The organism is Streptomyces sp. NPDC048442 (genome assembly GCF_040651475.1).
GTDB lineage: Bacteria > Actinomycetota > Actinomycetes > Streptomycetales > Streptomycetaceae > Streptomyces.
In genome coordinates this window covers 1-53,829 of sequence record NZ_JBEZKB010000011.1, presented here as the reverse complement: position 1 = coordinate 53,829, position 53,829 = coordinate 1, and the positions used below count along the sequence as shown (strand labels likewise).

The 53,829-nt window shown below is 69.6% G+C and carries 61 protein-coding genes, 1 tRNA gene and 1 pseudogene (1 of these 63 only partly in view); 26 read left to right on the top strand and 37 right to left on the bottom strand.

The features are described from left to right. Together AB0D18_RS18545 and AB0D18_RS18540 are read left to right on the top strand one after the other, a co-directional pair. A protein-coding gene (locus AB0D18_RS18545) for an MFS transporter (protein ID WP_362419119.1) crosses the window boundary here: on the top strand, window positions 1–623 show its 3' end. It extends 661 nt beyond the left edge of the window; 623 of the gene's 1,284 nt are visible here — the last part of the coding sequence; its start codon lies off the left edge, out of view; its stop codon occupies window positions 621–623. After that, complete coding sequence (locus AB0D18_RS18540) at window positions 601–810, top strand: MbtH family protein (protein WP_362419116.1); 210 nt, start codon at window positions 601–603, stop codon at window positions 808–810. Before AB0D18_RS18545 ends, AB0D18_RS18540 begins: the two co-directional genes overlap by 23 nt. A gap of 157 nt (window positions 811–967) precedes the next feature. Here the strand turns inward: AB0D18_RS18540 and AB0D18_RS18535 are convergent, their stop codons facing one another. Further along, entirely contained in the window at window positions 968–1,327 is a 360-nt protein-coding gene (locus tag AB0D18_RS18535) for a hypothetical protein (RefSeq protein ID WP_362419113.1), read from the bottom strand. Between the two features lie 181 nt (window positions 1,328–1,508). Here AB0D18_RS18535 and AB0D18_RS18530 point away from each other — a divergent pair, with 181 nt between their 5' ends. Then, a complete protein-coding gene (locus AB0D18_RS18530) occupies window positions 1,509–1,898 on the top strand; it encodes an HIT domain-containing protein (RefSeq protein ID WP_362419110.1) in 390 nt (129 codons plus the stop codon). On the opposite strand, the gene AB0D18_RS18525 is transcribed toward AB0D18_RS18530, so the two are convergent. From AB0D18_RS18525 to AB0D18_RS18475, 11 genes are all read right to left on the bottom strand, one after another. After that, on the bottom strand, window positions 1,895–3,004 hold the full coding sequence (locus AB0D18_RS18525; protein ID WP_362419463.1) for a UDP-N-acetylglucosamine--N-acetylmuramyl-(pentapeptide) pyrophosphoryl-undecaprenol N-acetylglucosamine transferase: 1,110 nt from the start codon (window positions 3,002–3,004) through the stop codon (window positions 1,895–1,897). The genes AB0D18_RS18530 and AB0D18_RS18525 overlap by 4 nt on opposite strands. Window positions 3,005–3,133: 129 nt before the next feature. Then, window positions 3,134–3,208: transfer RNA gene (locus AB0D18_RS18520), tRNA-Thr, on the bottom strand. 191 nt (window positions 3,209–3,399) lie between these two features. Continuing rightward, complete coding sequence (locus AB0D18_RS18515; protein WP_362419107.1) at window positions 3,400–5,049, bottom strand: aminoacyl--tRNA ligase-related protein; 1,650 nt, start codon at window positions 5,047–5,049, stop codon at window positions 3,400–3,402. Beyond that, complete coding sequence (locus tag AB0D18_RS18510) at window positions 5,042–6,154, bottom strand: glycosyltransferase family 4 protein (protein ID WP_362419104.1); 1,113 nt, start codon at window positions 6,152–6,154, stop codon at window positions 5,042–5,044. The genes AB0D18_RS18515 and AB0D18_RS18510 overlap by 8 nt, the downstream gene beginning before the upstream one ends. Then, window positions 6,151–6,879 (bottom strand): WbqC family protein, encoded by a 729-nt coding sequence (locus AB0D18_RS18505; RefSeq protein ID WP_362419101.1) that lies wholly within the window; start codon window positions 6,877–6,879, stop codon window positions 6,151–6,153. Before AB0D18_RS18505 ends, AB0D18_RS18510 begins: the two co-directional genes overlap by 4 nt. After that, window positions 6,876–7,598 (bottom strand): PIG-L family deacetylase, encoded by a 723-nt coding sequence (locus AB0D18_RS18500; RefSeq protein ID WP_362419098.1) that lies wholly within the window; start codon window positions 7,596–7,598, stop codon window positions 6,876–6,878. Before AB0D18_RS18500 ends, AB0D18_RS18505 begins: the two co-directional genes overlap by 4 nt. Window positions 7,599–7,601: 3 nt before the next feature. Beyond that, window positions 7,602–8,129, bottom strand: coding sequence for a dCTP deaminase (gene dcd / locus AB0D18_RS18495; RefSeq protein ID WP_362419095.1), 528 nt, complete (start codon window positions 8,127–8,129; stop codon window positions 7,602–7,604). Continuing rightward, window positions 8,126–8,671: a deoxycytidine deaminase gene (locus tag AB0D18_RS18490; RefSeq protein WP_362419092.1), complete on the bottom strand. Its 546-nt coding sequence runs from the start codon at window positions 8,669–8,671 to the stop codon at window positions 8,126–8,128. The genes dcd and AB0D18_RS18490 overlap by 4 nt, the downstream gene beginning before the upstream one ends. After that, window positions 8,668–9,468, bottom strand: a complete 801-nt coding sequence (locus AB0D18_RS18485; RefSeq protein ID WP_362419089.1) for a TauD/TfdA family dioxygenase — start codon at window positions 9,466–9,468, stop codon at window positions 8,668–8,670. The genes AB0D18_RS18490 and AB0D18_RS18485 overlap by 4 nt, the downstream gene beginning before the upstream one ends. Next, window positions 9,468–10,658, bottom strand: a complete 1,191-nt coding sequence (locus AB0D18_RS18480; protein ID WP_362419086.1) for a metallophosphoesterase — start codon at window positions 10,656–10,658, stop codon at window positions 9,468–9,470. Before AB0D18_RS18480 ends, AB0D18_RS18485 begins: the two co-directional genes overlap by 1 nt. Next, a complete protein-coding gene (locus tag AB0D18_RS18475; protein ID WP_362419083.1) occupies window positions 10,658–11,329 on the bottom strand; it encodes an rRNA adenine N-6-methyltransferase family protein in 672 nt (223 codons plus the stop codon). The genes AB0D18_RS18480 and AB0D18_RS18475 overlap by 1 nt, the downstream gene beginning before the upstream one ends. A gap of 306 nt (window positions 11,330–11,635) precedes the next feature. Here AB0D18_RS18475 and AB0D18_RS18470 point away from each other — a divergent pair, with 306 nt between their 5' ends. Then, a complete protein-coding gene (locus tag AB0D18_RS18470) occupies window positions 11,636–13,072 on the top strand; it encodes a Twin-arginine translocation pathway signal (protein ID WP_362419080.1) in 1,437 nt (478 codons plus the stop codon). 137 nt (window positions 13,073–13,209) lie between these two features. Here AB0D18_RS18470 and AB0D18_RS18465 read toward each other — a convergent pair whose 3' ends face one another. The 11 genes from AB0D18_RS18465 to AB0D18_RS18415 all read right to left on the bottom strand — a co-directional run bounded on the left by AB0D18_RS18465 (window position 13,210) and on the right by AB0D18_RS18415 (window position 19,272). Further along, window positions 13,210–13,719 (bottom strand): DUF6082 family protein, encoded by a 510-nt coding sequence (locus tag AB0D18_RS18465; RefSeq protein WP_362419077.1) that lies wholly within the window; start codon window positions 13,717–13,719, stop codon window positions 13,210–13,212. Between the two features lie 13 nt (window positions 13,720–13,732). Further along, a complete protein-coding gene (locus tag AB0D18_RS18460) occupies window positions 13,733–14,326 on the bottom strand; it encodes a DUF6624 domain-containing protein (protein ID WP_362419074.1) in 594 nt (197 codons plus the stop codon). Continuing rightward, complete coding sequence (locus AB0D18_RS18455) at window positions 14,326–14,634, bottom strand: hypothetical protein (protein WP_362419071.1); 309 nt, start codon at window positions 14,632–14,634, stop codon at window positions 14,326–14,328. Before AB0D18_RS18455 ends, AB0D18_RS18460 begins: the two co-directional genes overlap by 1 nt. Before the next feature lie 29 nt (window positions 14,635–14,663). After that, the gene (locus AB0D18_RS18450) at window positions 14,664–15,167 is read right to left on the bottom strand and encodes an NUDIX hydrolase (RefSeq protein ID WP_362419068.1); all 504 of its coding nucleotides are present in this window, start codon (window positions 15,165–15,167) and stop codon (window positions 14,664–14,666) included. A 107-nt stretch (window positions 15,168–15,274) separates the two neighbouring features. Next, window positions 15,275–15,781, bottom strand: a complete 507-nt coding sequence (locus AB0D18_RS18445; protein WP_362419065.1) for a hypothetical protein — start codon at window positions 15,779–15,781, stop codon at window positions 15,275–15,277. A gap of 63 nt (window positions 15,782–15,844) precedes the next feature. Then, the gene (locus AB0D18_RS18440; protein ID WP_362419062.1) at window positions 15,845–16,564 is read right to left on the bottom strand and encodes a DUF6082 family protein; all 720 of its coding nucleotides are present in this window, start codon (window positions 16,562–16,564) and stop codon (window positions 15,845–15,847) included. Next, the gene (locus tag AB0D18_RS18435) at window positions 16,558–17,043 is read right to left on the bottom strand and encodes a GntR family transcriptional regulator (RefSeq protein WP_362419059.1); all 486 of its coding nucleotides are present in this window, start codon (window positions 17,041–17,043) and stop codon (window positions 16,558–16,560) included. The genes AB0D18_RS18440 and AB0D18_RS18435 overlap by 7 nt, the downstream gene beginning before the upstream one ends. A gap of 295 nt (window positions 17,044–17,338) precedes the next feature. Further along, a complete protein-coding gene (locus AB0D18_RS18430) occupies window positions 17,339–17,827 on the bottom strand; it encodes a GntR family transcriptional regulator (RefSeq protein WP_362419056.1) in 489 nt (162 codons plus the stop codon). Next, the gene (locus AB0D18_RS18425; RefSeq protein ID WP_362419053.1) at window positions 17,824–18,009 is read right to left on the bottom strand and encodes a DUF5999 family protein; all 186 of its coding nucleotides are present in this window, start codon (window positions 18,007–18,009) and stop codon (window positions 17,824–17,826) included. Before AB0D18_RS18425 ends, AB0D18_RS18430 begins: the two co-directional genes overlap by 4 nt. Window positions 18,010–18,547: 538 nt before the next feature. After that, window positions 18,548–18,703 (bottom strand): hypothetical protein, encoded by a 156-nt coding sequence (locus AB0D18_RS18420; protein ID WP_362419050.1) that lies wholly within the window; start codon window positions 18,701–18,703, stop codon window positions 18,548–18,550. Further along, complete coding sequence (locus tag AB0D18_RS18415; RefSeq protein WP_362419047.1) at window positions 18,700–19,272, bottom strand: hypothetical protein; 573 nt, start codon at window positions 19,270–19,272, stop codon at window positions 18,700–18,702. The genes AB0D18_RS18420 and AB0D18_RS18415 overlap by 4 nt, the downstream gene beginning before the upstream one ends. A gap of 293 nt (window positions 19,273–19,565) precedes the next feature. Between AB0D18_RS18415 and AB0D18_RS18410 the strand changes: the two genes are divergently transcribed. From AB0D18_RS18410 to AB0D18_RS18390, 5 genes and pseudogenes are all read left to right on the top strand, one after another. Further along, window positions 19,566–20,909 (top strand): hypothetical protein, encoded by a 1,344-nt coding sequence (locus AB0D18_RS18410; protein ID WP_362419044.1) that lies wholly within the window; start codon window positions 19,566–19,568, stop codon window positions 20,907–20,909. Between the two features lie 33 nt (window positions 20,910–20,942). Beyond that, window positions 20,943–21,488: a GNAT family protein gene (locus AB0D18_RS18405; RefSeq protein WP_362419041.1), complete on the top strand. Its 546-nt coding sequence runs from the start codon at window positions 20,943–20,945 to the stop codon at window positions 21,486–21,488. 302 nt (window positions 21,489–21,790) lie between these two features. Then, window positions 21,791–22,126: pseudogene (locus tag AB0D18_RS18400) on the top strand (IS1380 family transposase); the annotation flags it as partial. Between the two features lie 22 nt (window positions 22,127–22,148). Beyond that, complete coding sequence (locus AB0D18_RS18395) at window positions 22,149–22,814, top strand: hypothetical protein (protein ID WP_362419038.1); 666 nt, start codon at window positions 22,149–22,151, stop codon at window positions 22,812–22,814. 368 nt (window positions 22,815–23,182) lie between these two features. Further along, the gene (locus AB0D18_RS18390; RefSeq protein ID WP_362419036.1) at window positions 23,183–23,662 is read left to right on the top strand and encodes an RDD family protein; all 480 of its coding nucleotides are present in this window, start codon (window positions 23,183–23,185) and stop codon (window positions 23,660–23,662) included. Between the two features lie 5 nt (window positions 23,663–23,667). On the opposite strand, the gene AB0D18_RS18385 is transcribed toward AB0D18_RS18390, so the two are convergent. Both AB0D18_RS18385 and AB0D18_RS18380 read right to left on the bottom strand, forming a co-directional pair. Continuing rightward, window positions 23,668–25,179: a serine/threonine-protein kinase gene (locus AB0D18_RS18385; protein WP_362419033.1), complete on the bottom strand. Its 1,512-nt coding sequence runs from the start codon at window positions 25,177–25,179 to the stop codon at window positions 23,668–23,670. Beyond that, entirely contained in the window at window positions 25,176–25,931 is a 756-nt protein-coding gene (locus AB0D18_RS18380; protein ID WP_362419030.1) for a serine/threonine protein kinase, read from the bottom strand. Before AB0D18_RS18380 ends, AB0D18_RS18385 begins: the two co-directional genes overlap by 4 nt. Before the next feature lie 184 nt (window positions 25,932–26,115). Between AB0D18_RS18380 and AB0D18_RS18375 the strand changes: the two genes are divergently transcribed. The 5 genes from AB0D18_RS18375 to AB0D18_RS18355 all read left to right on the top strand — a co-directional run bounded on the left by AB0D18_RS18375 (window position 26,116) and on the right by AB0D18_RS18355 (window position 32,735). Then, on the top strand, window positions 26,116–26,604 hold the full coding sequence (locus AB0D18_RS18375) for a hypothetical protein (RefSeq protein ID WP_362419027.1): 489 nt from the start codon (window positions 26,116–26,118) through the stop codon (window positions 26,602–26,604). A gap of 90 nt (window positions 26,605–26,694) precedes the next feature. Further along, window positions 26,695–29,220 carry a hypothetical protein gene (locus tag AB0D18_RS18370; RefSeq protein ID WP_362419024.1) on the top strand — a complete coding sequence of 842 codons (2,526 nt, stop codon included), beginning with the start codon at window positions 26,695–26,697 and terminating at the stop codon, window positions 29,218–29,220. Between the two features lie 85 nt (window positions 29,221–29,305). Further along, the gene (locus AB0D18_RS18365; RefSeq protein ID WP_362419021.1) at window positions 29,306–30,727 is read left to right on the top strand and encodes an IS1380 family transposase; all 1,422 of its coding nucleotides are present in this window, start codon (window positions 29,306–29,308) and stop codon (window positions 30,725–30,727) included. A gap of 422 nt (window positions 30,728–31,149) precedes the next feature. After that, on the top strand, window positions 31,150–31,347 hold the full coding sequence (locus AB0D18_RS18360; protein ID WP_362419018.1) for a DNA-binding protein: 198 nt from the start codon (window positions 31,150–31,152) through the stop codon (window positions 31,345–31,347). Then, the gene (locus AB0D18_RS18355; protein ID WP_362419461.1) at window positions 31,344–32,735 is read left to right on the top strand and encodes an integrase; all 1,392 of its coding nucleotides are present in this window, start codon (window positions 31,344–31,346) and stop codon (window positions 32,733–32,735) included. Before AB0D18_RS18360 ends, AB0D18_RS18355 begins: the two co-directional genes overlap by 4 nt. 162 nt (window positions 32,736–32,897) lie before the next feature. On the opposite strand, the gene AB0D18_RS18350 is transcribed toward AB0D18_RS18355, so the two are convergent. From AB0D18_RS18350 to AB0D18_RS18330, 5 genes are all read right to left on the bottom strand, one after another. Next, window positions 32,898–34,421, bottom strand: coding sequence for an aldehyde dehydrogenase family protein (locus AB0D18_RS18350; RefSeq protein WP_362419015.1), 1,524 nt, complete (start codon window positions 34,419–34,421; stop codon window positions 32,898–32,900). 56 nt (window positions 34,422–34,477) lie between these two features. Further along, a complete protein-coding gene (locus AB0D18_RS18345) occupies window positions 34,478–35,884 on the bottom strand; it encodes a GAF domain-containing protein (protein ID WP_362419012.1) in 1,407 nt (468 codons plus the stop codon). 221 nt (window positions 35,885–36,105) lie between these two features. After that, window positions 36,106–36,354 carry a hypothetical protein gene (locus AB0D18_RS18340; RefSeq protein WP_362419009.1) on the bottom strand — a complete coding sequence of 83 codons (249 nt, stop codon included), beginning with the start codon at window positions 36,352–36,354 and terminating at the stop codon, window positions 36,106–36,108. Window positions 36,355–36,569: 215 nt separating this feature from the next. Continuing rightward, window positions 36,570–37,583 carry an acetamidase/formamidase family protein gene (locus tag AB0D18_RS18335; protein WP_362419006.1) on the bottom strand — a complete coding sequence of 338 codons (1,014 nt, stop codon included), beginning with the start codon at window positions 37,581–37,583 and terminating at the stop codon, window positions 36,570–36,572. Then, window positions 37,580–39,091, bottom strand: a complete 1,512-nt coding sequence (locus tag AB0D18_RS18330; protein WP_362419003.1) for an APC family permease — start codon at window positions 39,089–39,091, stop codon at window positions 37,580–37,582. Before AB0D18_RS18330 ends, AB0D18_RS18335 begins: the two co-directional genes overlap by 4 nt. A 223-nt stretch (window positions 39,092–39,314) precedes the next feature. Here AB0D18_RS18330 and AB0D18_RS18325 point away from each other — a divergent pair, with 223 nt between their 5' ends. The 4 genes from AB0D18_RS18325 to AB0D18_RS18310 all read left to right on the top strand — a co-directional run bounded on the left by AB0D18_RS18325 (window position 39,315) and on the right by AB0D18_RS18310 (window position 41,984). After that, on the top strand, window positions 39,315–39,803 hold the full coding sequence (locus AB0D18_RS18325) for a hypothetical protein (protein WP_362419000.1): 489 nt from the start codon (window positions 39,315–39,317) through the stop codon (window positions 39,801–39,803). 232 nt (window positions 39,804–40,035) lie between these two features. Further along, window positions 40,036–41,130: an acyl-CoA desaturase gene (locus AB0D18_RS18320; RefSeq protein ID WP_362418997.1), complete on the top strand. Its 1,095-nt coding sequence runs from the start codon at window positions 40,036–40,038 to the stop codon at window positions 41,128–41,130. A gap of 82 nt (window positions 41,131–41,212) precedes the next feature. Beyond that, window positions 41,213–41,395: a hypothetical protein gene (locus AB0D18_RS18315; RefSeq protein ID WP_362418994.1), complete on the top strand. Its 183-nt coding sequence runs from the start codon at window positions 41,213–41,215 to the stop codon at window positions 41,393–41,395. A 46-nt stretch (window positions 41,396–41,441) separates the two neighbouring features. Continuing rightward, entirely contained in the window at window positions 41,442–41,984 is a 543-nt protein-coding gene (locus AB0D18_RS18310; protein ID WP_362418991.1) for an MOSC domain-containing protein, read from the top strand. A gap of 161 nt (window positions 41,985–42,145) precedes the next feature. Here AB0D18_RS18310 and AB0D18_RS18305 read toward each other — a convergent pair whose 3' ends face one another. Together AB0D18_RS18305 and AB0D18_RS18300 are read right to left on the bottom strand one after the other, a co-directional pair. Beyond that, the gene (locus tag AB0D18_RS18305; RefSeq protein ID WP_362418988.1) at window positions 42,146–42,958 is read right to left on the bottom strand and encodes a hypothetical protein; all 813 of its coding nucleotides are present in this window, start codon (window positions 42,956–42,958) and stop codon (window positions 42,146–42,148) included. A 91-nt stretch (window positions 42,959–43,049) separates the two neighbouring features. Further along, entirely contained in the window at window positions 43,050–43,316 is a 267-nt protein-coding gene (locus AB0D18_RS18300) for a hypothetical protein (RefSeq protein ID WP_362419459.1), read from the bottom strand. Between the two features lie 165 nt (window positions 43,317–43,481). On the opposite strand from AB0D18_RS18300, the gene AB0D18_RS18295 reads away from it, so the two are divergent. After that, window positions 43,482–44,375, top strand: a complete 894-nt coding sequence (locus AB0D18_RS18295) for an oxygenase MpaB family protein (RefSeq protein ID WP_362418985.1) — start codon at window positions 43,482–43,484, stop codon at window positions 44,373–44,375. Between the two features lie 114 nt (window positions 44,376–44,489). Here the strand turns inward: AB0D18_RS18295 and AB0D18_RS18290 are convergent, their stop codons facing one another. Beyond that, on the bottom strand, window positions 44,490–45,089 hold the full coding sequence (locus AB0D18_RS18290) for a class I SAM-dependent methyltransferase (protein ID WP_362418982.1): 600 nt from the start codon (window positions 45,087–45,089) through the stop codon (window positions 44,490–44,492). 214 nt (window positions 45,090–45,303) lie between these two features. On the opposite strand from AB0D18_RS18290, the gene AB0D18_RS18285 reads away from it, so the two are divergent. The 5 genes from AB0D18_RS18285 to AB0D18_RS18265 all read left to right on the top strand — a co-directional run bounded on the left by AB0D18_RS18285 (window position 45,304) and on the right by AB0D18_RS18265 (window position 48,316). Continuing rightward, window positions 45,304–45,708, top strand: coding sequence for a DUF742 domain-containing protein (locus AB0D18_RS18285; RefSeq protein WP_362418979.1), 405 nt, complete (start codon window positions 45,304–45,306; stop codon window positions 45,706–45,708). Window positions 45,709–45,802: 94 nt separating this feature from the next. Next, complete coding sequence (locus AB0D18_RS18280) at window positions 45,803–46,477, top strand: ATP/GTP-binding protein (protein ID WP_362418976.1); 675 nt, start codon at window positions 45,803–45,805, stop codon at window positions 46,475–46,477. A 152-nt stretch (window positions 46,478–46,629) separates the two neighbouring features. After that, window positions 46,630–47,025: a roadblock/LC7 domain-containing protein gene (locus tag AB0D18_RS18275; RefSeq protein WP_362418973.1), complete on the top strand. Its 396-nt coding sequence runs from the start codon at window positions 46,630–46,632 to the stop codon at window positions 47,023–47,025. A gap of 113 nt (window positions 47,026–47,138) precedes the next feature. Next, on the top strand, window positions 47,139–48,095 hold the full coding sequence (locus AB0D18_RS18270) for a DUF6397 family protein (RefSeq protein WP_362418970.1): 957 nt from the start codon (window positions 47,139–47,141) through the stop codon (window positions 48,093–48,095). Window positions 48,096–48,100: 5 nt separating this feature from the next. Then, the gene (locus tag AB0D18_RS18265) at window positions 48,101–48,316 is read left to right on the top strand and encodes a hypothetical protein (protein ID WP_362418967.1); all 216 of its coding nucleotides are present in this window, start codon (window positions 48,101–48,103) and stop codon (window positions 48,314–48,316) included. Here AB0D18_RS18265 and AB0D18_RS18260 read toward each other — a convergent pair. The 3 genes from AB0D18_RS18260 to AB0D18_RS18250 form a co-directional block, all read right to left on the bottom strand. After that, window positions 48,298–48,720: a YchJ family protein gene (locus AB0D18_RS18260; RefSeq protein ID WP_362418964.1), complete on the bottom strand. Its 423-nt coding sequence runs from the start codon at window positions 48,718–48,720 to the stop codon at window positions 48,298–48,300. The two genes, AB0D18_RS18265 and AB0D18_RS18260, sit on opposite strands and share 19 nt — an antisense overlap. 111 nt (window positions 48,721–48,831) lie before the next feature. Continuing rightward, window positions 48,832–49,206 carry an RNA-binding S4 domain-containing protein gene (locus AB0D18_RS18255; RefSeq protein WP_362418961.1) on the bottom strand — a complete coding sequence of 125 codons (375 nt, stop codon included), beginning with the start codon at window positions 49,204–49,206 and terminating at the stop codon, window positions 48,832–48,834. 9 nt (window positions 49,207–49,215) lie between these two features. Continuing rightward, the gene (locus AB0D18_RS18250; protein WP_362418958.1) at window positions 49,216–50,136 is read right to left on the bottom strand and encodes an alpha/beta hydrolase; all 921 of its coding nucleotides are present in this window, start codon (window positions 50,134–50,136) and stop codon (window positions 49,216–49,218) included. Window positions 50,137–50,364: 228 nt separating this feature from the next. Between AB0D18_RS18250 and AB0D18_RS18245 the strand changes: the two genes are divergently transcribed. Further along, window positions 50,365–50,931 carry a GNAT family N-acetyltransferase gene (locus AB0D18_RS18245; protein WP_362418955.1) on the top strand — a complete coding sequence of 189 codons (567 nt, stop codon included), beginning with the start codon at window positions 50,365–50,367 and terminating at the stop codon, window positions 50,929–50,931. 162 nt (window positions 50,932–51,093) lie between these two features. Continuing rightward, a complete protein-coding gene (locus tag AB0D18_RS18240; protein WP_362418952.1) occupies window positions 51,094–52,638 on the top strand; it encodes a hypothetical protein in 1,545 nt (514 codons plus the stop codon). 132 nt (window positions 52,639–52,770) lie between these two features. Here AB0D18_RS18240 and AB0D18_RS18235 read toward each other — a convergent pair whose 3' ends face one another. Next, entirely contained in the window at window positions 52,771–53,508 is a 738-nt protein-coding gene (locus AB0D18_RS18235; RefSeq protein ID WP_362418949.1) for a DUF2470 domain-containing protein, read from the bottom strand. Window positions 53,509–53,829: the final 321 nt, after the last annotated feature.

The following is a 53,829-nucleotide window of genomic DNA, read 5'->3' as shown; positions in this document are numbered from 1 at the left end:
AGGGCCTGCGGTGGATGATGCGCAACCGGATCCTGCGCGTCCTGGCCATCACGGCCTGCTTCGGCAATATGGTCTTCGCCGCCAAGGCGGCCATGCTAGTCCTGCTCGCCAAGGAAGTATTCGGCCTGACCGACCTCGGGTACGGATTGCTGCTGACCGCGGCGGCGGTGGGTGCGTTCGGCGGCAGCGCCATCGCGCCTTTCCTGACCGGCAAACTGGGACCAGGCAGGGTCCGGTGCTTCGGCGCGATAGCCGAAGGCCTGGCGATCCTCGCCATGGGACTGACTCGTGATCCGTGGGTCGCGGGTGCCCTGATGGTCGTCACGGGTGGCCTGATGGCCATCCAGAACATCGTCGCGGGCACACTGCGGCAATGCATCACGCCGGCCAGGCTGTTCAGCCGGGTCCTGTCGTCCGGCAGGCTCATCGCCTACTCCGGCGCGCCCGTCGGCGCGTTGCTCGGCAGCGTGATCGCGAGTTCCCTCGGGGTACAGGCCCTGTACATCATCGGCGGCGCCTTCCTGGCGGTCGTCGGTCTGTTGTCCCTTCCGGCACTGGGCACCCGCGCAGTCGCCGAACTGACCAAGAGTGAGGTGGCGGATGACGAACCCGTTCGAGCATGAGGATGGCACGTACCTGGTGCTGGTCAACGACGAGGGGCAGCACTCGTTGTGGCCCGAGTTCGCACCGGTCCCCGCGGGGTGGGCGACCGCGCACGGACCTGCCGCACGTTCGGAGTGCCTCGCGTACGTCGAACAGAACTGGACGGACATGCGGCCGAAATCCCTGATCACCCAGATGGACGGGTGAACCTCCGGCCGCTCACTGTCGCATGTGTAAGCGTGGGTGGCTGACCATTGAGTTGGAGGTGGCATCCGCCAGTGCGACCGCACTTGACTGCCGAGATGGTCATCGACGGGCTCCTGCCGTCGGCGCTGGCGGTGTCCCCGGATGGTCGATGGGTGGTCTACGTCCTCACCGCCATGGGGCAGGTCGGCGACCACCCGTCGAGCTGGCTGTGGCTCACCTCCGTTGCTGTCGCGATGAGTACGGAGATCGGCTGTGTGGTGGCTAACAGGCCCAACGCCCCCGATGCCCCGGAGACTATCTGGGATGCCACCAGCACAAGCACCGTCCTGCGGTCGACCGCCCAGGCCAGCGCCATCGTGCGGCGAATCAGGGACGGGAGGCGGCGGACCATGCTGTGGCCGGTCAGGAGATCGGCGAGTTCCAGGCTGTCGCCGCCGGGGTGATCGAACGCCAGCGTCTCCTCTGCGGGAGGGGAAGAATCGGCCTCGGCGGAGTCGTCCTGCTTGTGCACGGTCACGAGGTCTCCCGTATGTATGGAAGGTGGAGTGGCTCACGAGGTGGAGGCGTTCTGTTGAGCCTGAGCGCACGTGGATTTGCGTGCGGGGCTGCACACTGAGAGAGCCAAGATTTACGTCGCTGAAGTGACGCGCTGTAGCCTGGCGGATACACCGGTACTCGGACTGTGAAAGTGACGTGCTGTGACCACTGTTGCTGGGGCGACGACCGTTTCGGACTTCTACTGCCACCAGGCCCTTGCCGGGCTGGTGCCGATCGACGTGGTGGAGGAGACGGAGAACGTTCTCGCCTTCCGTCACACGAGGCCGGCGTACCCGGTGCACATCGTCGTCATCCCCAAGACCCACATCCCGTCCCTGACTGATCTCGGGAACGGCGGAGCGGGGCTGCTCGCCGAGGTGGTGGAGACGGTGCGGAAGGTCGCGCAGAAGGTGGAGGAGGAGTACGGGGCCTGCTCGGTGACCACCAATCTGGGGCTGTACCAGGAATCGAAGCACATGCACTGGCACGTCACCTACCGCGGTGAGTCCGAGGACGAGATCGTCGCGATGTACGGGCACCACGACGTCTAACGGCGCCGCGAAGGCCGCGCTGGTTTGGCGGTGGCGATGGTCTCCCGGGCGATCAGGCGGGCGGCGCGGTGGACGTTCTGCGGATCGGGCTGCTGGCCCGGGGCGCGGGCCTTGCCCGCTGCCAAGCGTCGGCAGGCATCGGCCAGGACGGCTCCTCCTTCGAGGCGGTGGTCGTCAGGGACGACGATGCAGCGGCCCGGAAAGCGCTGCGCGTAGGCGGCGGCGTTGTCGAGCTGGTCGCCGCGGCTGACCGAGGCGGGCAGGGGGATGAGTACGGCTTGCTTGCCGAGGGCTTCCAGTTCGGCGAGGGTCGTCGCTCCGGCGCGGCCGAGTACGAGGTCGGCGAGCCAGAGGGCATCGGACATGCCCTCGTGGAGGTACTCCAACTGCCAGTACCCCGGGATGTCGCTGAGCGAGGGCACCAGCTTGCCCTTGCCTCGCACATGCACGACGGCGAATTCCGCTGTCAGGGAGGCGAGTTGCCGGTCGACCGCTTCGTTGATCCGGTCGGAACCGCTTGAGCCGCAGAAGATCAGAAGCACGGGCAGCCCGTGGGGGATGCCGAGACTGTGGCGGAAGCGCTCCGCGTTGCCGGTGGCGAGGTCGTGCCGCAGCGGCAGTCCCGTCACGGTGGACTTGCGGGCGAGCCAACGCGGCGTGCCGACGGGGGCACTGACTGACAGGCAGACGCGGGCAGCCAGCCGGGCGACGATTCTGTGGGCGAGTCCGAGGGAGTGATCTGACTCGTGGATCACGGTCGGAACCCCGCAGAGCCACGCGGCGAGGCCCACGGGAACCGAGACGTAACTCCCTTTGGAGAACAGGACGTCGGGGCGCTCGCGGCGCATCGCGCGTACGGCGGTGGTGACACCGCGCGCCACGGTCAGCGGCATCAGCAGGTTGCTCCAGGAACGGTATCGCTTCAGTCCCGCCGAGGGGACCGGGGAAAAACGCATTCCTGCCTTCTCCGCGTATTCCTGCTCAATGCTGGATACGCGCCCGAAGAACACGACCTCGCCCCCGTGTTCCCGCGTGAGTTGTTCGGCAACAGCGAGAGCAGGTACAACGTGCCCGGCGCTGCCGCCGCCGGTGATTCCAATTTTCATCTGCATCGCATTCGAAGTAGGTAAGGCGATAAACGTTCCTGGCGGATGTTTGCCGTGGATTCGATCTTTGGTGCGCGGACTGCAGGTGTCGGGCAGTGGACCCGTAATGGACCCCTTGTCAGCGGTTATTGGTCGGGCCGGCTGGATTCGAACCAGCTCCTCGGCAACACTTATGCCGTGCTCCTGCCTTTGAGCTACGACCCGTTGGCAATGTGAACTCTAGGTTCCCTCCTGAGATCAGGGCAATACCCATGGCGGCGTCGGAATTCTTTCCGGACAATCCGCTTCTGTTGATTCTTCGAGCCTCTTCGATCTGTTTATTTGCATGCCGAATACGGCGCCGAAGTGATGTAACTTCGGCGCCGAATTGGACCGTATCTGTCTGCGTGCGGGGTCTAGTTCGTGCTCCAGGTGTCCGGGATGTGGACGAGAGGCATTCGCCGCGTGCGGGAGGTCGCACGGTCGATGAGCTCGATGTCGTCGTCGTGCTGCGGAGAGAGGACCAGGGAGCGGGGGAGACCGAGGAGAGCGGCGTAGCGGAACTTCTCGCCGCTGGGTTCGGGCCGGTCGTCGACGAACAGGCGGGCGCCGCGTGCCCGGAGCTGGTGCACCGTACGGTCGGTGCGTTCGCGCATGCCGGGCAGGTCGGGGCGCAGGACGGTGAGGTGCAGGTCGGCGGGTGCCGCCTGGGGGACCCAGCGGAGGCCGAGGGTGTCGCGGTGGAGTTCGGCGAGGGTCTGCAGGCACCGGGTGATCCCGATGCCGGAACAGGCCATGTGCGGGGTGCGGGAGCGGCCCTGCTGGTCGGTGAAGTTCAGGCCCATGGGGGCGGCGTACTGCGTGCCGAGTTCGAACACGTGCGCGACTTCCACGCACCGCACCTCGTGGAACCGCCCCTGCGTGCAGCGCCCGCACGTCATGCCCGGTGCGGCCTGGCTCAGGTCGCTGCTGGTGGGAGAGAGCGCGGGCAGCCCCGTTGCCCCTGACCAGGAGACGCCTGTGCGCAGCCCGGCGGCGCCGTCGGAGACGGAGAACTTCTCCAGGGAGGCCACCGAGTGGTCGAAGTAGAGGGGCGTGCCGGTGCAGTCCCACGGGGTGAGGGTGCCGGCGTGTTTTCCGAAGAGGGCCGGAAGGTGTTCCGCGTCGAGGAGTTCCACGTGTACCGCGCCGCTGGCTGCGGCGAGTTTGCGGGGGCTGACGTGGAGGTCGGAACGGATCGCCACCGCTGCGGGGGTACTGGTGCCGTCGACGGTGGTGAGGGTGAAGGCGATGACGTTGACGACGGGATCGGAGGCGAATGGAGGCAGTGCGGTGAGGAGGGCGGCGTCGCCGCGGTGGCCGCAGTAGTCACAGGCGAGGAGGGTGCTCTGCCCGATGTCGCCGAGTACGAGGTGCTCGGTGGAGGGGCCTGCCGAGATGCTGCCGCCGTCGGCGGGCGCCTGGAACACGCCGGTCAGGCCCATCGCGCACAGGGCCGCGCGGCAGGCGTCGTTGAGCAGACCGGTCGAGGTGCGCATGTCCTCGGGGCTGGTGTCGAAGGTGTAGGCGTCGGCCATGGTGAACTCACGCCCGCGCATCATTCCGCCCCGCGGGGCGAGCTCGTCCCGGAACTTGGACGTGCTCAAAAAGAGCCGGACCGGCAGATCGCGGTACGAGCGCAGGTGTTCTCGTACGGTGGCGACCGCTATCTCCTCGGAAGTCGGAGCGAGGCACAGCTCTTCCCCGCTGTGGCTGCGGGTGGTCAGCAGCGCCCCTTCGGCCTGGTAAGTCGCCCACCGGCCCGACTGCTCCCACAAGGTGCGGCTCTGCAGGGTCGGGAAGCCGACGCTGTTCAGGCCGCGTTCTTCGAAGGCCGTGCGGGCGATCCGGGCAAGGCGGTCGTGGACGCGCAGTCCGAGCGGCAGCAGGGTGTGGACGCCGGTGGCGTCCGTCTTGCCGACGAAGCCGAGGGACTCCAGCAGGTCCATGGTCGACGCCGAGGGGTCGGCCGCACGGCGTCGGACCGGTGGCCACAGGCGGCTTGCGTACAGGGGTGTGTCAGTCACGGCCGGCCCTCCCCATGGCCTTCGTCGACAGGTCCCGCAGGCGTGCGGCCGTGGTGTGGAGGTCGTGCTGGCGGGCGCTGGCTGCTGCCCCCTCGCTGAGGGTGCGGCGCAGGGCCGGATCGTTCGCGAGCTGGTCGAGGCACGCAGCCAGGGATGCTGCGTCCCCGGGCGTGTAGGGCAGTGCCCCGGTTCCCAGGGTGTGACGCAGTCCGGGCAAGTCGCCGTAGACGACGAGCAGACCGTGGGCCTGGGCCTCGACGGCGACCAGGCCGAATGCTTCGAGTTGCTTGGTGGTGGACAGCAGCGCGTCGAAGTCGGCGAAGCGCTCCCACAGGTCCTCGCGCGGGAGGAACGGCTCGAAGCGGAGCCGCTCGGCCAGGCCGAGTTCGTCTGCGCGTGCCCGCAGGGCGCGCAGTTCGGGGCCGCTGCCGATGATGGTCAGGTGGTGTTCGCGGGCGGTGAGGGCCATCGCATCGATGGCGGTGATCGTGCTCTTGTTGGCGTCCAGCCGCCCGGCGTGCAGCAGGCGCAGACGGTGGTCGGCCGTGGGGCGTGCGGTGGGAGAGGCGGGCAGCGGGATGCCCCAGGGGACGATGGTCAGCCGGTCGGCGAACTGGTGCTGCGTGAGGGCGTTGATCTGGTCGGCGAGGGCGGTGTTCGGCACCGCCACCGCGGTGCTGGCGTCCATGATCTCGACCATGGTCCGGAGGGCCTGCAGGTTCTCGGCGGCAGCGATCACGTCGGTGCCGTGGGCGATGGAGACGAGCGGGATGCTCCCCGCGCTGCGGGCGAGGGCGAGGGCGAGCCCGAAGCCCAGGTGCTGGGCGTGGAGAAGATCGGGCGACAGGGAGCGCACCAGCGCCCCGACCTCGGCGGTCAACTCGTCGGCGTACCGGTCGAAGTGGGGCCCGTAGGGCTGTTTCCCGGCTGTGAGCGCGGCCGTTGCTTCGAAGCCGTGCTGCCACGCTCCCGAACCGGGCAGCGACAGAAACGTGGTGTGTAGGTCAGGGGCAAGCTGCTGGTAGACGTCGCTGCACCAGATGGTCGAGCCACAGGATGGCTCCAGGGGTAGGTCGATGCCGGTGAGCAGGCGAGGTCGGTTCATTGGGGCCCTCCGGTGGCGGTGCGGTAGGCGGTGTAGCCGGAGCGGAGCATGGCGGCCAGTCCGGCCCAGCCCAGCGCGCAGGCGGCGTCCACGACGGACAGACCGGGGACAAAGCCCTGCTGGGGCCACGCCTGGGCGTAGTGGGGATGGCGGTCGGCGAACTCGTTCCATGCCACGGCTATCTGCTGCTGAGCCAGCGCGCCGGTGTCGAGGTAGCGACGGGTGCCGGATCCGGCCCACAGCTCCTTCTCCTGGGCGTGCGCACAGATGCGTGCGATCCACTCGCTCTTGCCGTCGGCAGCCTGGATGCGCAGCTGCGAGGTCAGTACCAGGTGGGCACGGGAACCGAGCGCGGTGGCGATCTGCGTGACGAGCCCGATGTTGAGGTCGGCGAGCCACCGGGTGTTCTGCACCAGCGGTGGTGCGATGACCTGCAAGACCTCCTCGGCGTACGGACTGCGGCCGTACGCCGTCCGCAGTGATTTCAGCGTCTGCTGCGGACGGAACACCTCGGCGATCCGTACGTCGCGGATCAGCTGGCCGGAGTTGCGGACCACGGGCACGGTCACCCAGGCCACCCCGTTGGGGGTCTTGATCCGGTTGCGGTTCTGCCAGCCGCGCTCGGAGTACGCGACGTCGTCGTACAGCGCGACGGTGCTGCACGCCACGAGCGCTTCGCAGAACCCCAACCACGGCAGGAACGGGGGCTGTTCGATGTAGATCACTCCTGCTCCTCTCCCGCAAGCGGGTGCAGCAAGGTGAGGAGTGGGGTCTCGAACGCCTCGTACCGGCGGCCCGCCGCGGTGTCGGCCGGCCGCAGCCGCCATCCCGCCGCAGCGGCCCGGTCACGGGTGTAGGACTCGCCGAGGTACCAGCGCGCACCCTGGCTGGCGTGCTGTGCCAGCGCTTTGATCTTGTCGTCGAGGAAGCCGGTGATGTCGACCAGGACGGTCGGGGCGAACCCGGACCGTGGGGCGTGCGGTTCGCCGTACAGCACGGTGTGGCAGGACGGCAGGCGGGTGGCCGCGTTCGTCGCGGCGGCGGCGAGCGCACGGTGGTCCTGGTGGTCGTTGGCCGCTCGCGGACTGTGGGTGATCAGCACGGTGCATCCCACCCGGACGAGCGCTCCCTCGACGTGCGGGATCAGTTCAGGCTCGGCGCTCAACGCACCGTCGGCCAGCCCCAGAGAGGCCACTTCGACCCCGGTGCTGGCCCACGCTCCTTCCACCTCATGGACGCGCTCCTTCGGGGCGAGGCGTATCCCGCGCTCGGCGTCCGCGAGGGAGATGCCGCGTGCACCGTCGGTTGCCATCAGCACCGTGACCGTGGCTCCCCGTTTCCGGTAGCGGCGCAGGGTGCCATACGCGAGGAGTTCGGCGTCGTCCGGGTGCGCCACCACGGCGACGACCCGTTCATGGCGTTGGCTCCGTTGTACTGCGGGCATGGTTCAGGACCGCCCTTCGAAGTCGCGGTAGGACTGCGAGGGCATGGCCCGGTCGGCAGCCTGGTACTTGCCGTCGTAGAGGACGACGTCTCCCTGGACGCGCCAGAAGGTGACCTGGCCGATCAGCATGCCCGGGTAGATCCGCACCGGCTGCACGGCGTGCAGCTGCAGGGTCAGGAGGCCGTGCGAGCCGATGTCGATCAGGTCGGCGGTCACGTGGGTGAACACGCCAAGCCGGGCAGTGGAGGACCGGGCCCGCATGATCGGGACGAAGTGGTCGCTGCCGATGCGTTCGCGGGTGGCGGCCAGGTAGATCTTGTCGGGGAACAGGACGATGCCGTCGGCGGGGATCGTGTGGTGCTCGAAAGGGTTCTCGCGGGCGCAGTCGAGGACTTCTTCGGTATACCAGCCGATGGAGTCGCCCAGGTGGAAGTCGTAGCTGTTGGGGCTCAACAGGGCCGCATCGAACGGCTCGATGTCGATGTGCCCGCTCTTGACCTGGGCATGGATTTCGGGGCCGGTGAGAATCATGCTGCGGCCTCTTCCTGGTGACGGCTTCCGGACAGGGCGCGGGGGGACCAGGGAGAGGGAACGCTGAGCGTGCCGTAGTGGCCGTCGTAGGGCATGGCGGCGCCCGCCGTGTCCCAGAAGGACACCTGCCCGACCCGCATCCCCGGATAGACGACGAGGGGCTGGACCACGACGATCTCCAGCGTCCACTGGTGCACGGCGCCGAGCTGGCCGAGGTCAGCGGAGATCTGCAGAAAGCATCCGAGCCGGCTCAGGGACGAACGGCCGATCAGGCTGGTGACGTAGCGGTCGCTGCCGATCCGCTCGACGGTGGAGCCGAGATAGACCGTGCGCGGCTTCAGGAGGTATCCCTGGTCGGTGAGCGCGATCGTCTCCAGCCGGGCCTCCGCCCGGGGGTCGGCCGGAGTGTCCAGCGCTACCTTCAGCTCGTTGCCGAGGCGGTAGTTGTAGCTGTTGGGGTTCACCAGGCCCGCGTCGAACGGGTCGATGGTGAGGTCGCCCCGGGAAACCGCCTGGGCAATGGCCGGTCCGGTCAGGATCACCGCGTACCCCCGACATAGGTCTGCTTCAGCAGACGGCGTTGCGCGACCGGGACATCGGCCTGGCCGCTGCCCAGGGGCATCCGCCCGTGGGCGTATCGGAACTGGTCGAAGACGAGCAGCTGTCCCGGGCACAGCCGCACGGTGCTACGGAGTTCGTGGGCCGCGTCGACGAGGTGGCTGAACGCCTCGCAGACGCGTGGCACCAGCTCGTCGGCTTCGACAGGCAGGAGGGTGCCGTGGCGGAGGTGGGGGAGCATCTTGCTGGTGAACCGGATCGGCGCGTCTTCGCCTTCGGGAAGAACGGGGAACCGGATCAGGCTCTCGCCGACTCCGTGGACTCCCTCATCGGCCCAGTAGGAGAACAGCGACTGCTCCAGCAGGTTCCGGTCGGGACGGGACAGCCTGGCGGAGGCTGCCCGCAGGTCGGACAGTGCGGATGCGCCGCCCCCTCGGGGGTCGTCCCGCACGCAGTACAGGGCGATATAGCGCGGCGGAAGCGCCCGGTCGACCAGGTCGACGTGCAGCTGGTTTTCGCCGGTGCCGTGGGTGCGTCCCGGGTCCACGCCGGTGCGTACCTCAAGGTCGCTCCAGCACCCGTCCGCGGGGTAGACGCTCAGGACGGGGCCCAGCGCCGACAACAGACCCAGGCTGAGTTCGAGGTTGCGATCGTGATGCTCGGGGGCGAAGGAGACCAGAGCGGCCCCGGCTCCGTCGTGGACGAGGCGGGAGGCGAACTCCCGTGGGGAGGTGGGTCCGTGCACCATGTCGTGGCCGTCGAGGTGCAGTAAGTCGTGCATCAGGACTCCCTTACGAGGTCAGTGAGGACGTCGCGCAGCGAGCGCGAGGGGGAAAGCGGGCGGACCGGCAGATCCAGCCGGTCCGCGAGGTAGGCGGTCGTGGCCAGTGAGGGCTGCGTACGGCTTGTGGGCCGCCGGCTGAGTACGGGGTGTTCGCCGAGTTGGCGAGCCTGCTCTGCCAGTGCTTCCGCGGCCTGTCCGCCGTCGACCAGGACGAGGAGGGTGTCGAAGGGAACGCAGTCGAGGAGGGCCTGGCGCGTGACCTTGCGGGGCAGACCGCTGCGCAAGGCCCACAGGCTGATCAGGAAAGCGTCGGCCCCGCTCGCCTCCCGGGCCTTCGCCGCGAGGAGCCGTACGACGTCGTCGCGCGCCGGCATCGGGGAGGCAAGCTCCCCGATGGGCTCCTTCCCCCACCGCTCGTACGCGGCCAGGGTTTCGCCCAGGCCGTCTTCCTTGAACGCACCGGCCTCGGGCGAGGACGGGGTCGGGGTCGGCTCGATGCCGAATTGCGGGGGCCCCACGGCGCTGAAGTCGATCCGCAGGAGCCCTTCGCCGGTCTCGGGCGCCTTGACGACGTGCCGTCCCTGGGAGGACCAGTGGTACCAGGGGCTGTGGCAGTGTCCGGACAGGACCAGCGGCAGCGGCCACCCCGCCTCCTGGTGGGCGACGTCGGACGCGAACCCGGTGTGGCTGACACCCAGCACGACGTCGGCACCGTCACGCACGAGCCGGTCCCGCTCGCCCGCGATCAGCTCTGCTGTCGGGTCGACGAAGGCGAATCCAGCCCGTTCCCCGGACGGAACGGCATCGTAAGCCTGTCGGCCCAGGTAGCCGATGATGCCGATGCGCACGTTCTGCCGCTGCCACATCATGCTGCTCGACCAGCTCCCAGCGAAGGCAGCGGGAGGTCGAAGATTCGCGCAGACCACCGGCGGAAAGCGCTCCGGCTCGCGTAGCCGCAGCAGATCGGCGAAGTCGTGATTGCCCGGCACTACGGCGTCGTACGACCCGGACAGGAGCTTTTCCTCCACACCCCCCTGGGAAAATTCGTGGAACGCGTTGCCGCCGAAGAAGTCACCGGCATCAATGACCAGCGCACCCTTGGCACGGTGTTCCCGTATGGCGGCCAACAGAGTGCGCCCGGTGGGCACCGTCGAATGGAAGTCGTTCGTCACCACGAGCGTCGGCATCAGAACCTGCCGACCGTCACGACACGCAGCGGCTCGGACGCCTTGGGCCAGAACTCGGCGCGCGAAATGCCGTCGACTTCGCTCAGTCGCAGGCCGCCCGTACCGGTGCCGCCGGCGTCGAAGTAATCCAGGGTGCGCCCCGGTACGACCACGAGCCCGCGCTCGACCTTGGCGGTCGCGGAGAACACGTGCAGCAACAACGTTGCGGACAATTCCCAGTCGAACGGCAGGATCGACAGGAGGACAGAACCCGGCTCCAGACCGTCGGCGAGCGACACCTTCCGGATGTCCGTCATGGCGATCCGCGCACGCGGCCCGAACCGGTGCAGGGACTGCTGGAGGATGGCGCCGAGCCGGACATCCTTCTCCACGGCCCAGATCCGGCAGCCCGATTCGGCGACCGTTGCCGAGAGCGTGCCCAGTCCGGCACCGATCTCCACGACCTGGGCGTCCGGCGGGAGTTCGGCGCTCTCCACGAGATGTCGAGCGGCCCGCTGCGAGCGCAGGAAGTGCTGCCCGAGTTCGGGGCGGGTCGCGAAGCCGCTCTGTGCGAGGGCGTCAGCGGCAACCAGATTCGCTGGCGCGGAGCCGAGGAGGGGGCTCGCCTTCTGTGCAAGGAGCGGCTCGGGGCACGCCGACGCGGGCATGGCGTAGTGAGGGGAGGGGGGCACAGAAACTCCTGTCGTGCGAAGGACAACGGAATCCGGCTGAGACGGAGGTCGGCGCTGCCCTGCAAGAGCCGCAGAGTGGCAGGCCGACGGACGCAGCCGAAGGAGACGAGGCAGGTGGGAGCGGGGCCGTGCAGGGGGGGCGGGATCCGAGCACAGCGTCGTGCCCGGACCAGGCGATGTCATTGCGGACCTCGCGGGCCCGCATTGCGGGTCACCCGCAATGCCCTGGGCCGGTGGCGCTCTGCCCCCGGCGCACCCATTCCGATACCGTGGCCCACACCAGGAGTGACTGCGGAAGGTGCGCCGGTGATCACAGTCGGTATCAGTCCTTCGCGCCGGGCCTACATCCGCAAAGTCGCCTCCGGGATCAGTGAGCAGGGCAGAGCATGCGGGCAGACCACCCAGGAAACCGCCCAGGCCATCGGCGACCGGCTGCCTGAGATCCACCCGCTGGAGGCGTGGCGACTGGCGCTCGGCTGGCCGCGCTCGCGCACGGTCGACCGGGTCGGCGCGTGGTACCGCACCCGCGGCCTGCGCCCGCCGGGCATGTCGGAGTCGATGCTCTGCCGATGGGAGCACCATCCAGGTGAGCGGCCGAACTCCGACTACGCAGTGGCGCTGTGCAGTGTCTACCGGGCCCGGCCGGACCAACTCGGCTTGGCCCGGCCCCCGCAGACCGTGCGGGACCTGCACGGCGATCGATACAGTGCTTCCGGCCCCCAAGCGTGCGTACCGCCCGCGCAGGAAAACATGGTGACAATGACGACCTCCGCCGGCCTTCCCGCCGTCCGCGACTCCCTGCATCTGGCACTGCTGGCCGACCCGACCGGGAGCCCCACCGTCGTCGAACTCGCCGACGCAGCAGTGGAGTTCTACAACCTCGGCTACAGCAAGCATCCGCCTCACCTGCTCTTCGCCGAAGTCCACGAAGCGCGGAAGCTCTTGACTATCGCCCTGTCCGGAACACCGGCAGGCGGCTCGGTCGGCACCGACCTCCGGCGCGGCATCGGCTGGCTTTCCGCCCTCCTCGGCAACCTTGCCCACCACTTGGGCGACACCCCGGGCGCGCGGGCACACCTGGCAACGGCGTTCACCTATGGGGACCGTGTGGGAGACGCCCGGCTCGCGGCCTGGGCCTGCGGGGCACAAGCGATGGTCGCGCGGGCCTCCGGCCAGCACACAGCAGCACTCGCGCACGCCGAACGCGGCCTCACCTACGCCCCCGCCGGCCTCCCCCGCGCCCAGCTCCACAGCTGGGCACGCCTCGCCACCCTCGCGGAACTCCGCCGAGAAACCGAAGCCGACACCGCCCTGGCAGACGCCAGCAGAGAACTGGAAGCCGACGCGACCGGATGGGCGCCAGGGCGCGTCGGGTACGACGCCGCCGAGCACAGCCTTCACGCAGCGGAAGCCCACCGCGTGCTGGGCCGCACCGACCGCGCGGCTGCCTTCGCCGAGGAATCCCTGGCGGCAGCCGTCCACGGCACACCCGGCTGGGCCGCCGCCTCGTTGCTGACGGCACAGATCGAGGCCCCCAACGAGCCCTCCGACGCGGCACAACGCGCCCTTGCCGTACTGGACTGCGCGCCCGCCGCACGGCTGCGCTCCACCTCCCGAACCCGGCTTACCGCCCTCACCCAGACGCTCGGCCGGACCGAGGCGGCCGGAGTCGCCGACCTGCGCGAGCGTGTGCGCAGCCTGCCGCCGGCCATCGATGCCCACGGCACTGCAGTGTCGGCCTAACACGGCGAAGCCACCCCTGCGGGAGCATCCGGATCGCACCGTGAAGAAACGGGACACAACGTGCGAGCACATGGCACCCCTCGTAATCGCCGCCGGATCGGCGGAGTTCTGCTGCCTGTCGTGCAGTACGTGTCGCATCAGACCGAGGTGGGACGTTCAAGTTCGGGGTACGCGCTGGGACCACCGGCTTCCACGTACGCCGCGTCCAGCAGCCCGACGTGCGTGCGCTTGGCGCCGACGTGGGCCTGCTGGGCGCGGCCGTGACGCGTCAAGCCCCATGCCTTCAGGCCGAGGGGGTCCTTCATGAAGTGCCGCGCGTTCAGGCGGAGTGCCTCGGTCGTGTACTCGCCGACGTCTAGTCCGTACCGCCAGTGTTCGAGCCACGCCTGGTGCATCAGCAACGGTCCGGACTCGCCGGCATGGACGTACTTCGGGTGCACGCGTTCCCAAACGGGGTCGAGATCGGGGTGCGTCATGGCAGTCAGAAGGATGTCGTTGTGCACCTTGTGCAGCGCCATCTTCATCGCCTGACGATGGTGCTGCTGGCGCTGGGCGGTGGTCTGGCGGTGGTGCCATTGGCGCTGAGCGGTGTGCACGGCGGCGGCAGCACCGATGGCCCCGGCCAGGATCAGAACGGACAGCGACATGGGGGTCCTCTCGTCAGGTGTGGGCGAGCAGGGCGGTGAGGCCGGGGTCGGAGGCGGGCTCGTCGCCTTCGCCCGGGGGTGGGTGGAGGAGAGCAGCAAACCGGGTGAGGAGCTGGGCGTGGGCGGTCGCGTACGGCGGCAGGCCGACCGCGGTCCGGCGGGTGTCCAAGCGCGCGGGGTCGGCCACCGGCAGGACGCTGAACGATCCGTCGACCAGGCGGTGCTGTGTGCCGTAGACCTGGGGCTGTCCGGCGGTGACACTGCACCGATCGTGCAGGTGAGCCCACGGGGGCAGAAGCTCGCGGTCCTGCTCGGAGGCTGTGCGCAGGTAGCCCAGGGCGAGGCGCTGGAGGTCGTGGGAGTGGTCGGCGTGAAGGGCGATGTGCCCGGCCGCCGCCGTTCCCACGTCGCCGAGGAGTGCGCGGTCCGGCCACCCTTGAGCGTCCAGGACCTTTAGGAGGATCTCGATGTTCGCCTGCTGCTGGCGGATGCCGGCGTCGTACGCCGTCGCCGGGAGCTGACCACGTACGAGCCGGGCGCGGAACGTGCGGTCCGCCGCCGCGCGTTGGATGAGGTCCTGCGCGAGGTCCGGCCACTGCGGGGGCATCACCCGTGCACCCCCGAACCCTGATTCAGCACGTCCGTGACACAGCGGGCTGTATCCACGGAGAGGAGGGGCGGCCCGATCGTGGTCAAGAAGACGGTGCTCTGGTCGCGGCCCGGTCCAGGCAGGCACAGGTACGACGCCTCGGCCTCTGCCATGTACGGCACCGGCGGCGTGGGCGTTGCGGCCACGGGCATGGTCGGATCGGGTTTCTGGAACCCGGCCAGCAGCACGGCGGCTCCGAGTACCAGGACGGCACAGGCGGGCGTCGGCGGACGCAGGGTGCGCGGTGGTGGATTGCGGACAGGCATGGAGGTCTCCAGAATCGGCGCAGGGGCGGCTAGCGAGCGGACATGCCTTCGATGCGCAGCCCGCGGCGGGAGGGGTGAGCGAGCGCGGCCAACGCCTCAGTGATCCGCCGCGCCTGGTAGGGGAGGCAGTAGGTGTCCAGCTGGTCCGGCGGGCAGAACACCCAACTGGTGAGTTCCGGCTCCTGGCCGGGGAGTCCTGCGGGCAAGACGATGGCGTCGTCGTCGGAGATCGTCCCGGCGTCGAAGACGAAGTTGTACCCCTCCACAGCGCCGTTCGTCGGGTTGGCGGGGATGTAGTCGACGAGCAGCAGGTCGCCGACGTGGAGCTGAGTGAGTCCGGTCTCCTCGACGGCCTCCCGGTACGCGGCGTGCTGGGGCTCCTCGTCCGGCAGGGCGCCGCCGCCGACGAGGATGTGCCCGTCCTTGCAGGACGGGTTGACGAGCAGTACCTCGCCCCTGGTATTGCGGATGAGGGCCAGGGCGCCGATGCGGCGCTGTCCGGGACGGTGGTAGTCGGTGTCCGCGTGGGTCATGAAAACTCCTGGGTGTGTAGTGAAAGGGCGGGGTTGGTGGCGCGGGATGCCGGGGCCTTCGGCGGGGGGTGCTCTGGCTCGGCGGTAGGAGCGGTGTGCTGGCGGGTTCAGGGGCGCAGCGTGGTGACTCGGGACCGTGCTGCTGTCAGATCGGCGGAAGGGATGGCCAGCAGGGTGGGTGTGGCGAGATAGACGGCGTGGGCGTACGTCGTGGCGCCCAGTTCCCGGAGCACACCTTTGCCCAGCACGTCCAGAGCCCCTTGGGTGGTGCTGCGGTCGTTTGCCATGCTGTGCTCGGTGCGGCCCAGGACGAGGTCGGCGACGAAGACCAGAGCCTGGTCCGTGAGGTACAACCGTGACTGTGGAGGCGCGGGGACCTGGTCCAGCAGTACGGCGTGGAACATCACCGCCCCGGCACGAGGGGCTGCGGCCTTGAGGTCGTAGGACGCTCGCTGGAGGAGCTCACGGGCCTCGCGCCGGCTGAAGCCGTGTTGCGCGCTGATCACTTTCGGGCTCAGGCCACGCGCGTACAGGTGCAGCAGCTCTTGCGCTCGGGGCGACAACCGGTCGGGGGCTGGTATTCGGGTGGGTTGGGGCAGTGCGCTGAGGGTCATCGGGTATCCCGGAGGCCGGAGGGAAGAACGGAGAAGAGCACGGGCCTGACACCGCTGGGCGGGTCAGAACTCGCTGACGGTCTCGCCGGATTCGTCGGCGTAGATCTCGTCGAGGACCTCGTACACCCCCAGCGCCCGGGTGTCGCAGGCGAGGGCGCCGTACCAGTGATGAGCCCACCGCCAGAAAGCCGCGCCGGAATCCGTGGCGAACATGACCTTCGCAGCGGCCCCGATCTCGGTCAGTGACAGGGCCCGGCTTCGGCAGCCCGCCACCCACAGCGACACCCACGCGTGCTGCTGCAGCATCTGCACCTGCCGGGCGGGCCCGGCGTCCTCGAACTGCGCCCACCCGGAGCGGAGTTCCAGGCTCCACCCCCGGGTGACCAGCTGGGGCCGGCTGGTGCACCGGGTGCGCCGGAGCAGATCTTTGATCCGGCAGCTGATGGTCGAGGTGCACAGGTCGAGGGCGTCGGCGATCTGCGGGACGGTGGCGCCCGCAGCCAGCAGCCGCCACAGTTCCAGGTCTTCCCAGCCGAGGTCCACAGTGTGCTCCGCCAGGTCGGGCCGCGGGAGGATGCGGGCGAGGTAGCAGACGTGCACCGCAGCTTCCGGGCCGGACACCCCCAAGCGCCGGTTGCATTCGCTCGCGCGGTTGTACAGCGTGCCGACGGTCCGTCGGAGGAGGGTGGCCGCGCTGGGCATGGTGTGCCCCGAGGCGCGCAGGGAGAGCAGGTCCAGGTGCTTGAGGGCCAGCGGCAGGGGAGCACGTGGGCGGCTCAGCACGGGGTCTCCTGGCGCTGGGCGGCGACGTAGAAGCCCCGGCCGTACGGCCCGTCTTCGACGCGCAGCGCGCCGGTGGCGATCAGCCGTCGGCAGGCCCGGCGGACTTCACCGGGTTTGAGGGTGAAGTCGGCGCCGAGGATGCCGGTGGGTAAGGCCGTTCCGGGCGCGTAGTAGCCCGAGCGGATCCGGTCGCGTACGCAGGCGTCCAGGGCGATGTCGTCCGGGTGCAGGGCACCGGGGGCCAGGACGGTCCTGCGTACGAGCAGGCCCCGGGTCTCCAGATGCCGCCTGCCGCGAAAGACCGCCCACTCGGACACGCCCAGCTCGGCGGCGAGCGCACGGTCGGATGGCAGGCGGGTGCCCGCCCGCCACTGGGTGCGGATGCGTCGGTGCAGGCCCCGCGCCGCCTGCGCGGTGGAGGGGTCCTGTATGCCGCTGATCCAGGACGAGTCGGCGTCCGGCGCGTACAGGGTTGTCACGAAGGGCTCCAGGTTAATTCGCACTGTCTGACGGGCGGTTGGGGAGTCGGCGGTGCTCGGGTGGATCGGGAAGGAGGGCTGCCGCCCCGGCTGGAAAGGGCACTGGGCGGCAGCCCGCGGGGAGGGCGCGCCGGACGCGACGGAACCGAGTGGCGCATCCGGCTCCCCGCCCCCCGGCCCGCGTCCCGCCTAATTCAGACCCACAGGCGCCTGACATCGGACGGGCTGGCGGCCCGGGATCGTGAGGGGAGCCCCGGGGTGCGGGTACGAGCCGCCGCACCACGGGGCGCCCGGTCTAGGGGACCGTCGCGGGCAGGGTGTACGCACTCGGCTCGCACACCACCAGCTCCTGCCGGGAGGGGCTGTGCAGCATGAGGTCGCGGAGGTAGCCCTCCTGGCGGGACCACGCGCAGCCCGCTTCAGCGACCGGACAGCTCACACCCAACTCGGCGGCGAGCGCGGCAGGAGAGATCGCCTGTCCCGGGACGTAGGTGCCACCGGCGACCCGTTCTCGCAGGAGCTGGGCGACCTGCGCGACCGGAGTCGGCTCGGCGGGCTCGGCACGCACGGTCGGACGGGCCGTGCTGCTTCGCTCAACCACCCCTTCGGCCGCGAGCCTGCCGAGGGCCTGGTGCAGAGCCTGGCTCCCGACGCCGAGACGGCTGGCCAGGGACTGCAGTAGCGGCAAGGGGGAGTCGGGTTGATAAACGCCCGAGGCGATCTGCTCGCGGAGGACGCCAGTGGCCCGGCCGACCACGGTCTGGCAGCTCGTCGGTGTGTTCATGCGGGCACCGGCGTCCGGTGCGGGGCGATGATCTGGCCGTACGGCAACAGTTCACCGGTGTCGAACAGGTATACGCCGTTGTACAACGCCGACCAGCCCTGCTCCGGACGGGACACTCTGACAGCGGCGGCCTCCCGGTCGGCGGACTCAGCGGACGGGCACGGGGGCTGGTGCGTACACATGAACAAGTCCTCGCAAGGATTGGGGAGTTGAGTGTGGGCGTGCCGGGGGTCGCGAGTGAGGTGCTGTGGCGGGTCCGGCCTCTTCGGTGGGGGATTCGAGGGGCGTCAGACGCCGGCGAGGTGGCCTCCGGGGAGTAGACCTGCCAGGCCAGGCGCGGTGCGTGCCGGTGGCACCCGTCACGGAGGTACGCCAGCCGCTGGAGGTCCGCGCTGATGAGGCGGATGCAGCCGGTGCACGCGTAGAGGTCCGTGGTGGCGACCGGCGGCAGGTGCGGGGCCCCGACCAGCTCCACCGTGCCCACCGCGAGGACCGCGGCCCCGGGACCGGCGGGTACTTCTCCGCCGCACCACAGCCAGCACCGGCGGGATTGCCCGTACGTCAGGACGTGGGCAACCGTGCGGTGAAGGCGCGTCAGGCACAGGGAGCAGGCATACAGCGAAGCGGCCCACCCGTGGTCCTTCACGCTGCCGACGTACTGCACCTCGACCAGACGGCGGGGGCACCATAAAGCGCACACCGCCCGGATCAGCGTTCCACTCACGGCCCGTCCCTCCCGTCCTCCGCGTCGAGTTCGTCCGCGGTCGTGGACCCGATGGAGGAGGCGGGGCGCGTCAAGAGCACGGCCATGAGGATCAGCAGGACGATCCCGATGCCCAGCACCCAGACAGACCCCCCGGTCAGCGTCTCGGTCATCCGCCGGCCCGCCATCCGCAAGAGTCCTGCGGCCCGGCACCGGCGGAGCGGGCGGTCGGGGCCCCGGCGGACGGTGGCGCAGTCCCCCGCGGCCGGTTGCACAGTCGGAGTGCGTCCAGCACGGCCGTGCGCACCTGCTCGCCGTCGAGCAGGGCCAGGGGCTCAGGGCGGGCGGGAGACCACGGCGGCGTGTCCCATCGGACCCCGGGCGACGGCGGCAGCACCAGCCGCGCCTTGGATCCGGAGAAGACCACCACGTCGGGAGGGCCGCCGAGTACCGTGCCCGTTCCCGCCTGCACCAGGAACGTCACCTGGGCCGCGGTGATGAGGCTCGGCACGGGGCCGAGCCCACCGCTCTCCAGGCGGATCAGTACCTGATTACCCACCGGGCGGGGGAGCGCGACGGCATCGAAGCCCGCACACCCCGTGTGGATCACGGCGTTCTCGAATCCGGCCGAGACCTCGCCGTCGTCCACGACGAGCCGCCAGTCCAGCAGATCGGCATAGGCGCGGACCAGACTGGTGTGGTCGCCGGCTCTCGGGGGCCAGGCGGTGGCGGTCCTCATCATGTCCTCCGGTTGCTGCGCGTAGTCACTCCGGGACGACGGCGGTGCCACAGCGAGCAGCGCGGGCACTCTCCGTAAGGGATACATCGATCCTGACGACCCGTGAGCGGCAACTCCAGCCCCAACGAGCCCTCGGAACACCTGCTGTGGGCGAGGGGACTTCTTCGGAGTTCCTTCGGCTTCCCTCGGAGTGCATCCGTAGTGCGCAAGTACCCTTTATCGCGGGCAAGTTCAGAGGGGATGCGCTCTACCGTCGGTGGCACGGACGCACCGCACCCCTGGGGGAGGAGAGGTTGATGCACACGCTCTTTCGCCGCCTGCTCGACGAGCGCGGGCAAGGTGATTTCGCGGCCTTCCTTCCGGCCTTCCGGCAGGCGGCCCGCGAGCGTGCGGAGATCGAGGAGAGCGCCTCGCTGCGCAGCCTGGCACCCGCCCTGTCCACCTTTGAGGGCTGGTACTACGGGCGGCGCCAGCCGCAGCGGGATGCCCGCAGGGTGCTGATCCACATGCTCGGACTGAGTATCGAGCAGCTCTGGAGCACCGCCCCGGAAAACCCTGGGGCCCTGGACTCCCGGGTCGGCGCGTCCGCCGACAGCCGTGCCGAATCCGGCGCGGCGCTGGACGAGATGAAAAGGACGGCAGCCATGGCCGCACGACGCGCAGCGGACTTCGCCCTGGGGGCGGAACGGGGCCAGATCGGGCAGGAGACCCTCGGCCTGCTCACCGACACGGTTCACGAGATTGTCGAGCAGTACCCCCGGGTACCGCTCGCCACGATCTACGACACCATCGCCGAAGCGCAGAACGACGTCTTCCGCCTCATCGAAGGGGGACGCGCCCGCCCCACCCAGATCCGCGACCTCCACGTTCTGGCCACCATCGTCTCCGCCCACATGGCCAAGGCGTCCCACGACATGGGCGACCCCCGCTCCGCCATGACCCAGGCCCGAGCCGCCGGAGTCTGCGCCCAGCACGCCGAACACGGCGGACTGATCGCCTTCACGTACGGCCTCAAATCCCTGATCACCTACTGGTCGGGCAAGGGCGCCGAAGCCATGCACTACGCCCGCCAGGGCGCCGCCGAACAACCCGAACTGCGCGGCACCGTAGGCGTGTGGCTGGCCGCCCTGGAAGCCAGGGCCGCAGCACTGCTCGGCGACGAGGAAGCCACCACCACCGCCCTGCACCGCGCGGAAAACCTGCGCGACGGCGTCACGCCGGACGACCTCGACGGCTACGGCGGACTGCTCACCTTCCCCGAGCCCAAACACCTCTACTACACCGTCGAGTCCAAGGTCCTGCTCGGCCACAGCGACCCCGACACCGTCACCCTCGCGCAGAGCGCCGTGGCCGAATTCAGCGACCCCCAGGCCACTCACTGGGCCTTCGGCGACCAGGCCGGCGCCCAGTGCAACCTCGCCCTGACCCGCCTGCGCAGCAACGAGGTTGAAGGCGCGGTCGAAGCGGTACGCCCGGTCCTGGACCTCGACCCCGGACACCGCAACCGCGGCATCATCGTCTCCGCCGAACGCGTCGGCGAGGCCCTGCTGCACCCCACGCTGCGCGGCGCCGGCCCCGCGCGCGACCTCCACGAGGAGATCGAGGCGTACGGCCCGGCCCGGCCCGCCCTCCCCCGCTGACCCGTACGACCCACGAAGGTAGAGTCCGCTGGCATGTACCCGGTCACCCGCCGCGGCCAGCGGCTCGAACTGCGCGAACTCACCCCCGACGACGTGGATGCCGTCCACGCGATCTACGGGAGCGAAATCGCAACGGAGCACCTCTCCTTCGAGCCCCGAACCCACGAGGAGGTCCGCGGCATCGTGGACCGCTCGATCGCCTCGGCTGCCACCGCCCCGCGCACCGAGTACGCGCTGGCAGCCTGCTTCGAAGGCGAGTTGGTTGGCTTCGTACGGCTGGCCATGGACCCCCACCAGCAACGAGCCGCCACGATGGGCTTCGCCCTGCGTCCTGACGCTTGGGGGCAGGGGTACGGTCTCGAGTGCGTCCAGCTCCTCCTCGGTCTGGGCTTCGAGGAGTTGAGTCTTCACCGTATCTGGGGCGCCCGCTCCCCGAGGAACACGGCCTCGGCTCGGACCATGCAAAGGGCCGGGATGATCGAAGAGGGCCGAATCCGAGAGCACATCTTCAAGAGCGGCCGGTGGCGGGACTCCGTGGTCCACTCCATGCTGGAACGCGAATGGAGGAGCCCAACCTGAAGGCAACTGCGTCTGCGTCGTGACTCGGGCCGCTGGGCGGTTCGGCAGTAGGCCGTAGGGAGAAGCCGTTTCGTCCGGAACCGCCGTCAGTGCATTGCTGGGGAGGTGGCGTTCGGTTTCGATGGCACGGCTCGACCAACTCGTTGCTCGAAGCCGATCCGTCTTGCGAGTTTGGCGGAGCCTTCATGGCGAGGCAGACTAACCTCGCTCTTTCACTTGAGGTGAGGGCTGTCACGGTGCTGTGAACGCGAAAGTGCCTTCTGAACAGGGGCGATGAGACTTGTTGAGGGTCTCGGTCGTCGCTGCTGGAAGGCACTTTCTGCGTGCAGGCTATCGGTTCGCGTCCGAAGGTCTTTGTCACGGCTGACGGTTCGGGGGTGGTGGGGCATGCCGGGGCCCGGTTGCTGGCGGATCTCGCCGGCGAGACGGGGCTGACGTCCGCGTACGCGGGTGTGCTCGGCCCGTTGCGGCCGCGCGGGACCGGTCACGATCCGGGCCGGATCGCGGTGGATCTCGCGGTGATGCTCGCCGACGGCGGCCAGGCGATTACCGATCTCGCAGTGCTCCGGGGCCAGGGCGAGGTGTTCGGGCCGGTGGCGTCCACAGCCACGGCCTGGCGGTTGCTCGACGACACTGCGCGACCTGACCCGCACCCGCGCCGTGTTCGTCCGCGAACGCACCCGCCACAAGCAGCGCGCGGAGAAGATGCTGGAGGACGCGCAGATCAAGCTGTCCTCGGTCGTCACCGATCTGTTCGGCAAGTCCGGCCGGCTGATGATGGACGCACTGGTCGGCGGCAAGCGCAGCCCCGCCGTGCTCGCCGGACTGGCCTGCGGCAGCCTGCGCGGGACGAGGGAGGCACTGGCCCTCGCATTACGCGGTGGCTGCACCGAGCACCACGCCTTCATGCTCGGTCAGCTCCTGCAGATGGTCGACACCCTCGACGCCCGGATCAACGACATCACCGTCCGGATCGAAGGCCACCTCGCCCGGATTGAACCGCCCACCGGTCACCGTCCCAGCGACGGTGCCGCGCAGCACCGGCAGGGGCAATCCGTGGCACCGAGGCACGCAGCATCGCCAAGGCCGCCGCGGCCCGCAAGCTGCTCACCCTGGTCTACTACGGGCTACGCGACGGGGAAGTCCGCTGCCTGGCCCGCAGGGACCCGGCGTGAGCAGCGTCCGGAACCACGACCGACGCGAGATCGCCGGAGTGTCTGGCCCCCGCACCACGGCGAGGCCGTATTCATGATTGATCCCGTCGGCCGTGCGCCGAACCACACCATGCCGCCCCGCACCCACAACGCGGGCGCGGCGCAGGGATAACCGGCAGCCGGAGCGCCGGCACTTCAGCATCACACCTGGTGAAGAGCGCACACCCCACAACGGCCCAGCAGGGCCCACAGCACACCACTCGGAGACGGGCACCGTCCCCTCACCCGAGCACGCCCTCAACCGGGCCCGTCACAGCAAGAACCCGGGCAATCACGGGCACTTGACCAGCCCCGCACTTTCAGGGATGACAGTCCCGGCTCCGCCGACCGGACGCTGCCGCCTGCCCAGCTGAGCTCCAGGTTTCCATTCAGCCCCTGACGGATGTCAGGTGGTGCCGCGTGCCAGGATTCCTAGTCTGGCCAGGGGGAGGTGCCAAGGAGGTACCAGGGAGGCCCTCCCATCCTGTTCAGGAGGCCGCGATGAACGACCGCTTCACCGAGGTGCGCGCTCCGTATGCCACGGGTTATGCGGGAGACCACCCGCTGCATCAACTGGCGACCCCGTGGCGGCGGCTCGGCGCCTTTCTGCTCAATGAGCTGTTCCTGGCGCTCGGGCTTCTTCTCCTGGCTTCCGTTCCCTCGGGCAGCTGGGCCTGGACGACTGCTCTGGCCCTGTACATGCTGCTGTGCCTCCTGTACTCGCCGGTGAGCACCGCCCGGTGGGGCGGCACCCCCGGGAAGCTGGTTCTGGGGCTGCGGGTGGTGCGGGCCGGCACCGGGGAGCACCTGTCCTTCGGCCGGGCCACGGGGCGCTTTGTGGCGCATCTGGCCTTTGCGTGCGTACCGCTGCTCGGAGCGCTCAACTACTTGTGGTGCTGCGGTGAGCGGAGCAGGTGCCTGCATGATCTGGTCGCAGACACGCTCGTGGTCCGCGTACCGGCCGCGCCGCGCCCGCAGTGATGCGTTCACGTCGTGTAGGCCGCCAGGTGCCGCAGCACCCCGGTGACGTACGGCTTGACACGCTGGGGCACCCCGCGTTCGGTGATGACGGTTTTGTCGCTGGTCCGGTAGCCCGCGGCGATCAGTGCGGGGAGGTCCTCGCGCAGGCCGCTGCGTTTGAAGCGCTGGTCGAGCCAGCACAGATAGGACGCCATGGTGGCGATGGCGTCCGGCGGTGACATGTAGTCCTTGGTGCCGTCCCGGTCACCGTCGACTGCCCAGGCGTTGAAGACCGACGGCGTCCACATGGCGATGCCGTACTCGTCGTCCTTGGGCCGAGCGGCCTTCGCATCGAAGTTGCTTTCCTCCTTGAGCATCGCCGCGATCAGGGCGGGGGTGACCTCCTTGTCGGTGCACCCGGCGGAGGCGCGGGTGATGACCGGGCGCAGTTCTTCCGGTACGTCGCTGTCAGCCGGAAAGGCGGCGGCCGTGCCTTCCTGCGCAGCTGTACTCGCGGGGCCGGTCGGGGTGTTGCCTATCCCCGGCGGCGCATCACCGCTCGACAGGGTGATCAGCACCGCCGCGAGCACGAGCACGGCGCTGCCGGCCATGAGGTAGCGCCGCCGCCCGCCGTCGGCGCCGCTCAACGCCCGGACTCTGCGGGCGAGCTCAGGAGCGGCGAGCCGGCGGCGGCTCGCGTGGTCAGGGCGCAGGCACTCCGCGATGAGGCGCGCCCAGCCCTCGGCGAGCCTAGGGTCGAGCCGCAGGGTCGTGCTGCCGCTCGCGTAGGAGCGCACGGCCATGGATCTGGCACGTGCGTCCACGCCGGGGAACGGGTGCACGCCGCCGGTGAGCACCTGGTGCGCAAGGATGCCGAAGGCCCAGATGTCGGCGGTGGGGCGCAGCACGCTGCGGCCCGCGGCCCGGTTGGTCCACCACTCGGGCGGCACATGGTCGAAGGAGCCGAACACGGGCACATAGGCGTGGGTGCCGTCGAGTTCGGCGGTGAGCCCGAAGTCGGCGAGCCACACACCGCCGGTGTCGGTGAGCAGCACATTGGACGGTTTGAGGTCGCCGTGCACCCAGCCGCGGGCATGGATGTGGGCAAGCCCCGCGCTGATCCCGCGCAGGATCGCCGGGGCATCGGAGACCGCCCCGCCCTCCGTACGGTCCAGCAGATCGCGCAGGGAGCGGTCGGCACGGTCCATCACCAGCGCGGTGACGCCCTCCAGCTCCGGGCGTTCGGTGTCGTGGAGGGTCAGGGCCTGCCGGGTACGCACCAGATGGGGATGGTCGGCCTGCAGACTGAAACGCACCTCCCGCTCGAGGAGTTCGGCCATGGTGCGGCGCTGGCCTGGCGGCATCAGGTCCGTGCGCAGGACCTTCACCGCGGCCGGAGTGCGCTCCGTGATGTGCTCGGCCGCATATACGCACCCCCAGCTACCTTCTCCGATCGGCCTGTTGAGCTCCCACTGCCCGATGCGGTAACCCGCCGGGAGCGCCGCGGACGGCGTGTCGCCCCCGGGTGTCGGCGTCACGTGGTGCCCCTTCCGCCGCCGGGAGGCAGTAAGGGAAGATGCTCCTCGCGGACCAGGTCGAAGCGGAGGGCGAAGCTGACCAGCTCCGCGCGTTTGCCGCCCGTCCACTCGCCGTCGCCGAGCCGCAGCTTCTCTGTGGCCAGGTAGCCGATGTGGTAGTTGACGGCCGTGCGCGTGAGGTTGTGGCAGGACGGCAGAGGACGCAGCCGCTCCAGCACCTCCGCCACACCGGGGACCGCTCCGGAGGAGGCGTCGCGCAGGCGCGGCTCGCACAGGGCGAGCAGCACGAGGAAGTATTTCGCGGTGCGATCGAGGGAGAACGGCGACTGGGTGGGTTCACCGAGCCGCGGCACCGGATCGCCTTCCAGGTACGCGTGCTCGGGGGCATACACCTTGAAGGTCGCCTCTGCGCCCCGCGAGGGCAAAACCACGCGGGAGAACTCGAAGGGCACCGGCGCCCCGAGCCGCCCGGGCGCGACCTTGACGTACTCGCCCGCGCCTTCCAGGTTCTCCACGACGTACGTGGAGAACCCGGAATAGTTGGAGAGCCGCCAGTAGTCCTCGGCGGCAGTGATCCGCCCCGCGACCCGGGACACCCCTGGGTCGGCGAGCTGCAGACGCACCGGACTCCGGTCGCCGCCGCGCCCGAATTCGGCACTCTCCCCCGGCCCCAGGCGCAGCAGCCGGGGCCGCCCCGGCGGACCGTCCCCCGAGCCCGGGACGTCCGGTAACTCCACGATGACCGTATCCACGCAGCCTGCCCCTCCCTCATCTCCCCGTATGAGCCCGCGCTTCCGCGGAGCGGCACCCCTGACACACATCAGGTTCCAGTCTCCCCTCCTGATTCTTACCGTGAAAAGCACCAAGCACCGCCGACACCCAGAATGGCCAAACTCTGGGCAGGAAAGGGAGTTGGACATGAGGAGGACCCGGGCAATGCGACACATGACGCGTATCTGCTCCACGGAGACCGTCTGCGCGGCCGCCCTGCTCCTACCGTTACTGGCCGGATGCGGCAGCGACCGGGAGAACAAGGGCGGATCCACAGCGACACCGAGCCGCACGGCTTCCACCGCTTCGCCCTCGCGTACGCACACACCGGACCGGGAACCTACGAGTAAGCCTCCCAAGCCCTTCCCCCGGGCGGCCGACGGCACCCGTACCGATGCCTGTTCCGATGCTGACTGCGAGATCGAGGTGACGGGCCCGACCACGCTCGACTTCCCGGCCGGGCACTCCGTACGGCGGTTCACGATCACCCGCATCTCCGAGGACACCCTGCACTGGACGTCCGTCTTCCCCGGCGAGAGTGAGTCGTTCACCAGCGGCTCCGTCGGCGCCCAGGGCACGGTGACCCTCAACGACCTCCACATCGAGACCCGGGCCATCCAGGGAAAACATGCCGTGATCCGCGTCTTCGAGTGACGGGATCTCCGATCAGCTCCGCCGATGGGTCCTGCGCCATAGCAGCAGGACCTGAACTCCAGTGATGCTCTATTCGCCATGGGGGCGAGGATGACAAGTCGAATACTGCGGCTGCTAGCGGCACTCATCTGTGTTCTGCTGATTGCCCCGCACGCTCTTCAAGCCGAGGCAGCGCCACGGCCCGCCACCGCTTCTGTCAGCCAGGACGACGACCGCGACGGCAAGAACCTCGGCCCGGGCCTGTGGGATACCGAGCGCGGCAAGGTCCAGATGGAGCAGCGCCGTTACGACCTCTTGAAGGCGAAGCGCGGACAGGCCAAGAACCTGGAGAATCCGGATCCGGCCGTGAACTACGGCACAGCGTGGGAGCCGTTCAACATGTCCCTGCCGCTGTGGTCCAGGTTCAAGAAGATCTGGGAGCAGCACTGGGGGAAAGGACGCGGCGAGGACCGGGTCGAGGCACGGCTGCTCACCGCGATGGAAATCAAGGGCTGGCGGGTGAAGCTCTACGAAGAGCTGCTAAGCGAAACAGACATGACCCCCTCCAGCAAGATGGTCAACCTCGTCGGCTCGAACATGCCAGGTACGGGCAACCTCCACACTGAGATGATCTTGGTGCGTGGGCAGACGATCGCGCGCTACATCGTTGCCGCGCTCAAGTACGGACACACCGACGAACAGATCGGCGGGGAGCTGCAGAATTTGGCCAGGCAGCTGGATACCGGTAAGGCGGCGAACGGGTCAGGGATGAACGACGAGTTCAGGCGGTTCCTGCGGGAAGTGAAGGACCCCTCCACCGGAAAGTCGGTGAATCCGGACCTGCAGCTGTCTCGCGGCGGCACGTCGGACCTTCAGCCCTGTGGCAGTGCCGGCGGCGGCGGCTGCTCCTCCATCGGCCGCTATATGGACTTCGCGGTGCGGTACGGCACTGGCTTCGAGAGGCAAGTCGCCACCACAGAACTGGACGCGAACCTCTTCGTGTACTTCGACAACCTCATCAAGAAGAAGGGCGATGACGGTGACTCGGCGTACCTGAAGCTGCTGCGCCAGATCCGGGAGGATTTCTGGAACTCTCTCCTACGCAAGGTGCATCCACAGCCGCATAAGAATGAAGCGGAGGTGGAAGCGCGGAGGAAGGAGCTCCTGGAACAGCTGTGGCAGCGGATTGAGCACAGGCGCCATGTGAAGAAGTTCATGCGCGTGCCCGGCGAGAGGGACGATCTGAACAGGTTCGTGTCTGATCTGGAGGAGTACTGGGAGGAGCGGGGCCTTACTATCCGTCGTCCCGGCAAGATACCCCCCGATGTGGCGAAGGGGGCAGCTGAGCACGCGCGAGAGGAAGCGCCCAGTCTCATGACTCCCGGCTGCGCCGGAACTGCGGCCGGATGCCGGCGCGGTGAGGCGCCGAAGTCCGGCCTCGAGCAGTCGCTCGCCGCCGCGGCCAACGGTCACAACGGCGGCATCGACCTGCGTTCGCTCGAACTCCGCTACCTGTCGGACAGGCCCCAGGACGAGCAGAAGGTCAGGTACGCGTTCACCGGCACGCCAGCGAAGAACTTCGACAACCAGCACCTCGAGGGCGGACTCACCGCCGCACGGCAAGCCTCCGACGCATTCTTCGTCTGGCTGTCGATGCGCCCCGACTCCTTCTGGGTCAACCTCAGCCCCGACGAGCCAGACCGCATCGTCGACCCAAAGATCGGCCGAACGGACGTCGGCCGCATCATGCTCCAGGCCGACCTGCGCATGAAAAAGACCGTCGGCGAACTCATCCACCCCAACACCAAGCTCGGCAAGGAGTTCTGGAAGCACCTGAACGGCAAGTGCTATTCGTTCCGCAACTGGATCGTGCCGGGCCGGGCGAGCGTGTATGCCACCAGGGACGAGCTCTACATCGTCGACGCACCACTCACCGTCAAGAGCCAGGCCGACTACCTCACCACCCAAGGCGTGGACGGTGCAAAGGGCTGCCGGAAAGAGAGCCAGGCCACCGAGAACCGCAACGAGGCGCTGTACCGCAAGCTGATCCTGCCGCGCCTACAGCGCGCGGTGAACAAGGCACCCGAATACGCGCAGCTGCGTCGCATCTACCTCAGCCGCATCGCCGCCGAGTGGTACCGGGCCCGCAGCACAAAGCACCACACGACGTACAGTTCCCTGATCAACAGCGGGGATGTATCACGGTGGCCGCACAACGGCGCATGGAAGCCGCGGGACACCTTCGACGCCTACGTGGACTCCTACCGAAACGGCGAATTCAAGGTCAAGAACCGCACGCGCAAGGGCAACTACATCTACACCAACACCTACGTCTACGGCGGCGTCGACTGGTCGAAACTCAACATCCACCAAATGAGCCGCCAATCCTTCGAGCAGCAGGCGCCAGGCCTTGCAGCCGACACGAAGCAGGCCGTCGACGGCCGCACGAAGACCAACGGCGATCAGGTACTTGTGGGCGGCACGGTGCCCCAGCGGGCGCCGGACCGCGGCGGGCACACCGGCGGCATCCCCACCTGGGGCTATCTCGCCGGCCTCGGCGTGCTCCTTCTCGGCACCACAACACTGGTACTCAAACGACGGCTGCGCCACCGCAACCAACCTCGCTCTTTCACTTGAGGTGAGGGCGGCCACCGTGCCGTGAACGCGAAAGTGCCTCCTGACCAGGGACGATGAGACTTGTTGAGGGTCTCTGCTGTCTCGGTTGGAAGGCGCTTTCTGCGTGAAGGCTATCGGTTCGCGTCCCAAGGTCCTGGTCACGGCGGATGGTTCGGGGGTGGTGGGACATGCCGGTGCACGCCTGCTCGCAGATCTCGCCGACGCGACTGGGTTGAACTCCGCGTACTCGAGAGCCCTGAGGTCTCTGCGGCCGCGAGGGACCGGGCATGATCCGGGCCGGGTCGCCGTGGACCTCGCGGTGATGATTGCCGATGGTGGCGAGACGATCACCGATCTTGCAGTGCTGCGGGACCAGGACGAGGTGTTCGGACCGGTGGCCTTCACGGCCACCGCTTGGCGGCTGCTCGCCGGCATCGACGACACGGTGCTCGCCCGGTTGCGCTCCGCTCGAGCCCAGGCGCGGGAGATCGCCTGGCTGCAGGCCGCCGAGAGCGGCAGGGGCATACCCGTGGTGCGGACCGGTGGCCGCGAAGTAACCGGCCTGGTCCTGGACCTGGATGCCACGCTGGTGACCTGCCACTCCGAGAAACAGGACGCGGCGCCCACCTACAAGGGCGGCTTCGGCTACCACCCACTGCTGTGTTTCCTGGCCAACACCGGCGGCGCCCTGGCCGGACGGCTGCGCCCCGGCAACGCCGGTGCGAACACCGCGAACGACCACATCACCGTCCTCGACGACGCGCTCGCACAGATCCCCGACGCCCACCGCTACGGCACCGACATCCTCATCCGCACCGACAGCGCCGGATCCTCGAAAGCCTTCCTCGCACACATCCGGAGCCTGTGCGAGCGTGCGATCCGTACGTACTTCTCGGTTGGTTACTCCGTCACCGAACCGGTCCGTCGGGCGATCCGTGCCGTCCCCGACCGGCTGTGGCATCCGGCCCTTAACCAGGACGGCAGTCTGCGCGACGGTGCTGAAGTCGCCGAGCTGACCGCTCCGGTCAGCCTCGCGGGCTACCCGGCCGGAACCCGAATCATCGTCCGCCGCGAACGCCCGCACCCCGGCGCCCAACTCTCCCTGTTCGACACCGTCGAGGGCCTGCGTCACCAGGTCTTCCTCACCGACACTCCCGTCGCCGAAGGCACCGCCCAGTTCCTCGAGGTCCGCCACCGCGGCCACGCTGTCGTGGAAGATCGCATCCGCTGCGGCAAGGACACCGGCATCGCCCGCTTTCCCTCCCGTCGGTTCGATATCAACGCCGCCTGGCTCGAGCTCGCCCTGACCGCCGCCGACCTGATCGCCTGGACCCAGCTCCTGCTGCTGGACGGCGAACTCGCCGCAGTCGAGCCGAAGAAGCTCCGCTACCGGCTCCTGCACATCGCCGCCCGAATCACCAGAGGCGGCCGCCGCCTCCGCCTGCGGATCTCCGCCGATATCTGGACCGAGCTGTTGCCAGAGGGCTGTGGACTCAGCGCTAACTCGGGTTTGGTTGCGAGGGTTTGACTCCAGGGCGGATTGCTTCTCCCTCCGCGGCGAGTCGCGCCCTGGTGCCGCCGCTGGTTGACTCCCCTCCTGGTGTGCGCCGTCAGCATCGCTTACGGCAGACACTGCATTGGCCGTCAAGGCTGGATACCTGGCCCATAGCCATGCCAACGTACGTATCGCCCGGAAATGCAGGGCGTAGCGACTGGCAGGGGGAGGAGGCCCGTGTACTGCGCAACTCTCCAGTCTGGGCGACGCGACCGTGTCTATAGCAGGGAACTCCTGACTTCGGAAATCAGAGAATCTCCGGATCATGGATTCTGTAGTCGTCGGCCCTGCTTAACGCTGTCGCTGACGGATGTGGCTGCCTGTGACGTATGGGTCTATGCGGAGGTTACGCGCACATTGTGCCCCGCAGTGTTATTTCAGTGAGGTAGGAATTTATGGCTCGCCCTCCGGCTCTAAAGCTTGCCGAAGTACTGGCAGAGATCCGCATGAGTCCATCTGCTTTTTATCGAATGCGTGCTCGTGGGCAAGCGCCGCGCATGAGCAAGTTGCCGAATGGTGAACTTCGTTGCCGTCGACCTGATCTGGACGCTTGGTGGGACATGTGCGAGAGAGATTCTGAAACTTGGCGATGAGTTTCAATGTCCGATTCTGGGACATACGCGAGCGCCCTGACAGGCGAAAAGCCTTTATGGTTCGGTGGACGGTCGAGGGACACGAAAAATCCGAGTCGTTCATGACCTTCGGCCTTGCCGAAAGCAGGCGTTCAAAGCTGATTACGGCGGCGCGCGATGGTGAAGCCTTTGATGTGCACACAGGCTTGCCCGCATCCGAGTTGCGAGCTATCAAGCAGCGGACGACGTGGTTCGACCTGGCTCACGAATATATTGACGAGCGCTGGGATCGTACGCCGGGCAATACTCGGCGCACCCTTGCTGATGCCCTTGCCACTATTACACCTGCCCTGGTGCACCACGGCGTCTCGCACCCCGAGCCGAGGGTGTTGCGCCGCGCACTGTACTCGTGGGCGTTCAATAAGAAGGCCTGGAGTCAGGAGCCAGTCGAGGAGTGGCGGCAGGCTCTGGACTGGATGAAGCGAAATTCGCTGCCTGTGAGCTTCCTTGCGGAAGCAGATGTGTTGCGACGAGGACTGGAGGGCCTGAGTCGCAAGTTGGATGGCAAGGCGGCGGCGGCCAGGACGGTGCGCCGGAAGCGGGCTGCGTTCAGCGAAGTGCTTACTACCGCAGTAGAGAAAGGCTACTTCACGGAGAACCCGCTCCGCGGGCTCAGGTGGAGTGCTCCGGCGGCCAACGAGGAGGTCGACCCGGTTGCCGTTCCCAATCCGGCCCAAGTCGCCAGGCTCCTCGCGGCTGTTGCCCGGCAGGGTGGACGTGGCCCGCACCTGGAGGCGTTTTTCGGTTGCATGTACTACGCGGCCATGCGGCCGGCGGAGGTGATTCACCTTCGGATTGAGCAGTGCCATCTGCCTGAGACCGGGTGGGGTCTGTTCAACCTGACGGGGGGAGTCGTCATTGCGGGCAAGGAGTGGTCGGACGATGGCGAGGTGTATGAGATTCACTCGCTCAAGCGCCGCGCTGCCACTGCGACCCGGCCCGTGCCCATTCCACCGCAGTTCGTGCGTGTTGTCAGGGCGCACATCGAGCGATTCGGCGTAGCGCCGGATGGCCGTCTGTTCCGGAACCAAGCGGGCAATTATGTGGACCCCGCTGCTTACGGCACCACATGGGCACGTGCTCGGGAGTACGTGCTGACCCGTACGGAGCTCGCCGCCGGCTTGGCCAAGAGGCCATACGACGTCCGGCACGCGGGGATCTCGTTCTGGTTGTACTCCGGGGTCGACCCGGCCGAGTGTGCTCGCCGTGCTGGTCAGACGATTGAGGTCCTCTTCCGCCACTACGCCAAGTTCCTGGACGGAGTCCGGGAACAGGCCAACAAGCTCATCGAGCAGTCGATGGAGGAGTGGGATCGCGTCAACCGGGGTGCGGGGCCTCCTGGGGCGTGAGTCGGATTTCTGGTCCGTGACTGGTCCGGAAGGGCTGGTCAGGAGCGGGACATCAGTGGGATGAACTGGGAGTTACGCCACAAACCGATCCCGGCATTGAGTGGATCGACAGAGGGGCGTCTGATGGGAGGAATCCCAGGTCAGGCGCCCCTTTTCGCATCTCTAGAAGAAGCCGAGCTTCTTCGGCGAGTATGACACGAGGAGGTTCTTCGTCTGCTGGTAGTGGTCCAGCATCATCTTGTGCGTCTCGCGGCCGATGCCCGATTGCTTGTATCCGCCGAACGCGGCGTGCGCCGGGTAGCTGTGGTAGTTGTTCACCCAGACCCGGCCTGCCTGGATCGCGCGGCCCGCCCGGTACGCGGTGTTCATGTCGCGGGTCCACACGCCCGCGCCGAGGCCGTACAGCGTGTCGTTGGCTGTGCGGATCGCGTCGTCGAAGTCGGAGAAGGACGCGACCGCGACGACCGGGCCGAAGATCTCCTCCTGGAAGACCCGCATCCGGTTGTCGCCCTCAAAGACCGTCGGCTGCACGTAGTAGCCGCCCGCCAACTCGCCGTCGTACTCAATGCGCTGACCGCCCGTCAGGACCTTTGCGCCCTCCTGCTGGCCGATGTCCAGGTAGGAGAGGATCTTCTGCAACTGGTCGTTGGAGGCCTGCGCGCCGATCATGGTGTCCGTGTCGAGGGGGTGCCCCGGCCTGATGAGTTCGGTGCGGGCGATCGCCGCTTCGAGGAACTCGTTGTAGTGGCCCCGCTGGATGAGCGCGCGTGACGGGCAGGTGCACACCTCGCCCTGGTTCAGGGCGAACATGGTGAAGCCCTCGAGGGCCTTGTCGCGGAAGTCGTCGTCCGCGCTCCAGACGTCGTCGAAGAAGAGGTTGGGGCTCTTGCCGCCGAGTTCGAGGGTGACCGGCTTGATGTTCTCCGAGGCGTACTGCATGATCAGCCGCCCCGTGGTGGTCTCCCCGGTGAACGCGATCTTCGCGACGCGCGGGCTGGAGGCGAGCGGCTTGCCCGCCTCGACGCCGAAGCCATTGACGATGTTGACGACCCCCGGCGGCAGCAGGTCGGCGACCAGGCTCATCCAGAAGTGGATCGAGGCGGGGGTCTGCTCGGCAGGTTTCAGGACGACGGTGTTTCCGGCGGCCAGCGCGGGCGCCAGCTTCCATGTGGCCATCAGGATCGGGAAGTTCCAGGGGATGATCTGGGCGACCACGCCGAGCGGCTCGTGGAAGTGGTACGCGATGGTGTCGTCGTCGACCTCGCTGAGGGTGCCCTCCTGGGCGCGCAGCGCACCCGCGAAGTACCGGAAGTGGTCGATGGCGAGGGGGATGTCGGCGGCCAGGGTCTCGCGGACCGGCTTGCCGTTCTCCCAGCTCTCCGCGACCGCCAGCTCCTCAAGATGTGCTTCCATCCGGTCGGCGATCCTGAGGAGGATGTTCGCTCGGTCGCCGGGAGCGGTGCGTGCCCAGCCGGGCGCCGCCGAGTGCGCCGCGTCCAGGGCGAGTTCGACGTCCTCGGCGGTGCCGCGGGCGATCTCGGTGAAGGTACGGCCGTTGACCGGGCTCGGATTCTCGAAGTACCCGCCGCGCACCGGGGCGACGAACTCGCCGCCGATCCAGTGGTCGTAGCGGTTCTCGTACGAGACGACTGCGCCCTCGCTGCCGGGTGCGGAGTATCGGGTCATCGCGGTGGCCTCCCTCGGGCGGTGCCGTCCGCCGTTGGACGGCACCCGGAGGGAGGCTAGAGCGGGCGACGTTGCAACGCCGTTGCAGGCGTCGGGCCGGCAGGTGCGCGTCGGGCGGGCGTCGGGCCGGCAGGTGGCCGTTCGACAGGTGGCCGTTCGGCGGGTGGCCGGTCGGTGGGTGACCTTCCGGCAGTTGGCGCCGGCGCCGCCCGCAGCTCCGCGTCGAGCGCGGCCACGCGCGCGCGCAGGGACGGCCGTTGCCCCGCAGGTGCGGCACCGGCCAGCGCCTGCCACGCCTCCAGGTCGCCCTCGCCCCACGGGCTGTACACCCAGTCCGACAGCAGCCCCGGGTCCGCGCGCGCCACCAGCGCGGCCCGCAGCTCACCCTCCAGCCGCCGCCTCACCCGTACGACGGCGGGCGCCTGCGAGGCGGGCAGCAGCGGCCCCGGGTACGCCCCCATGGCGGCGGCCACGGCACCCGAGCCCAGCCGCCTGGCCACCATCGTGAAGTCCGCGTCGACCGGGACGGTCAGCCGGTACGGGCGCGAGCACAGCAGGCCGGGCCCCAACAGGCGGCGCAGCCGCGACAGTTCCGCCCGCAGTGTCACCGGCGTGACCGACTCGTCCTCGTACAGCTCGCACAGCAGCTCGTCGCCGGAGAGGCCCTCGGGATGGCGGGCGAGCAGCACCAGGATCTCGCTGTGGCGTCTGCTGAGCCGCACTGTGGACCCGCCCGCCACCAGCAGCGCCTCGTCGCGCCCCAGGGCGTACAGCAGGGCCCTGCCGGCGTCCGGGGCCGGCGGGGGAGCGAGCAGCGCCAGATGCGATTCGGCGGCGCGGGCCACTGCCTGCACGAAGGCCAGACTGTGCGGATGGGCGAGGCTGTCGCCCCCGGTAATGTCCACCGCGCCCAGGAGCCGTCCCGTGTGCGGATCGTGCAGGGGAGCCGCCGCGCACGTCCACGGGTGCACGGGCCGCAGGAAGTGTTCAGCGGCGAATACCTGGACCGGCCGGTCCAGCGCGAGCGCCGTGCCCGGCGCGTTCGTCCCCACCGACGCCTCGGCCCAGCGGGCGCCGGGCACGAAGTTCATCCGCCCGGCACGCTCCCGGGAACGGGCATGCCCCTCCACCCAGAGCATCCTCCCGTGCGCGTCGCACACCGCCAGCAGGTGCTTCCCGTCGTGCGCGTACGCCCCCATCAGTTCGCGGACGAGGGGCATCGCGCGGGCCAGCGGATGGCCCTCCCGGTACGTCGCGAGCTCGTCCTCCCCGAGCTCCACGCGCGCCCGGCCTTCGGGACTCACCCGGGCCTGCGCGGAACGCCGCCAGGATTCGGCCACCACGGAGCGCACCGGCCGCTCTATCCGGCCCGCCGACGCGAACGTGTCGTACGCCCTGCGCAGCACGCCGAGCCGGGCGCCGGGATCGGCACCGGGCTCCAGAGCCACCCACGCGTCGGTCAACTCGGCCTCCCCGGCGAAGACTTCGGACGGCAGCGGGCCCGGCGGGCCGCGAGCCCCATCGTCGTACCGTCGGGGGAGGGCGACAAGCGGTGCGGCAGCCGACCCGGGCGACGGGAATCGGCCTGCGGCCGTCGGTCGCCGCTCGTTCCCGGACTGCGGACTGCCGACTGCCGACTGCCGACTGCCGATCCGTACGGCCGGCAGCCGCCCCGTACCGCCGACTACTGCTCCGACTGCGCGGCGATGATCAGCTCCTTCATCAGCTCACGGCTCAGCTCCGGATCGTCCTCGAAGGGCAGCCAGTCGTGCCCGCACCGGCACCGCATCCGCACCGGGTCGCCCCACCGGCCCCCGGCGGAGAACCCGGTGACCGCCGCACATCCCGGGCAGGCCATCGGGCCTTCCCCCGCGACCACGATCGGTGCCAGCATTTCGATCGACCAGGGGTCCAGCAGCTCGAACTCGTCCACGTCGGCGCGCCTACCGGGCCGTCTCGACGTCCGCGCGGGCCGCGTTCGGGGCGGCCCCGGCTTCGCGCAGGCGCTGCGGGGCGTGCTGCGGCGCAGCCGGGCTCTTCTCGGTGTCCATGCAGCGGATAGTGGCACGGGAGCGGAGGGCACTGCCACCGGCACTCTGCCCGCCCGGCCTGTTCAGCGGGTCCCGGGCCCCGCCGCGGGACAGGCCCTCAGCCCCGTACCGTACGCGCCACCTCACGCAGGTGCCGGTGCAGCCCGCGGTGCGGATCGCCTGGCGGCAGCCACTCCTTGCGGATCTTCGCCACGCAGGTGTAGTTCGTGTCGCAGACGTTGGCGAGCGGCGCCTCCCCGGCCTGGCTGACCAGCTGGTACGCATCCAGCTCCGACAGGCCGTAGTCCCGCGCCAGCCACTGCACCAGATCCAGCTGCGAGATCCGGAACGCATCCTCAAGAGGGCGCGCCGACCCCGTCGAGAGGATGTGGGTGTCGGACTCGAGCCGGGGCCACGGCGTGGCCACTGCCTTCAGCAGCTCGACCACCACCACGGTGTTCATGGCGCACTCCACGGCGACCCCGCACGTCTCGCCCTCACCCTGACGGGCATGTCCGTCGCCCAGGCTGAGCAGCGCGCCCTCCACGTTGACGCCCAGGTAGCAGGTGACACCGGTACGCATCTCGGGAGTGTCCATGTTCCCGCCGTGTGCGTCGGGCACCAGCGCGGAGCGCACCTCCAGGTTCGCCGGCGCCACCCCGACCGTGCCGTGCATCGGGTCCATGGGCAGCTCGATCTCGATGTCGCTGTCCCGGGCGCGGAAGAGGCAGGTACGCCGTTCCCGGTCCAGTTCCCACATCCACACCACCTCGGGCAGCGGCGGCTGCAGAGTGGCCGTCGCGTGCGTCGACGTCAGTGCGCCGAACAGGGGCACCGTCGTCGACGCCGCCCAGTCGCGCGCGGGCTCGATCGACACGAAGTGCACCGCCACCGTGTCGCCGGGCTCGGCGCCCTCCAAGTAGAAGGGCCCGGTCTGCGGATTCAGGAAGGGGAACTCGCACACCTGCGACACGAGGTCCTTCTCTGACCGTACCCGGCCCGCGAAGCAGTCCTCCGTGTACAGGTCGAGCACCGTGCCCGGCGCGATCCGTGCCACGGGTGCGGCTCCGCCGAAGGTCCAGGCGAACTCGCCCTCTTGAGGTCGTACGGTCACCACGCGGGGATCGGTCATCGGTGTGCGGCTCCACTCTGGGGACTGTGGGGACTCTTGGGCTGATTCGGATCGAGGTCTTCGGCCAGCTCGTCGAGGTGCACCCGCCCGGTCTCCGCGACCCGCTCCGGGTGCCGGCGCAGCAGGACGCCCAGGACGACGACCCCGATGAGCATCCACACGGCGACGACCGGGCCGGCGTACGACACGGGTGCCTTCAGCTGCGACACGAAGTCGAAGGCCGGGATCCCGGCGGCCGTCAGCAGCGCGGGCACGAACGTCACGATCCCCAGTACGGGGAAGAGCAGGTGCAGCACCGGGTGGAACAGGTCCCGGCGCCGCCGCAGGAAGTAGCCGATGCACGACAGGTTGACGACGATGTACACCCCGATGACGACGGTGACGATGATCGTGGCCAGCAGGACGAACGCCGTCAACGGGTCGTACGCGAAGCCCAGTCCGAGTATCGCGGCCACCGCGACGGCGAACTGCACGGCGATCCCGGTGACGGGGGAGCGGTGGCGGGGGTGCAGCCGCGCGAAGGATCTCGGGAAGACCCCGATGCGGCCGAAGGCGAAGGCGGTCCGCGTCGAGACGTTCGCGCAGGCGTTGGCGTTGGCGACAGTCGAGTTGACCACCGCGAGGAACAGGAGCAGCCAGAACAGCCCGAACGACGCCCGCGCCACCCCCTCCCAGGACGCGGCACCCGCGGCACCGAACCCGGCGAATTTGTCGGGCCCCAGATAGACGGCCATCGCATACGTGGTCAAGACGTACACCAGGCCGATGGACAGGGCCGCCCCGAGCACCGCGCGCCGCATGGTACGGCGCGGGTCCTTCGCCTCCTCCGCCAGCGGAGCGGCGGCCTCGAACCCGGCGAACGCGAGCACCGTGTAGACCGACCCGGCGAAGATGCCGCTGACTCCCTCGAACCCGGCCGCGGTGTGCGAAGTGCCGAACACCGAGAGGGTGTTGGCGTCGCCCGCCTGCGAGATGAGCAGCACCGCGAACACCACGAACACCAGCACCTCAAAGATGCCGAGGACCGTCCCGAAGCGCGCCGATGCCCGTACCCCGAAGAATCCGGCCAGCGCGATGACCACCGCTCCTGCCAGGGACCAGGGCCACCACAGGTCCGCGGGGTAGGACGCCCACTCCTGGTGCAGTGTGCCCGCCGTGGTGAAGCCCAGCTGGAGCAGCAGCAGCGCCGGTACGAGCGATTCGACGAAGGCGTACCCCCAGCCCACCAGGAAGCCCACCGTCGGATGCAGCCCCTGCGCCGAGTACGTCGCCACGGAACCGGCGGCCGGCATCCGCCGTGCCAGCTCCGCCACGCACGACGCGGTGAACAGACAGGCCACCAGCGCCACCAGCACCGACAGCGGCAGACTGCCGCCCGCGAAGGCGGCACCGGCCGGGATGGAAGCGGCGATCGCCGCCGCCGGAGCCATGGCCGTCACGCTCTGGAAGAGGACGTCACGCAGCCCTACGGCATTGCGGCGCAGTCCCGTTGGCGATTCCCCCGACATCCTGTGCTCCCCTGTCCGCCGACCGGATTGCCCTGTTCGCTGAACGGTTGCGCGGTGCGCGCGGCTCACCGTACGGCGTGGGGCGCCTGCGGAGGAAGGGGTACGCGGGAGAAGGCGCGGGGGAGGAGGTGGGGGAATCGGAATGTTGCGGTCCGTCGAACGGAGAGCACCAACTTGCCTACAGGGCTCGCGAGATGGCCCCGTACGGTCGACTCTGGACGGTATGGCCACGCCGCCCGTACCACCGCACCAGCCGCCGGGAACGCCGCCCGGAGGAGGCTTCGGGCCGCCACCAAGTCCGCCGTACGGCCCGCCCGGTGAGCCGCCCGGCGGCCACGGCCCGCCGACCTCGGGCGGAGGACCCGGCTGGCCACCGGAGGACCAGGGTCCCGGCGGACCGCCCCAGGGTCCCGGCGGACGCCGGCCCCTGGTGATCCTGCTCGCCGTCGTCGTGGCCGTGGCCGCCGTCGTGGCGATCGTCCTCGTCGTGACCGGCGGCGACAAGTCCGGACCGCCGGAGGCACCCGCCACCAGCACCACCAAGCCGGGCCCCTCGTTCAAGCTGCCGAGTGATTTCCCCACCAGCATTCCGACGGAACTGCCGTCCGGCTTCCCGACGCTCCCGTCGGACTTCCCGACGGAGCTGCCGTCCGACTTCCCCACGGAACTGCCCAGCGACTTCCGCTCGGAACTGGAGTCCTTCCTGCCCTGACGACAGTCACCGACGGCACCTCCCCTGATGACAGTCACCGACGGCACCTCTTGAGGCGGCCCGCGCCAGGGCGCTCACCGTGACGGTGCACCCAGCGACACCCGCACAAGGGGGCAGGCCCCCGCATACTCCGGGTGGTGCCGCCATGGCCGGGGCCGGTTTTGATCCGTAGATTCTCAAAGAGTCGGGCGCTGCAGCTGCCAAATGCGCCTCCAGAGACCGGAGTCCCCCTATGCCCCAGGCCATCGTCGCCGCGACGGAGCACTCCTCCGGTGCGGCCCCAGGCAGCGACTTCGCGCCACTCCTGCGCGCGGTCCGGGGGCAGGGTCTGCTGGAGCGCCGCCACGGCTGGTACGCGGCGCGGATCGCGGTGAACCTGGCCGGCCTGGCCGCGGTGATCACGGGCGTCGTCCTCCTCGGCCACACCTGGTGGGTACTGCTCCTCACGGCCCCGTTCTCCCTCGTGTGGACACGCACCGCCTACCTGAGCCACGACGCCGGCCACGCCCAGATATCGAGCAGCCGCCGCGCCGGCCGGTGGCTCTCCCTCACCCATGCCAACCTGCTCCTCGGCATGAGCCAGGCCTGGTGGAACGAGAAGCACAACCGCCACCACGCCAACCCCAACCACGTCGACAAGGACCCGGACGTAGGTGTCGGAGCGCTGGTCTGGACCCAGAAGCAGGCCGCGGGCCGCGAGGGCTTCGCCCGCTGGCTCGCCCGCCACCAGGCCCGGCTGTTCTTCCCCATGCTGCTGCTCGAAGGCTTCGCCCTGAAGGTGTACGGATTCCAGGACCTGCGCCGCCAGGACGTGCGCGAGCGCAAGGTCGAGGCAGCCCTCCTCGTCGCCCATCTCGGGCTCTACGCAGCGCTGTTGCTGACCACCATGTCCCCGCTCACCGCGCTCGTCTTCGCGCTCCTGCACCACGCCTTCTTCGGCCTCCAGCTGGGCATGGCCTTCGCGCCCAACCACAAGGGCATGGAGATGCCCGACCCCGACGGCGAACGCTGGGGCCACCTGCGCCGCCAGGTCGTCACCTCGCGCAACGTGCGCGGCGGCCCGCTCACCGACTGGTTCCTCGGCGGGCTCAACTACCAGATCGAGCACCACCTGTTCCCGAACATGCCGCGCCCGCACCTGCGGCTCGCCCAGCCCCTGGTACGTGCCCACTGCCACGAGGCGGGCCTTCCGTACGCGGAGACCGGACTGATCGATTCCTACCGGCAGGCGCTGACCCACATGCACGAGGTCGGCGAACCCCTGCGGGACAAGTCCCCGGACACCGGTCCCCGCACGGAGAGCGCCGTCGCCGGTTCGAACGCCTGAACCTGCGCAGGGTGGAACCGTCGCGGCCCGGCGTACGTTGTGAGAAGCAGGAGCGGCAGCAGCCGCGGAGGAGGCGTCGAAGATGTCGAAGAGTGCCAAGGTCGCTACCGGCGGTGTCGTCGTGGGTATCGCCCTCATATGGTTCATCGGGTTCTGGCCGGCCCTGCTGGTCATGGTGGGTGTTCCCGTCGCCGCCTATCTGATGCTGGACAAGACCCAGCGCCGCAGGCTGCAGCGGATCACCCGCAAGGAGCTCGGCCGCTGACCCCGCCGGGGAGGTACGGGGAAGACGTGAGAAGGGGAGCTCCACCATGGGCGCAGCGGTCGAGGCGGTCAGCAGTAACGGCACCTACTCGTTCAGCAAGCCGAACCGCGACAGCATCACGCTGCTGGCCGGACTCGGGGTCGAGGGCGACATCCACGCGGGAGTGACGGTCAAGCACCGCTCCCGGGTGGCCCAGGACCCCACCCTGCCCAACCTGCGCCAGGTCCACCTCATCCACCGGGAGCTCTTCGACGAGCTGCACGAGGAAGGCTTCGAGGTCGGGCCGGGCGCGCTCGGGGAGAACGTCACCACCAGCGGTATCGACCTGCTCGCCCTGCCCGTCGGTACCTTGCTGCACCTCGGTGACGAGGCGGTGGTGGAGGTCACCGGGCTGCGCAACCCGTGCCTCCAGATCGACCACTTCCAGGACGGACTGCTCAAGCGCGTCGTCGGCCGTGACACCGACGGAACCCTCGTCCGCAAGGCCGGAATCATGAGTATCGTCCGCACCGGCGGGACGATCCGGCCCGGCGACGCCCTCGACATCGTGCTCCCCGCCGAACCGCACCGCCCGCTCGAACGCGTCTGACCGCCACCACCGCACAGCCACAGCCGCAGCCCTCGGCACAGCCACAGCCACAGCCTTCGGCACAGCACAGCACAGCACAGCCGCAGCCCTCGGCACGGGCGCCGCAACAGGCGTCCGTGCCCCGGCCGGCCCCTCTGGCCCGGTGCGTGGGGTCCGGTGCGTCAGGACGGTCGTACGGCCAGCTTGTCCAACGACTCCAGCAGCCCGGGCAGTTCGACGCCCCGGCCCACCGGCAGGACCTCCCCGGGCTCCTCGTCCAGCAGCAGGAACGCGATGTCGTCCGTCCTGGCCACGAACGACCAGCCGGGGCCGTCGGCCCGCAGCGTCCGCGCCTCGCTCGTGGCGAACGCCGACCGCACCCTGCCGAGTGGCGGCGGCTCGGCCACGTACCCGTGCAGTGCGTCGATCACCTTCCGTACGCCCGGGTGCAGCTCGCCCTGCGTACCCTCGAACGACTCGGCGCCGCTCTGCTCGTCGAGCTGCCCGCGCCATGTCGCCCACTGGCGGCCGATCTCGTCGGCCCCGAGCCGGCGCTGCGCGGGCCCCCACTCCTCGGCGTCGGGCGGCGAGAGCACCGGCCCCAGGCTGTCCGACCCGTCGTCATCCGGCCCGTCGTCCTCCGGGTCGTGCGGCGCGGGCACCCCGGGTGCGGAGACGGCGAGGGCGAGCGGCCAGCCCGGCAGCGCGGCAACCACCGAGCGCTCCGGCGGCGACAGGTCGTACTCCATGCCGCAGTCCCAGGACGCGATGGCCACCGCCACCAGCGATACGTCGTCGACGGCCACGGTCCAGCGGGCGCCACCGCCGTCCTGGCCGAAGACCAGCCCGTACCCCGAGCCGAGCGGCTCCAGGCCGAGCGCCGCACACGCCGCGGGGAAGTCGTCACCGAGCACACTCGGGAACTGCGCAGGCGTCAGCAGGGCCGCGGTGAGCACGAACAGTTCGTCGTCCCCGGCGGCTTCCGTCCCGGTCACGGCACCCTCCCCAGATGATCGGTCGTCGGCGCACCTTAACCAGCCGGTAACCGGATCGTCGAGCCCCTGGCCGGGCGCGGATCTCCCCCGGTCAGGCGGCGGGCAGTCCGAGCAGGCTGCGGGCCACGGTGTGGGGCGGCTCGTCGCGCTCGCGCGCGAGCGCGATCACCGCCCGGCACGCCAGCTCCGTCACCCCGAACGACAGGGCCTCGGGGGAGACCCACCCGGCCGCTTCGTCACTGCGCGGCTCGTCGTCCTCGGCGCAGGCGGCCACGTAGACGGCCGCCGCCTCAAAGAGGTTGTGCTGCCGCCGGGGTTCCGGCGCGGCCCGAACCTCCTCCCGGCGCGGCGCCTGCAACGACCGGACGAACAGTCTGATTCTGGTGAGCACCCGGACCACATCCCTGTGAGCAGTAGATCGGCCGACTCTTCAAGTGTGCCCGACCACCGTAGAGTTGAGCCTGGCGACAACGCGGCCGCCGTGACGGCGAGGCGGCCGCCCGACACGGCAGAAGGGCGACGCGTGGTGAAGCGCTACGAGCGACTCCGGCAGGTACAGCAGCTCGACCCCGAGCGGGACTTCCTGCAGATCTATCGGATCACCTCCACCTACGAGTTCCCGTGGGACTTCACCAGAGCCCTGGAACTGGCCCTCTACCGCACCTATGCGGTGCCCGGTATCGGGCGCCTCCTCGCCGAGACCGCAGAGCTGACCGACCGCTCGCAGAAGCGTTACGACGACACCGCCCTCCTCCTGGACACCGTCGTCGAGCACGGCTTCGGCAGCGAGGAGGGCCGCACCGCCATTCGCCGCATCAACCGGATGCACCGCAGCTACGACATCAGCAATGACGACATGCGCTACGTCCTGTGCACCTTCGTCGTCACCCCGAAGCGGTGGATCGACGCCTACGGCTGGCGCAGGCTCTCGGACCACGAAATGCGCGCCATGGCGGCGTACTACCGCACCCTCGGCACCCATCTGGGCATCCAGGAACTCCCGCAGACGTACGAGGAGTTCGAGCGCTGCCTCGACCTCTATGAGGCGCACCACTTCGGCTGGGACGAAGGCGCCCGCAAGGTGTCCGACGCGACCCTCGACCTCATGGCCTCCTGGTACCCGACTCCGCTGGCGCCCCTCGTCAGAGGCGCGGCCCGTGCCCTTCTCAACGACTCGCTGCTGTGTGCCTTCCGGTACGAGCGCCCGCACCCGCTGGTCCGGTCGGCGGTCCGGGGCGCCCTGCGGCTCCGCGCCCGCACGGTGCGTCTGCTGCCGCCGCGCAGGACGCCGCACTACGCCCGCCAGAACCCCGAGATCAAGGGGTACCCGAACGGCTACGAGGTCGCCGCCCTGGGCACCTTCCCGGTCCCCGGCGTGCGCGCCTGCCCGGTGCCCCACCAGCAACGCACCTCCTAGCGGGCGGGCGGGCCCGCCGGGATCGGCCCGCCCGGACTGGCTCGCCGGGACCGGCCCGCCCGGACCGAGTCGGCCCGGATGGGACCCGCCCGGAACCGGACCCGCCCGGACCCGTCATTCCGTGCGGGCCGCCAGCGCCAGATACCTGCTGTCCTCGTCGACGTACGACAGCAGACGCCACCCCGAGCCGTCCAGCAGCGGGCGCAGACGGGGCTCGGCACGCAGGTCGTCCTCGGTGATCTGCCGCCCCTGCCGCGCCGCGAGGGCGGCCCGGCCCACCGGGTGGAACAAGGCGAGCAGGCCGCCGGGGCGTACGGTGCGGGCCAGTTCGCGCAGATTCTCGCCGGGGTGGGGGAGATGCGAGATCAGCCCCGCGGCGAACACCGCGTCCAAGGCGCCCGCCGCGACCGGCAGTCGTGCGACGTCGGCCTGCAGCAGCCGTGCAGCCGCCCCGCGTCCCGCGTGGGCCGCCTCGTCCAGCATCTCCCGTGTCAGGTCGGCGCCCAGCACCGTTCCGGCCGGCCCGACTGCCTTCCTCAGGTACGGCAGGGCCCGCCCCGTACCGCAGCCCGCATCCAGCACGGCGTCGCCGGGCCGCAGCCTCAAAGAGGTGACGGCAGCCTCGTACGCGGGACCGTCGTCGGGGAAGCGCGCGTCCCAACGGGAGGCGCGGGCGCCGAAGAACTCCTGAACCTGCATGTGGTCATCGGTCATGACCACATGATCTCCCCCAACCCGCCCGCCCCGGGCTCGCGCGGACGGCCGCAGTGCGCACCTTCGGGCCCACTCCGATCGCCCGTAGCAACCTTCCCGCCATATTCCGCCTCCTTTCGAAACCGGCTGCGGGACCGCACCCCGGCGGCGCTACCGTCCGGAATCCACGGGGCACACCGCACCGCACCATCGCCGGAGCCGGAGAAAGCCACGGATGATCGAGCATCAGAGGGCCGCCGAAGGCAGCACCCAGTGGTACGACGCCGACGCAGGGCCACTCGTACGGCCCTACGCGCAGTCCGGCGTACCCGCCGCCACGGGCGGAGCGGGCGCGCACCTCGACCTCGTCGCCCAGCTCACCGCAGTGACCGGCACGGGCGAACCGGACCCCGCCATGCTCGGCCGGGCCCACCACACCCTGCTCATGCTCTGCCGCACCGGGCCCCGGACCGTCGCAGAACTCGCCGTGGCGGCGGACCTGCCCACCGGTGTCGTACGTACCCTCCTGAACGACCTCCTCGCAGCAGGCCAGTTGGCACTGAACGGCCCCGCGCGTCCCGTCGGCCCGCTCGCGGAACTGCCCGTGCAGGAAGTGATCGAAGGCCTGCGCGCCCTGTGACTGTGCACCACCGGACGGACGAGGCCCGCGGCATCCGCCCGGGTCCGGACGGTGCGTATCCCCGACCCAGCCCGACAGCCGAAAGAAGTCCCCTATGGATCCCGTGGTTCCCGAGGGCCCCCAGCGCAACGACAGCCCCGCCGCTCCCGACCACACCCCCGCCGCCGGAGCTGCCGACGCCGAAGCGGCCGAAGCGGACAGTGCGCCCCTGGCGCTGAAAATACTGGTCGCGGGCGGCTTCGGAGTCGGCAAGACCACCCTGGTCGGGGCCGTCAGCGAGATCCGGCCGCTGCGCACCGAGGAACTGCTCAGCGAGGTGGGGGAGTCGGTGGACGACACCGCCGGAGTCCACCGCAAGGCCGCCACGACCGTCGCGATGGACTTCGGCCGCATCACCATCCGGTCCGGGCTGTCGCTCTACCTGTTCGGCACCCCGGGCCAGGACCGCTTCTGGTTCCTGTGGGACGACCTCTCCCAGGGCGCGCTGGGCGCCGTCGTCGTCGCCGACACCCGAAGGCTCGCCGACAGCTTCTTCGCCGTGGACTACTTCGAGGACCGCCGCATTCCCTTCGTCGTGGCGGTCAACTGCTTCGCCGGAGCGCAGTCCTACGGGGCGCGCGAAGTCTCCCGGGCCCTCGACCTCGACCGGGGAACCCCCGTGGTGCTGTGCGACGCACGCGACCGCGACTCGGGCAAGGAGGTGCTGATCCGGCTGGTGGAGTACGCGGGACGCATGCACACCACGCGCATGCTCGACTCGATGGGCTGACCGGTACTCCTTGCCGTACCCCCGCCCGTTGCGGTACCCCGCCGGCCGTCGATTCCCGAGTGAACCGATCTGCTTGCCGCCACGCCGACAGTGGGTAAGGGTTGCGGGAGAACAGGGGACACGGGGAACGAATGAGCGGGGAGAGCCGAACCATGGCGCTGAACAAGGGACTTGACTGGCTGCTCGACGACCTGACGAACCGGATCCAGCACATCCGGCACGCACTGGTCCTTTCCAACGACGGACTGGTGACCGGGGCGAGCGCCGGGATGGAGCGGGCGGACGCGGAGCATCTCGCCGCCGTCTCCTCGGGACTGCACAGCCTGGCGAAGGGATCCGGGCGGCACTTCCGGGCGGGCAAGGTGCGTCAGACGATGGTCGAATTCGACGACGGGCTCCTCTTCGTCACCGCGGCGGGCGAAGGTAGCTGTCTGTGCGTATTGAGCGCGGCCGAGGCCGATTTCGGCCAGGTCGCGTACGAGATGACGCTGCTGGTCAACCGGGTCGGCGAACATCTCGGAGTGGCAGCACGCACCCCCGGGAACTGACTGACCTGCAGAAACGTGTTCAGCTTGAGGGTTATCCACAGGCCGAGCGCGATCCGGACCCGCTGGGCTACGGTCGTTACCGAGAGTGTTCTTAACTCACGGGGAGGACCGTCATGGCCGTACAGGAAGTCCAGGAAGTCCAGGAATCACAGCCGGTGCGGGGCGCGGGGTTGACCACCCCAGCCCCGCACGGCACCGTCACCGCAGTCCGAGCCGCACAGGAACTGGGGCTCAGGAGAAGCGAGTTCGACCTCGCCGTGCAGCTCGGCCGCATCCGTACCGTCGCGGCGGGCGCGGGCGGGCGGCGCGTCGCCCGCGAAGAGGTCGACCGGCTGCGGGAGTTGGAGGCGACCGCCACTCCGCTCAGGGAGCGGCTGCGGACGGCCGGCACCACCGAGGGTGCGGCCCTCCTGCAGATCAGCCGGACCCGGTTCACCGGCCTCGCCCGTGCCGGGTACCTCAGCCCGGCCAAGTTCTACCTCAACCGATACCGGGCGGTCGTCTGGCTCTACCTCGTCGAGGAACTGACCGACTTCAGGGCCCGCCACCCCGAGCTGCTCACCGGCAACTACCCGGCGGCCATGCGCACCCTGCTCGACACGGGGGTGGACCGGCGGGCCCGCAACTGGCGCAGTCGCCGGCTCGGTCAGCTGCTCGCGCGCACCGAGAACCCCTGGGAACAGGCGGCGATCTTCAGCTCGCTCCTGGAGCAGCACGAGCTCGACCAGGTGCTGGACGATCCGCGGGAATCCGCCCGCCTCGCCGCTCTCCGGTCCGGACTCGTCGCCGCCGAACCCCGCAGCCCCGCCGGCCGCGAAGTCGTGCACCGGCTGGTCGTGGCGGACGAGGACGACGAGATCAGGTGGATCCGGCTGAGCCTGACCCTGTCCCTGGAAGAGGCACGCACACGCCTTCCTCTGTCCGCCCCGGCCGCCACCGCGGGCCGCTCCTTCCGGGCCCGGCCTGCAGCGGCTGCCCTGCGCACCCGGTTGTGTGGCCGGCTCCGCACTCGGCTGCGCGTCTGGATGCCCGGCCCGAAGCGGCGGAGGCGGACCGATGAGGCACACTGATCCCCGTGTCGTCTCCTCGCCGTGTATGTCCCGTGTGCCGCCGCGAAATCGCTGTCGTCGCCGCTCGCTTCGCCCGCCACGACCCGGCCGGCGCGCGTGGCACGACAGAGCTGATCTCCTGCCCGGGTTCGCGCAGTACGGCGCCCCTCGGTCCTGCGTTGCAGCCGTCCCTGGACGGCTATGCGGCGCCGGAGTTCCCCGGTCAGCTGCCGCTGTTCTGACCGTCGAGGTAGGACCAGTGCCCGTCGACCCGCACGAATCTGCTCACCTCGTGCTGGCTGTCGGGTCGGCCCTCATGGACGAAATGCGCGCGGAACTCCACGGTTCCCTCCTGATGGAAGGCGGAGCCGTTCATGGTGGACAGAATGTCGAGCCCCGTCCAGTGCTGCCCGGGGTCCAGGTCCAGCGCGCCGGGCCGGGTCGTCGGATGCCAGGTCCGCAGCAGGTAGTCGGCGTCGAGCACCACGAACGCGCTGTAGCGCGAGCGCATCAGTCGCTCGGCGGTCGGTGCCGCGGCGTCCCCGCGGTGGAACCGCCCACAGCAGTCCCCGTAGGACTGCTCACGCCCGCAGGGGCAGGGGGCCGTGGCGCTGGACTTCGTACGAGAACGAGGCATCTGGGACATGCCCCCATCCTCCCCCGACGCGGCACGTGCCCCGCACACTCCCTCGCCCCCGCAGGCCGTGACTCGTCCTCCGGACCGCGGGGGAGCCTCGCACGACCGCAGGCGCGCCTCTCAGAGCCCGCCGCGCAGCTGCTCCCACTCCCGTCGGTCGCGCTTGGTCGGCCGCCCGGCGCCACGTTCCCGCACACCCGCGCCGACGGCCTCCTTCGGCGGACGCGGCGCGCTCTTGTCCACGAAACACTCGGCGGCGGGCACCGCCCCGACCCGCTTGCGTACGAGCTGGGACACGACGACGACTCGCTCCCAGCCTTCCTGCCGCACCCGCACCTCGTCACCGACGCGCACCGACTGCGCCGGTTTGGCACGTTCCCCGTTGATCCGTACGTGCCCGGCTTTGCAGGCGGCAGCAGCCACCGACCGTGTCTTCATGAGCCGCACGGACCAGATCCAGCTGTCCACCCGTACGGTTCCCGCATCCGAAGCCATACGGCCACCCTAAGGGGACAGGGCTGCGCGCAGGGCGGTCAGGGAAGGCTGGGCCGCGGTGCGGCAGGACGGCACCAGGTCCGCGAAGCCCAGGAACCCGTGCACCATGTCCGCCTGGACGTCCAGATGGGCGGGCACGCCCGCGTCGCGCAGCTGCCGGGCGTACGCGGTCCCCTCGTCCAGCAGCGGATCGTTGCCGGCCACCAGTACGTACGCGGGGGCGAGGCCCGAGAGGTCGTCGGCGAGCGCCACCGCACCGTACGGGGTCGCCTCTTCGCGGGAGATCAGCCCGAAGTGGTGCCGGTGGAAGAACTGCATGGCGTCCGTGCCGAGCATCGGCGCCTCGGCGAAACGGGTGCGCGAGGAAGTCGGGTCCAGCGTGGTCGCCGGGTACCAGAGCAGTTGGAAGACCGGCTGCGGCAGCCCCCGGTCCCGTGCCATGAGGCACACCGCCGCCGAGATCGACGCACCGGCACTGTCTCCGGCGAGGGCGATGCGCTCAGGGTCACCGCCCCACTCGTCCACGTGCTTCCGCGCCCATGCGTACGCGGCGAAGCCGTCCTCCAGGGCGGCGGGGAAGGGGTGCTCGGGAGACAGGCGGTAGTCGACCGAGATCACGAGGGAGCCGGTCTGCCTCGCCGTCGTCCGGCACAGGGCGTCGTGGCTGTCCAGGTTGCCGATCACGAAACCGCCGCCGTGGCAGAAGACGGTGACGGGCAGAGCGGGGTCGAGCGAGGGGTGATAGACGCGCACGGGAATCTCACCGGCCGGGCCCGGGATGCTCGCGTTCACGACCTTCGGGAGTTCGGTCATGACGGGCATGAGGGAGAGTTTGGCCGCCGCCTGCGCGCGGAAGCAGGCGGGATCGAGGGACCAGTCCATCGGCGGAATCTGGTCCAGGAACTGCTGGAGTGCGGGTTCGATCGGCATGGCATCGCTCCCTGACGGTCCGTCACTGATGGGCCGAATGTACGTGTCGCCTGCAGGGAGGGGAAGAGTCGCACTACAGTCAACACCCTCTGCGACAGGGCCTCTTGGCGGGGTCGCTGCTGGGTCAACCGCACCGCTCGGCACCTGGCCGTCCTCGCCGTCGTCCGGTCCGGCCGACACCGGCGAAATCCGCTGGCGGTCCTGCCCCGGCGCAGCGACGATCGCCGCATGCAACTTTTCCTGGCGACCGAGCGCCTCGCCCTGCGCCCCTTCACGGAGGCCGACATGGACATCGACCACCTGCTGGCGCTGGACAACGACCCCGACGTCATGCGTTACATCAACGGTGGCCGGCCGACGACCCGCGAAACGATCCGGTCCCAGACGCTGCCCCGACTCCTGCACGACCACCCCTGCTTCGGCACCCGCGGCTACTGGGCCGCCGAGGACAGGAACACCGGGGCCTTCCTGGGCTGGTTCGAGTTCCGCCCGCTGGACGACCGCAGCGCCGCCGTGGTCGAACTCGGCTACCGGCTGGGCAAGGAGGCCTGGGGCCACGGTTATGCGACGGAGGGCTCACGTGCCCTGATCGACAAGGGGTTCACGGACCTGGGCGTGGCACGGGTGACCGCGAACACCATGGCGGTCAACAAGGGATCCCGCCGGGTGATGGAGAAGACGGGCCTGGCCTTCGTGCGCAACTACACCGACGACTGGCCCGAAGCCATCGAAGGCTCCGAACACGGCGAGGTCGAGTACGAACTCACCCGCACGGAGTGGGAGCGCCGCGGCTGACCGGGGCGCCCGCCAAGGACGCGGCCGGGAATCCGCCCGGAATGCGGGGGCGGAAGCCTGACCGGTCGAGCTGGTCGAGTACCGGCAGGTCAGGGGCGAGGCCGGTAGAGTCGTGGCCCGGTGGCCCCCAGGGGGCCGGTTGGCACACGGGGGTGGTGACACATGCCTACGCCTGAGCACATCTGGGCAGCCGCTGATCTGCCCGTACGTCGGCTCGCTGGAGTGGCTCTCAATCCGTCCTCTCCGGAGGAAGTCCTGTTGCGGCTGCTTGCCGACGGTCCGCCGGCAGTATGGATGGTGCTGTGCCGGGACCGGATCCTGCCCGACGCCGTGGTCGACGCCGTGCTCAAGCACCCTGACACCCGCACCCGCAGCTTCTTCGCCCGCAACCCCCATGTCGATCCGGCCCAACGGGCACAACTGGTGGACGATCCGCAGTGGTTCGTCCGCGCCCACCTTGCCGAGGCTCCCCGGGTTTCGGCCGGTCGCGGGCCCAGGCCGCTGCCCGACGAGACTGTCGTGCGCATGATCTGCACGTATGACGACGACCTCCTCCAGGGCACGATCTACCGGCAGTTCTCCACCGGACTGCGCCGGTGCATGCCCACTCATCCGGTCGCGAAGGTCCGCCGTTGGGGCGTCGGCATGTGGGATCTGCTGCCCGCCGACACCCGGGCCGCGCTGCTGGCAGATCCTGACGAGGACGTCCGGGAAAGTGCACGGAGGCATGTGCGAGACCGGGATCCGGCCTGGGTGGAGCGCGAACTGCCTGCCCGGCCGAGCCACGGACGCTGGGACATACTGATGCATCGGGCCCTCAGCCGAACCGTCGTGGACAGCGTCCTCACCGCTCCGGTCGCCGAGGGAGAGCGGGCGGCGATCGCCGGCAACCCCAGCCTGCCCGCCGACGTGGTGGTCCTCCTGGCCGGCGATCCCGACCCGGCGGTGCGCGAGAGGATCGCCCTCCGCCCCGACCTCGGACCGGCCGAGCGCCGCATGCTGGCCGTCGACCCCGACCCCGAGGTGCGGCTGGCCCTGTCTGTGCACCCCGAACTGAGCGAGGAGGAACGAGCCGAGATCGACTACCACATCCCCGTGAACGGCTGCTTCGACTCGCAGCCCGAGCCCCACGTGCCCCGGGACCCCCAAGACGTCCGCCGAGACGCGAGTTCCGGCCACCCGCTGCTGCGCCGGAGGGCGGCCACGGACCACACCCTGCCGCCCGACCTTGTAGAACGCCTGGCCGCCGACGACGATCTCGGCGTGCGTGTACTGCTGGCCCAGAACCATCCGGACGCCCCGGCGTCAGTCCTGCTGCGCAGCTTCCTCGAATACAACGGCCTCGAGCGTGCGCACCTCACCACCCGGCCGAACTTCCCCACCACCGGCCTGGCCGCCTTCGCCGACCACCAGGACCCCGAGGTCCGCGCTTCCGCAGCCCCGGCTGACGGAACTCCTCGACGACGAGGAACTGGCCCACGCGGCCGCAGCGAACCCGGCGTGGGATCCTCAGACGCTTCACCGACTGGTGAAGATGCAGGGGCAGCGGGCGTGACCGCTGTGGCCTCGTTGTCCCTGCGACCCGTTGAAGGCCACCCGGCTCGACGGAGCGGGGACCACGGGGTCGACGGAAGCTGGAACCATGGGGCCTGCACCGGCAGTTCTGGGCCGCCGCCGTTCTGTCGGCCGAGGAAGGCGCCACCATGATGCGCGTACGTACCACCCCGGCTGTCGCGGCAGTCGTCGCAGCCGGGTGCGACATCTGCGGTCTCTGACCCCCTAGTCCGCGCCCCGAGTTCCCGCGCTCCGAACCGCACCGGTCGTCGTGCAGGCCGTCGCTCAGGCCGGCAGCCGGTTGGGGTGGGACATCCGGCGGGCCGCCCGCAGCAGCCCCTGGATCTGCGGGCCCGCCTGCTCGACTCCGGTCACGGGGGTGGGGAACGGCAGCCGTACGTCGGTGTGCGTGTGCGGGTACTCCAGCCGCAGCGTGAGACCGTACCGGTCCATCGCCTGCGGCAGTGCGCGGGTCAGCTCGGCGGTCCGGGGAGCGGGCGCCAGCCGCAGCAGCAGGGGAATCAACTCCGCGTGCGAGTCCAGGAGATGGGTCAGCATCTCGGCCTCGCAGGGGACGAGCGGGTCGGGCGAGGTGCGCTCCAGCGCGTCGAGGGTGACGTACATCCGCCCGTGGGCGTCCTCGATGACCGCCTGCCCGAACTCCATGCAGGTGCTCTCGTCGGTCGCCGACGTGTCGTACGGGGCGGCGAGGAGGCCGGTGAGCGTGACGCGTGCGCGCACCCGGTCCCGTACCGGAGTGGGCGCGATGTCGGTGAACTCCAGCCGGACGGGGATGCGTTCGTGACCGGGGGAGTCGGGGTGCCCGGGGGAGGGCTGGGCGTCGGCGGTCACCGCGACCGGCTCGTGGAGGTGGATGCGGCTCATGACTCCCGCACCGTCGAGCCTCCGCACCTCCGTGTGCACGCCGTCGCTGACGACCGTCATCGAGTGGGCGGCGGCCAGTACGGAGCGCACGCGTTCGGCGCTGGTCGGCTGCGGGGCGCGGGTGCGGGGCAGGCGCATGCTGAATCTCCATGGGGGCAGCGGCGAATCACCGGAGCAGGCAACTTAGGTAAGCCTAACCTAATCCATCCTCGAGAGGGGTGTGGGGTGGTCCGTTTCGGCCGTGGGTGCGGGTGTCGCGGGAGCGGTCGGCCGGGCTGCGGTGACACGACTGGGCCGACACCTGTGCCGGGTGGGCCTTGCCCACCCGGCGCGAGAGCGAAAGCCGTACCGGACGTGAGTGATGCGTCCAGGACGGAGCGCCGGGGGCGTGGGTCGCGGGCCGAGGGCGAGGGGCGGCAGAAATCCGCGCAGCAGGTGGCGCAGGCCGAAGGGGCGCGC

Bases quoted from the DNA above. Each gene is read 5' to 3' on its own strand.
- AB0D18_RS18540 (WP_362419116.1), top strand. From the start codon at position 601: ATGACGAACCCGTTCGAGCATGAGGATGGCACGTACCTGGTGCTGGTC.
- AB0D18_RS18525 (WP_362419463.1), bottom strand. From the start codon at position 3,004: ATGAAAATTGGAATCACCGGCGGCGGCAGCGCCGGGCACGTTGTACCT.
- AB0D18_RS18510 (WP_362419104.1), bottom strand. From the start codon at position 6,154: ATGAACCGACCTCGCCTGCTCACCGGCATCGACCTACCCCTGGAGCCA.
- AB0D18_RS18500 (WP_362419098.1), bottom strand. From the start codon at position 7,598: ATGCCCGCAGTACAACGGAGCCAACGCCATGAACGGGTCGTCGCCGTG.
- dcd (WP_362419095.1), bottom strand. From the start codon at position 8,129: ATGATTCTCACCGGCCCCGAAATCCATGCCCAGGTCAAGAGCGGGCAC.
- AB0D18_RS18485 (WP_362419089.1), bottom strand. From the start codon at position 9,468: ATGCACGACTTACTGCACCTCGACGGCCACGACATGGTGCACGGACCC.
- AB0D18_RS18480 (WP_362419086.1), bottom strand. From the start codon at position 10,658: ATGCCGACGCTCGTGGTGACGAACGACTTCCATTCGACGGTGCCCACC.
- AB0D18_RS18465 (WP_362419077.1), bottom strand. From the start codon at position 13,719: ATGTCGCTGTCCGTTCTGATCCTGGCCGGGGCCATCGGTGCTGCCGCC.
- AB0D18_RS18460 (WP_362419074.1), bottom strand. From the start codon at position 14,326: ATGCCCCCGCAGTGGCCGGACCTCGCGCAGGACCTCATCCAACGCGCG.
- AB0D18_RS18455 (WP_362419071.1), bottom strand. From the start codon at position 14,634: ATGCCTGTCCGCAATCCACCACCGCGCACCCTGCGTCCGCCGACGCCC.
- AB0D18_RS18450 (WP_362419068.1), bottom strand. From the start codon at position 15,167: ATGACCCACGCGGACACCGACTACCACCGTCCCGGACAGCGCCGCATC.
- AB0D18_RS18445 (WP_362419065.1), bottom strand. From the start codon at position 15,781: ATGACCCTCAGCGCACTGCCCCAACCCACCCGAATACCAGCCCCCGAC.
- AB0D18_RS18430 (WP_362419056.1), bottom strand. From the start codon at position 17,827: ATGAACACACCGACGAGCTGCCAGACCGTGGTCGGCCGGGCCACTGGC.
- AB0D18_RS18425 (WP_362419053.1), bottom strand. From the start codon at position 18,009: ATGTGTACGCACCAGCCCCCGTGCCCGTCCGCTGAGTCCGCCGACCGG.
- AB0D18_RS18420 (WP_362419050.1), bottom strand. From the start codon at position 18,703: ATGACCGAGACGCTGACCGGGGGGTCTGTCTGGGTGCTGGGCATCGGG.
- AB0D18_RS18415 (WP_362419047.1), bottom strand. From the start codon at position 19,272: ATGATGAGGACCGCCACCGCCTGGCCCCCGAGAGCCGGCGACCACACC.
- AB0D18_RS18410 (WP_362419044.1), top strand. From the start codon at position 19,566: ATGCACACGCTCTTTCGCCGCCTGCTCGACGAGCGCGGGCAAGGTGAT.
- AB0D18_RS18405 (WP_362419041.1), top strand. From the start codon at position 20,943: ATGTACCCGGTCACCCGCCGCGGCCAGCGGCTCGAACTGCGCGAACTC.
- AB0D18_RS18390 (WP_362419036.1), top strand. From the start codon at position 23,183: ATGAACGACCGCTTCACCGAGGTGCGCGCTCCGTATGCCACGGGTTAT.
- AB0D18_RS18375 (WP_362419027.1), top strand. From the start codon at position 26,116: ATGCGACACATGACGCGTATCTGCTCCACGGAGACCGTCTGCGCGGCC.
- AB0D18_RS18370 (WP_362419024.1), top strand. From the start codon at position 26,695: ATGACAAGTCGAATACTGCGGCTGCTAGCGGCACTCATCTGTGTTCTG.
- AB0D18_RS18360 (WP_362419018.1), top strand. From the start codon at position 31,150: ATGGCTCGCCCTCCGGCTCTAAAGCTTGCCGAAGTACTGGCAGAGATC.
- AB0D18_RS18355 (WP_362419461.1), top strand. From the start codon at position 31,344: ATGAGTTTCAATGTCCGATTCTGGGACATACGCGAGCGCCCTGACAGG.
- AB0D18_RS18350 (WP_362419015.1), bottom strand. From the start codon at position 34,421: ATGACCCGATACTCCGCACCCGGCAGCGAGGGCGCAGTCGTCTCGTAC.
- AB0D18_RS18335 (WP_362419006.1), bottom strand. From the start codon at position 37,583: ATGACCGATCCCCGCGTGGTGACCGTACGACCTCAAGAGGGCGAGTTC.
- AB0D18_RS18330 (WP_362419003.1), bottom strand. From the start codon at position 39,091: ATGTCGGGGGAATCGCCAACGGGACTGCGCCGCAATGCCGTAGGGCTG.
- AB0D18_RS18325 (WP_362419000.1), top strand. From the start codon at position 39,315: ATGGCCACGCCGCCCGTACCACCGCACCAGCCGCCGGGAACGCCGCCC.
- AB0D18_RS18320 (WP_362418997.1), top strand. From the start codon at position 40,036: ATGCCCCAGGCCATCGTCGCCGCGACGGAGCACTCCTCCGGTGCGGCC.
- AB0D18_RS18315 (WP_362418994.1), top strand. From the start codon at position 41,213: ATGTCGAAGAGTGCCAAGGTCGCTACCGGCGGTGTCGTCGTGGGTATC.
- AB0D18_RS18310 (WP_362418991.1), top strand. From the start codon at position 41,442: ATGGGCGCAGCGGTCGAGGCGGTCAGCAGTAACGGCACCTACTCGTTC.
- AB0D18_RS18290 (WP_362418982.1), bottom strand. From the start codon at position 45,089: ATGACCGATGACCACATGCAGGTTCAGGAGTTCTTCGGCGCCCGCGCC.
- AB0D18_RS18285 (WP_362418979.1), top strand. From the start codon at position 45,304: ATGATCGAGCATCAGAGGGCCGCCGAAGGCAGCACCCAGTGGTACGAC.
- AB0D18_RS18280 (WP_362418976.1), top strand. From the start codon at position 45,803: ATGGATCCCGTGGTTCCCGAGGGCCCCCAGCGCAACGACAGCCCCGCC.
- AB0D18_RS18275 (WP_362418973.1), top strand. From the start codon at position 46,630: ATGGCGCTGAACAAGGGACTTGACTGGCTGCTCGACGACCTGACGAAC.
- AB0D18_RS18270 (WP_362418970.1), top strand. From the start codon at position 47,139: ATGGCCGTACAGGAAGTCCAGGAAGTCCAGGAATCACAGCCGGTGCGG.
- AB0D18_RS18260 (WP_362418964.1), bottom strand. From the start codon at position 48,720: ATGTCCCAGATGCCTCGTTCTCGTACGAAGTCCAGCGCCACGGCCCCC.
- AB0D18_RS18255 (WP_362418961.1), bottom strand. From the start codon at position 49,206: ATGGCTTCGGATGCGGGAACCGTACGGGTGGACAGCTGGATCTGGTCC.
- AB0D18_RS18250 (WP_362418958.1), bottom strand. From the start codon at position 50,136: ATGCCGATCGAACCCGCACTCCAGCAGTTCCTGGACCAGATTCCGCCG.
- AB0D18_RS18245 (WP_362418955.1), top strand. From the start codon at position 50,365: ATGCAACTTTTCCTGGCGACCGAGCGCCTCGCCCTGCGCCCCTTCACG.
- AB0D18_RS18240 (WP_362418952.1), top strand. From the start codon at position 51,094: ATGCCTACGCCTGAGCACATCTGGGCAGCCGCTGATCTGCCCGTACGT.
- AB0D18_RS18235 (WP_362418949.1), bottom strand. From the start codon at position 53,508: ATGCGCCTGCCCCGCACCCGCGCCCCGCAGCCGACCAGCGCCGAACGC.